Genomic DNA, 51061 nt, shown 5'->3' on the forward strand with positions numbered 1-51061 from the left:
GAGCGCCGAAGCGTAGTGAATGGAATTTATATATACCCTAACAATCTTTAAAAGTATGGTTATTATTAATCAGTGTTTATAAGAACTTACTCTATCTGTTAAACAAAAAACCAGCGCAGGCGCCACACAGGGGTAGTCGAAGCCATAAGACTGACGACGAAGTTGTCCGGCTTATGGCGAAAGGCATCCCCGAGCGCCGAAGCGTAGTGAATGGAATTTATATATACCCTAACAATCTTCAAAAGTCTGGTTATTATTTATCAGTGTTAAGAACTTACTCTAACAGTTTTATTCCAATACCATTCATCCCATAGAATGGTACAGCGGGAAAGGATTCTTGTGATATACCCCGCTCCATTCGCCCGACATGCATCCAATCCCGTTCTCCCGTATAATCGATGTATGAAGAAAGGGGATTATTTTATGTCCAAATCACTTGTATTAGCTGAAAAGCCGTCCGTGGCACGCGATATTGCGCGGGTGCTCGGCTGCAATAAAAAAGGAAACGGATTTCTTGAAGGAACAAATTATATAGTAACGTGGGCGCTTGGCCATCTCGTGACGCATGCGGATCCGGAAGGCTATGGCAATGAATTCAAAGAGTGGAAGCTCGAGCACTTGCCGATCATTCCCGAGCCTTTCAAACTGGTACCGATCCGCCAGACGATGAAACAGTTCAATGCGGTCAAAGCACAACTGAATCGCAATGATGTGAAAGATGTCATCATCGCGACGGATGCGGGGCGCGAAGGGGAGCTTGTGGCACGCTGGATTTTGGAACAAGCGAAAGTCCGCAAGCCTGTCAAACGGTTATGGATTTCATCTGTCACCGACAAAGCGATCAAAGACGGCTTCAACAATTTAAAAGATGGCCGTGCATATGAAAATCTGTATCAGGCCGCGGTGGCCCGTGCAGAAGCGGACTGGGTCGTCGGCATCAATGCAACGCGTGCGTTGACGGTGAAATACAATGCTCAATTGTCGACGGGACGCGTTCAGACGCCGACGCTTGCGATGATTGCAGAACGCGAGAAACAAATTCGCAACTTCACTGCGAAATCATTCTACGGCATGCAAGCATTGACGGATACCGCGAAGTTCACATGGCATGATAAGGCAGGCCAAACGCAGTCGTTCGATAAAGAGGCGATTGAGAAGTTGATAGGGAAAATCGACGGGATTCATTCCGGAAAAGTGACGGATGTGAAAACGACGCCGAAGTCACAGCCGGCACCGCATTTATTCGATTTGACGGAGCTGCAGAAAGAAGCGCACCGACGTTGGTCATGGTCGGCGAAAGAGACACTGTCGACATTGCAAAACCTGTATGAGCGCCATAAAGCAGTGACGTATCCGCGTACCGATTCGAAGCATTTGACGTCGGATATGGAAAGCACATTAAAAGAGCGCATCAAAGCCGTCGATATCGGGCCATACCGGAAGGCGACCAATACGCTACTGCGTGGGGGAACTGTCAAACCGCAGAAAGGTGTCATCGACGACAAGCGTGTGTCGGATCACCATGCTATCATCCCGACGGAGGAAACGCCGATTCTACAGAACTTATCCGATAAGGAACAACGTTTATATGATTTGATCGTCAAACGATTTTTGGCCGTCTTCTTTGGACCGTTCCGTTATGACCAAGTGACGGCTGAACTTGCGGTAGGCGGGGAATTGTTCAAAGCAAAAGGTCGTACAGTTACGGATGAAGGATGGAAAAAGGTTTATTCGACAGAGGAAGAAGAGGCGGATACGGATACACTTCCTTCATTTACAAAAGGCGAAGAAGTGAAAATCCAGGCGATTGTCATGACAAACGGTCAAACGAAACCGCCTGCACGTTTTAATGAAGGGACATTGCTTGCGGCAATGGAGAATCCTTCGCAGTTCATGCAAGGAGAGTCAAAAGACCTCATCAAAACAATTGGTGAAACAGGCGGACTCGGCACAGTCGCGACGCGTGCGGATGTCATCGAAAGGCTTTTCAATTCGTTCGTCATGGAGAAAAAAGGAAACGATATTCACATGACATCCAAGGGTCGCCAGCTACTTGAACTTGTGCCGGAAGATCTGAAATCGCCGGCGTTGACAGCGGAATGGGAAATAGGGCTGACAAAAATTGCGAATGGACAAATGAAGAAAGCGGAATTCATGAAAGATATGATCGCTTTTTCAAAACAGACCGTCAGTGAAATCAAAACGGACGACAAAAAGTTCAAACACGACAATGTTACTGGGAAAACATGCCCGGATTGCGGCAAGCTACTGCTGGAAGTGAACGGCAAGCGCGGCAAAATGCTTGTCTGTCAGGATAGGGAGTGCGGTCATCGGAAAAACGTGTCGATGCTGACGAATGCCAGATGTCCGGTTTGTAAAAAGAAACTGGAAATGCGTGGAGAAGGCGACGGACGGATTTTCGTCTGTAAATGCGGCCACCGTGAAAAATTGTCGGCATTTGAGAAGCGCAGAGCGAACTCGGGCGGCAAGAAAGCGGACAAACGAGATATTCAGAAGTACATGAAAAAGCAGGAAGAGCCGGAAAACACGGCGATGGCGGATGCGCTTAAGAAACTATTCGACAAGTGATCATTTTTTATTAGCGCTTTCGTCGGGTTTATTATTCCGAATGAAATAGGTATACTTTAGTTATTAGATTTTTGTGAATTCATCTAGGTGGAGGTGAAATGACATGTATGCTGTTTCGGCTCATGGTGCAGCGGGTGATTATGTTCAAACATATGATGCAATGAGGCGCAGAAATGCTGAGACTGCTTACAATCGCCATGTGCAATATAATGGAGAGAACCAACAAAAGGTTGCGGAGCTAGAGGAGTTATTGACAGGGAAAAAAGAACCTGAAATCCTTCAGCAGGAGCGTCAGGATTTCCAACAGCTTAGCGCAGGGCAAATGAAACAAATTGTGATGCCGCTGGGAAAGACGCTTGAAGAGACAATTGCCGGTTGGAGAAATGTGCGGGCTGAAGCGATTTCAGGACCTGCACCAACGACCGCGGATTACCTGCTTGCCGCAACTGCGTCGGCAAAAATTATGCGGACAGAGGCGCAGATTTCATTGCACAACAAGGCGCAAACCGAAATTGAAGAGGCGGTTGCACATGACGAAGCGGAGGCTGCGAAAATGGCATCCATGGAACTTCCCTCGGATTTAGACCGTGAAGTACAAATCATGCAAAAGCGGTACGAACAGGCGATTTCATCCTACTCTTTCCATGCGCTGATGAAACAGAAAGGGTTCGAAATCGATCGGCCGAGCTTTTACAAAATTGCATGACTGAATCGGTAAGGTCGCCTGTTAGTTGGCGGCCTTTTCGTTTTGATAAAGGGGTTGGATGAACGGATGGCAAAACAAAGCAAAAAAGTGAAAACGAATGCAGTGAGGATTCTAGATGGAGAAAGAGTCTACTATGAACTAATGGAATACGACGTGAACGATGGATTGGTGGACGGTATTTCTGTCGCGGAAAAAACGGGACAGGCGGTAGGGACAGTATATAAGACACTTGTCACGATTGCAGGTCCACGGGAACTATTCATCTTTTTGGTGCCTGTCGCTTTGGAACTTGACCTGAAAAAAGCGGCGAGGGCAGCCGTGGTGAAGAAGCTCGATATGCTACCCTTGAAAGAGTTGACGAAAGAAACAGGCTATGTGCGCGGAGGCTGTTCGGCCGTCGGGATGAAGAAGGCGTATCCGACGTTCATCGATAAGTCTGCGGAAAGTCTTGATCGGATAATTGTAAGTGCGGGCAAGCCAGGCTTGCAGATGAAGCTTATTCCAGCAGAACTGGCTCGGGTGACAGAAGCATCATTTTATGACATCGTGAAGGATTAATGCATATCAATTTAAATCGAAGTATTGAATCACTTGTGTAAACTGAACGAAGTCGCCCACAAAGCGCCGAAGCGTGTATTATGGAAAAACTTTTTTCAAGTAAGAACTAGTCGACTGTAGTGCAGAGCGGCGACTCCTGCGGGAACAGCGCGAGCTGAAGACCCCGCAGGAACGCAGTGACGAGGAGGCTGAAGCCGTGCCCGCGGAAAGCGTCCGCTCGGAACGGAAATCAACGGTGTTGGAGGAAATCGGACTTTTTCTGTGCCCTCGTTTATCGCGGGAGGCATCCCCAAGCGCCGAAGTGTGTATTATGGGTGATTCTTCTTTTCAATATATCTAGGCTGATGGACATGTTACAATCAATAGAGTGGAAGTATGGCATTCATGCGAAGCATGGGTGTCTTTTATTATAGAGAGAAGGATTCACATGAGAAAGATTTTACTATGGAGATGGACATTTTACCTGGTCGGCATGCTTATCCTGTCGCTAGGTATTTCAATGACAATTAAAGGACAGAAGCTGGGAATCGGCCCTTGGGATGTACTCCACGTCGGTTTGAACAATAACTTCGGCCTGACAATCGGTACATGGGGGATTATTACAGGCTTCATTATTATCATTTCGACAGCCATCGCCTTGAAAGAATGGCCGCGGTTCGGAACATGGCTGAATTTGGTGCTGATCGGGGGTTTTATCGACCTTTTCAACTGGTTGCTTCCCGATATCTCTTCGATGGGTGCACAACTACTCATCTTTTCAATGGGTGTAATCGTTATGGGATATGGTGTCGGGATTTATATTTCACCAAATATCGGGGCGGGTCCGCGGGACGGTCTCATGCTCGTCCTTGTTAAGAAAACGGGAGCCAGCGTGAAAAAAGTTCGGACTACAATCGAGGTCGTTGTGGCAATCGTCGGGTGGTTATTCGGCGGTCCAATCGGAATCGGGACGGTGCTGATTGCATTACGATGGGTGCACAACTACTCATCTTTTCAATGGGTGTAATCGTTATGGGATATGGTGTCGGGATTTATATTTCACCAAATATCGGGGCGGGTCCGCGGGACGGTCTCATGCTCGTCCTTGTTAAGAAAACGGGAGCCAGCGTGAAAAAAGTTCGGACTACAATCGAGGTCGTTGTGGCAATCGTCGGGTGGTTATTCGGCGGTCCAATCGGAATCGGGACGGTGCTGATTGCATTATTTTTAGGGCAGATCGCTCATTATACAATTCCGCAATGCCGAAATTTTTTGATGAAGATAATTGATAAGAGCGAAGAAGAAGTTACATTCTGAAGAAAATTTTTTATTTAAGCATGTGCTGCGAAGCCGTGCTTTTTTTTTATGTCCGGGCATACGTTAATCGTATGTACAGAAAGGATGATCGGAATGAATGGAACGATAACCCAATACATGGGGACAGCCTATACAGGTGCTGGAATCTCACACAAATACGATAAACTCATTGCATCGGCTTCGAAAACCCTATTTCTGAAGTGTCCTCCAACAAATGCAATCTCAAATTTGTTGAATGAAGCAGCCGCACACTATTTGAAACAAGGTTATGACATAGATCGGTTCATGGATCCCGTACAGCTTGACAGAACGGATGCAATCTTCATTAAAGGTCCGGACGTCTTCATCCTGCAAGCGTCACATCCCGTTGCACTTGAACCGGCGGAAATAGGCGGAAAGCACAAGGTTGTCAGTTTTTACGATATTTACGATGAAGAGAAATTGCGTGAACAGAACGGATCAATTGTGGAAAAGTTGACGGTGTCGGGTACGGCGCTCAAAAAAGCCCTGCAAACACTCGAGGAAGCAAAAAATATCCACGATGATTGGGAAAGAGTGAACATAAAGCGGATGATGTGGGATATCCATGTAACTCAAATACAATCATTAAAAGAAGAGTTGTTTGGAACTATCAAGCTGAATAAAGAAGCGGTCGTTTCACACAGGCTTATCGGTTCATTGACATCAGGCGGAGCAAAGGATTTCATCCCATCGATTACGAAGGGATTGAAGCGGCGGATCCTCATTAAAGGACTTCCGGGAACAGGCAAATCGACGCTCATGAAGTCGCTTGGAGCCGAAGCGGAAATGCGCGGATTCGACGTTCAATACGGTTGGTGCGGTTTAGATCCAGCTGGAGTCGATCTTGTTCTATTTCCTGAGCTGTCGGTATGCCTTCTCGATTCCACGAATCCACACGTCTACGATGCGGAACTGCCGGGGGATGAATTGCTCGACCTCGTACGCATGTGCGAAGCTGACGCTGGGGCGGAAGAGGAAATCAGTAAAATCCGCGAAGCCTACGCGGAAAAAATGCTCGATGCAACCGGCTATATGCAATCTTACGCACAAGCTGAAAATAGCATGAAAATCATGATGGATGCCGCTATTATCCAACCTGTCTTCGAGAAGAAATCGAGTGTTCTTTTGGAACTGATTTAACTAGGATGCACTTCATTCTGCGGCAGGGCCGGTCGTATGGTAAAATGGAGGTATCATTTGTTTGAAAGGAAGATTACTTTGTCAAAAGTACTCCATGCATTTTTAGAAGAAAATTTAAAAGAGCTCCGTGATCAAGGACTTTACAATGAAATCGATCCCGTTGAAGGTCCAAACGGCCCAATCATTACAATTAAAGGAAAAGAACTTATCAACTTATCTTCCAATAACTATTTGGGGCTTGCAACAGACGGGGATTTGAAAAAGCTGGCGATTGCCGCAACTGAAAAATACGGTGTCGGTGCAGGCGCGGTCCGTACAATTAATGGAACGCTCGATATCCACGTCAAGCTGGAAAAAAAGCTTGCTGAATTCAAAGGAACGGAAGCGGCGATTTCGTACCAATCAGGCTTCAACTGTAATATGGCAGCGATTTCCGCTGTCATGACGAAAAAAGATGCAATTCTATCAGATGAATTAAATCACGCCTCCATCATTGACGGCTGCCGCCTTTCCGGTGCGAAAGTCATCCGTGTCAATCACCAGGACATGGACGACCTCCGTGCAAAAGCGAAAGAAGCGACCGAATCCGGCCTGTATGAAAAAGTGATGTATATTACAGATGGAGTCTTCTCGATGGATGGCAATATTGCCAACCTTCCTGGAGCCGTGAAAATCGCGAAGGAATTCGATTTGATCACGTATGTTGACGATGCGCACGGTTCAGGTGTCACCGGCAAAGGTAAAGGGACCGTCAAACATTTCGGTCTTGAAAAAGAAATCGACCTTCAAATGGGGACACTGTCGAAAGCGATCGGCGTTGTTGGCGGCTATGTTGCGGGCACACAGGAATTGATAGACTGGCTGAAAGTCCGTTCCCGTCCGTTCTTATTCTCCACGGCACTTCCTGCGGGAGATGTCGCGGCGATCATGGGTGCGTTGGACAAGATATCGGAATCGACAGAGCTGCATGATAAACTTTGGGAAAACGGTAACTATTTAAAAGCCGGTCTTAAGAAATTGGGCTTCAATATCGGTGAATCCGAAACGCCAATCACACCGTGCATCATCGGCGAAGAGAAGCTGACGCAGCAATTTTCAAAACGTCTTGCGGATGAAGGTGTCTACGCCAAATCAATCGTCTTCCCGACAGTCGCCAAAGGAAAAGGCCGCGTCCGTAACATGCCAACCGCAGCCCATACGAAAGAAATGCTCGACGAAGCACTAGCCATCTACGAAAAAGTAGGCAAAGAACTCAACGTAATTTCATAACGAAATGATGAATCCCGGATGGCTTACATGCTGTCCGGGTTTTCTTTTTGGGGAGGAAAAGTTGCGGGTGAAATCATGGCAATCAAACTCGCCGTTGCAACAAATTATATCGACAAGGTACCCGCACGCGGTGAACCGAAAAAACCGTCCGTTGTTGATAATATGAGTAACTTTATTAAACCAAGTGCATACTAAAAAACAAAAAGCCCCTACGACTCGGGGCTTTTTACAATTACTGCACGATCATATTACCATTTTCAAAGCGCTTCATCGTAAGGTGCAAAACATTCTCCTGTTTTTCTTTCGTTATATCAAAGACGGGTGAGGATTGGTATGCATTCAAATCAGCGTTGTCTTTTTTGGGAGAACGTTTTATAATGAAATAAAGCTATAGAATCAATGAATCGATAATATTTTTTTAGTCGTGTACTCTCTAAAAACACAAACGTTCGAAAGCGGGGATCAATTAATAATGAAGAAAATCATGGTGACGGGTGCTTTAGGTCAAATCGGTTCGGAATTAATTACAAAGCTGCGTTCTGAATATGGTACTGAAAACGTATTGGCGACGGATATTCGCCGTACGGAATCTGCGACAGAAGGCCCGTTTGAAATCCTTGACGTGACGGATGCCCAAAAAATGCATGCACTAGCGGCGGATTTTGGCGCGGATACAATGATGCATATGGCTGCATTATTGTCAGCTAAAGCGGAAAATGAACCCTTGTTTGCGTGGAATCTCAATATGGGCGGGCTTATGAATGCACTTGAAGTGTCGCGCGAGCTGGATATGCAGTTTTTCACACCGAGTTCAATCGGCGCATTTGGGCCGTCAACACCAAAAAAAGACACACCGCAAGACACTTTGCAACGACCGACGACGATGTACGGTGTCAATAAAGTCGCAGGTGAATTACTGTGCGATTACTATTTCCATAAATTCGGACTTGATACACGCGGTGTCCGATTCCCGGGGCTCATCTCTTATGTAGCGCAACCGGGTGGCGGAACGACGGATTATGCGGTCGATATTTATTACAAAGCGCTCGAAGAAGGTAAGTACACTTCATATATTGCTGAAGGTACGTACATGGATATGATGTATATGCCAGATGCGTTACAAGCGATTGTCGATTTAATGGAAGCGGATCCTACGAAACTGATTCACCGCAACGCGTTCAATGTAACGGCAATGAGTTTCGAACCGTCACAAATCGCAGCGTCTATCCAGAAACATATTCCTACATTTGAAATAGCCTACGATGTTGATCCTGTTCGCCAAGCGATTGCAGATAGCTGGCCCGATTCAATCGATTCGACAGTAGCTGTCAACGAATGGGGCTTCAAAACAAACTATGATTTGGATAAAATGACAGAAGATATGCTGTCAAAACTGAAAAACAAATTGTATATATGATGAGAAGACCGCGGAATGATTTCTGCGGTCTTTTTTGTTACATGAAGTAGGGGGCGTCTTTATCGAAGCGATCATATCTATCCGCAACCCGCACATAATCCGGAAAAAAAGACCCCGCAACAATTTGCGAGGCCCATCTTTATTAAAATAATAGGTGTGCAACTCCTGCAATGATCGGCAATGAAATGATTGTACGCAGAAGGAAAATGACAACAAGTTCAAAGAAGTTCACCGGAATTTTTGAGCCTAGCAGAAGTCCCCCAACTTCGGCCATGAAAATGAGTTGTGTCACTGAAACGGTTGCAACAACGAACAATGTCAACTCTGAAGTAATTAGTCCGTTCGCCAAGATGACCGGTAGGAACATGTCCGTGAATCCGACGACCATAAGTTGCGCTGCATCCGCCGCCTCAGGAATACCGAGGATGGAGAGAATTGGTACGAACGGTAAACCTAAAATCGTGAAGACACTCGTATACTCCGCAAGAATAAGTGCAACCGTCCCGAAGGCCATAACGACCGGGATGACGCCAATCCACATATCAAGTACGTTTTTCAATCCTTCGGAAAACATTTTTGGCAATGACCGGCTTGAATCCGCCCTGGTTAACGCATTTTCAAGCCCGTGTGAAAAGGCGCTGTATCCTTCAGGCAATTTTTCATCATCGCCCGTAAATGGCCTACCGTCTATGTATTCTTCTTTCTTTTTGGAAAGTGGATAAATCCGCGGCATAATAAAGGCAAGGATAAGACCTGTTAGAATGACTGTACCATAGAATGGAAGAAAATAGGAACCGAGTCCAACTTCTTCAATAATGACGATAGAAAAGGTGATTGACACAACAGAGAAGGTCGTCCCGATAATCGCCGCTTCCTTCTTTGTATAATAGCCTTCTTCATACTGCTTACTTGTCAGCAAGACACCGATTGTTCCATCTCCAATCCATGACGTCAGCGCGTCGATTGAAGATCGACCTGGAATTTTGAAGACAGGACGCATCACTTTCACCATCATCGTCCCGAAAAATTCGAGTAAACCGAAATTTAGTAGAAGCGGCAAAAGAATTCCTGCGAATAAAAATATGGTAAACAGGAACGTAACTAGCCCGGTTTCACTTAGTAGAAGTCCACCGGTATTTTCATTCCAAACAGCGTTCGGACCTACTTGAAGTACGGTAAGTATAGCTAAAATCGCACCGATAATCCGGACAATCGTCCAAAACAGTGTTACTTTAAATAAATTTACCACAAAAGACGGTTGTACTTTTTCCTTAGGAATCATTAAAAATACGACTGAACCAAGTGCAGCGATGATTAGTGTAACCGTAGCGACCCACGGCATAATCGGCGCAATCGCCCCTGACAATAAATCTGCAAAGATGGCAATCGGTATTTTCCATTCACCTGCATACTTCATCGGCACCATGAACAGAAGAATACCGAGGATTGATGGAACTAAGAAATAGAACCATGTGGATAACGTGAACTTTTTCATTTTATTTCCCCTTTTTTATAACAGTATAACATGTATGGAGTGAATATTTATACATAAATATACTGTTTTTTTCTTTGTAAACAAAGTATATACTATTACCATTTTTCAGTCTATATAATTTGAAAACCCGTATAGCTATTAATGGTAACAGACTTCCTCCTGCAAGGTATAATTAATTTGTTTATTAAATAAAAATACATAAAATGGACTAAAACCGATACGGGTTCTAGTCCATTTTAATGAGTGGTTTATTATATTGTCTGCACGTAGGGGGAAACCGTTACATGCAGACTGTGATTTTTTATAATTACTATTTATTCAAAATCCTGATCCCAGCGATACGTATAAAACCGTTCATAATTCAACCATTTCAGCGCATCCGGATCTAGTTCTTCCAGTTTCTTCTCCATTTCCTTCATCATCCAAACGGTCTGGGATGCATGAGCGTTCAATGTGGCGACTTTTTTATCCGCCTTAGCTGTAACATCGTGAATGACATCGGGTTCGCCGAGCACTTCAACTGTATTATTGGCAAAAGCAAGTGTATACAGTGCAGGACGTTCCATTTCCGGCATTCTCCGAATTGCACGCACAACGGCACGCGCAGTTGCGTCGTGATCTGGATGGACAGCTAGGCCTGGATAGAATGAGATGACAAGTGAAGGATTCGTTTCTTCGATTAAATCTGCAACAACTTTCACCATTTTTTCATCATCTTCAAATTCGATTGTTTTATCACGGAATCCCATCATCCGTAAATCGTCGAGCCCCATCGCTTTACATGCATTTTTAAGTTCTTCTTTGCGGATCTGCGGTAATGTTTCGCGGTTAGCGAATGGTGGATTACCTAGGTTGCGCCCCATTTCACCTAATGTCAAGCAGGCGTATGTGACCGGCACGCCCATATCGCGGTATGAAGAAATGGTGCCGGATACGCCGAATGCTTCATCATCGGGGTGGGGGAATATGACAAGTACATGGCGTTCTTTTTTAATCATAAAAAAATAGCCTCCTTCAATTTAATATGTGAACGGTGTCTCACTGATTTCAAGCGCGACTGCAAGTTTACCTTCCGAACCAAGGCCCGCCATGAGCAAACGTCCGTGTTCATCGAGTTTATAGTGTGTGATGCCTTGCGCGTAAATCCACCCGGATGGTAGTTTCAGTCCGATGCGGTGGGGTGAATCGCCGGCCACTTTACCGAGTTCGAATTTGACGATAATATTGCGGATAAATGCGCCCGCATTGAAAAATGCCTCATTGGTATGGGCAGCATATGAGCCGTTCGTCGTTTCAAGATGGATGTACACATCTTTATTTGCAAAAGAAGTTATGAGTTCCTGTAAATGGTCCGCTTTAACTTTTTCCATGCATAAGCCTCCTTAAATCTATAACAGTGCTTCTCCCTAGTATATAGAAAATGGGGGGTGAATGCGATTGATGGGCTTAGGTATGGAAAGTGGAAGGGGGAGTTGGATGAATAGCGGTGGAGTGTCAAACGAAACCTATAAAGTTTCCAACCATTTATGAAAAGCGTCCAACGAACAGCGGAGTATCCAACGAAACTCCCGAAGTGTCCAATCAACTTCATGAAGTCTCCAACCAACCTCGTGAAGTTTCCAACCATTTATGAAAAGCGTCCAACGAACAGCGGAGTATCCAACGAAACTCCCGAAGTGTCCAACCAACTACATGAAGTCTCCAACCAACCTCGTGAAGTTTCCAACTATTTAGGAAAAGCGTCCAACGAACAGCGGAGTATCCAACGAAACTCTCGAAGTGTCCAACCAACTACATGAAGTCTCCAACCAACCTCGTAAAGTGTCCAACCAACTACATGAAGTCTCCAACCAACCTCGTAAAGTGTCCAACTATTTAGGAAAACCTTCCACCCAACCCGAAAAAGAACCACCGAAGAGACATTCTGCATGTCCCTTCGGTGGTTGGTAATTTTAGATTTCAATTGTCGTAATTTCTGGTGCGCCGAAACGGTTTTTCGCTCCGTGCATGACTGGTCCTACGTACTCATTCAGTTTCCAGCCGTTTGCGATTGCAGCGGAAACGAATTTTTTCGCTTCCAAAACGGATTCTTTCACGTCTAGGCCGTTTGCAAGATTTGCTGTAATTGCTGCGGCGAACGTGCAGCCTGCGCCGTGATTGTAATACGTCTCCGTTTTTTCCGCTTTCAGGAGTGTAAACGTTTTGCCGTCATAGAACAAATCCACGGCTTTATCATGTTCCAGCTGTTTGCCGCCTTTGATGACAACATTGCGTGCGCCGAGGGAATGGATTTTTTCCGCGACCGCTTTCATATCTTCGATTGTCTTTGGTGTTTTAGTTCCCGCAAGTTGTCCTGCTTCGAACAAGTTCGGAGTGACGATTTCTGCTTTTGGAAGAAGGAATTCGACCATTGCGTCTACTGTGCCGGGATTCAGAACTTCGTCTTCGCCCTTGCAAACCATGACCGGGTCGATGACAACATGAGTCAGCCCCGATTCTGAAATCGCGTTGCCCGCAATTTTGATGATTTCTTCTGTGCTCAACATACCTGTCTTAATCGCATCGATGCCTGTCGAAAGAGCGGTTTTGATCTGCGCTTTCAAGACGTCTACCGGCAGCGAATAGACGCCGTGTGACCAATTATTATCCGGATCCATCGTCACGACGACTGTAATAGCTGTCATGCCATATGTTCCGTGCTCTTGGAATGTTTTTAGGTCCGCCGCAATCCCTGCGCCGCCTGATGTATCGGATCCTGCAATTGTTAGAGTCTTTTTAAGCGTCATAATGGGTAGGTCTCCTTTTTTGGATGAATGAATTCCATGTTAATCTTATCAATAAAAACCGAAATTACAATTGTCCGACATCATCGGCTCTCATTACTTTAAAAACGGAAAAGGCGAGTAGCGCTGCAATACTAAAAATCACGGCAGCACTCAGTGCATGTTCAGCTAACGCAAGTCCTATCGCAAGAGCCGATAAAACGATGATTCCAATCCCGATTAAGAGAAGGAAAACGACGAGTCCAGCATTTTTAGAGCGTTCGGGCAAGCGGTCACCGTGTTTTGCAGCTTCAGAAACTTTTTTCAACTTCTCTCGTAATTGCATATCGACCAAGTCGCATCCCCCTTTCTGCAATCGTACCATGTCTTTCTAGTTGTTTGAACCGCCAGTTTCCTATAATGTGAACATATCAGATTATGTCGAAAAAGAGGAAAAGAGGTATGAAATGGCGGATGAAAAGAAAATCGATGAAATCGAACGGCTGTTGAGAGAATTGAAGGCTTCCGAAAAGGAAACCGCGGTGGCGATGGATACAGTGGAAGAACGCCCGTCCGGATTCTGGCGTGTCGGGAAAGTCTTTTTTTCATTATGGAAAAAGTCCTTTCTAGTTACTGCGCTCTCCATTTTACTGCTCATTGTCGCTTTGCCGTTTATCACGTTCTTCATATTGAAACAGGGGAGCACATTTACGGAATCGAAAGGTGCGTTTCTCGAACAAATCCAGGAATTGAACGAACTTGCGACAGCCGAAGCGTATACAAAAGTCATTATTGAACGACAAGATAATACATTGTTCGGGCAAAGCATCGGCCTTAATGTACCGGGAACGAAACGGCAGCTGCTGGTTGTCATCCCGGGATCAGTGAAGGCGGGTGTGGACATGTCTGGCCTGACGGAAAAAGATGTGGTAGTCGACGAAAAGAAAAAAACGGCGAAACTCACATTGCCGCCTGCTACATTTTTAGGAGGAGCTGAAATTTATTTCGATAAAGTTGAAGTCTATTCCTATGAAGGTGTGTTCCGGGAGAAGGCGAATATTGAAGAGGCTTATGAGCTTGCCGAGGAAGCGAAAAAACTTATATTGGAAGAAACTGCTGGACAGGGCGTCTTGACGATGGCACAGCAAAATGCGGAAAAGACGTTGCGGGAAATGTTTTCATTCGCGGGCTATGACGTGACGATTGAATTCAAGGAGTGATGTATTTTGGATATAGAACTTTTCGGCAACGATTGGGACGAAGTGCTAAAAGAAGAATTCGAAAAACCGTACTATAAAAAGTTGCGTGAATTTCTGAAAAAAGAGTACGCGGAAGAAACGGTTTATCCACAGATGGATGATTTATGGACCGCATTCAAATTGACGCCGTTCAATGAAGTGAAGGTCGTCATATTAGGACAGGACCCTTATCACGGACCCGGTCAAGCGCACGGATTAAGCTTTTCAGTGAAGCCGGGCGTCAAGATACCACCCAGTTTACGCAATATGTTCAAGGAACTGACGTCTGATATCGGCTGTCCGCCTCCGGAAAACGGGACACTGTCGGGATGGGCGGAACAGGGCGTACTTATGATGAATACGGTGCTGACTGTAAGGCAAGGGCAAGCTCATTCACACCGCAAGCAAGGGTGGGAGACTTTTACGGATGAAGTGATCCGGCAGTTGTCAAGGCGCGCAGAACCAATCGTCTTTGTGCTATGGGGGCGGCCGGCGCAGGAAAAGAAAAAACTCATCGATACGACACGCCATGAAATCATTGAATCGGTCCATCCGAGCCCGCTTAGTGCAAGCCGCGGTTTTTTTGGAAGTCGTCCCTATTCGGAAACGAATCGCATCCTTGAATCGTGGGATGAAATACCGATTGACTGGTGCTTGGCAGGCGGCGAGCTTTAATTCATACAGTACGCATGATAAAATTGGAAATGGAAAGAGGTGGACCGTTGTGGCAGTAAATTGTTTTCAATGCCAATATTTCTTCGTGACATGGGAACAGCGGAATCCGCGCGGCTGCAAAGCATATGGATTTAAAACGCGGGAACTGCCATCGGTCGTTGTCAAAAGATCGTCCGGCATGGACTGTTTACAATTTGAACAAAAGAAAGGGGATGCCAAACAATGATTCCTTACGATCGGATAGTATCGGAAATGGAGCGGCAGCTAGGTGTTGCGAGACGCACGAATGACGAAGGCACGATGCGGGAAGCGTTTTCTGCTGTCAGGTCACTCTGTGAAGTGGCGCTGGGCGAAGAAGGAAGGCAGGAAAAGAAAGTTTTCCCGAAAATGCTCACAACCGAAAATGCTGTACAATCAATTACCTCGTTGGAAGGCAAACCCCTCGAGGAAGAGGATGCAAACGGCGGCTCGATATTCGATTTTTGATAGATATTTCACAAACAATGAAATCATAACAAGAGAGTAGGAAACGATATGCCATTTTTTATTATTGCAGGGGCTGTCAACGCGGCGATCGCTGTTGCGTTCGGCGCATTCGGAGCGCACGCGTTAAAAGAAAAACTATCTGAACACTACTTGGCCATCTGGGAAACTGCCGTACAATACCAGATGTTCCATGCACTCGCATTGATTGCGGTCGGCATCATGATGAGCCCGGCCCTTTTTGGATCGGTCACACAGCTAAGTTGGGCAGGGTATTTGATCCTCGCGGGTATCATCATTTTCTCAGGCAGCTTGTATGTACTAAGCTTGTCGGGAATCGGTATACTTGGTGCTATCACGCCAATCGGCGGCGTCGCCTTCATCGCAGGGTGGATCATGCTTATTGTCGCGGCGGTTAAATTTTCAAACTGAAACAGGGGGCTTCGGCTCAACTGAGAAAAGAATGCCCGATTGAATAGATCAAAAAAGTCTTCCGCAAGCCACATCATGGCAGCCGGAAGACTTTTTTAATTCAAGGAGCTTGCGGAAAATACTTCACTTCATTATCAAATTCGGCATAATCAAAATAAATCATTGGAAATAGAAAACGGTGTCCTGTTGTCGAGTCGCTTAAAATGACATGGTCTCGACCCGCGGCTTCCACCGTTCCTCTAACTGCTTTCGTGTTTTTTCCGGTATCCAGTGCATGCTCGAATGAAAAATGGAAGGTTCCAGGTTCTCCTCTGTTTAAGCGTAAAATGTTTTCGATGTATGACTCCTCGCGCCGAGGGGGTCCGGGTTGCCTTCCTCCAGCTGGAAGTGTTACTGGCGGCGGTGTGACGTGCTGATTTTGATAGGGCTGATTCCAATAGTATTGGACCATTTCTTCATCCTTTCTTCTTTTGAGTTACACGTTCGGGCAGTCTTGAACCGTTGGGGAATAGAAACAGTGTGACTTGAATCTGCCTGTGTTCCATTGGTTATACCACTGTGCCGGACAATCTCCTTGAGGCATGAAAAACCATAATGAACGTTCTCCCGGAGTGAAGCGCTCGCCGTTGACGACGCGCCTGGCCAGTTTACGGTCCAATTCACGGGCGCGCTGGTAAAAATAGCCCTTTGTCGTCGCTTCGAAGCCGCCGGGACTTTGAAAAACCATGTCCTGCAAATTTCGTATATCATTGAAATCGAGACATCCCGAACGCACGCGGTTCACTCCGACATTGCCGACTAATAGCATGCCTAATTGGCCATCACCTTCTGCCTCAGCGCGCATTAACCGTGCGAGCAGATCCAGTTCAGCATCCGTGTATTGTATAACTGCCACGGCACAACCCCCTTGGGGAATCATATGCGCCGTTGGAGTCAAACATGCCCGTGAAATGAAAAAATGCCCAACTGTAAAATCACAGTTAGGCAAAAGAAGTATGAATAATGGTATTTAGATATTGAAAAATGATGCTTTTTTGTCGCCTTGTAAAATCGTGCCCACGAAGAATGAGCCGAACTCAGCGTAGCGTGCACTTACTTCATCAAAACGCATTTCATAAATCAGTTTCTTGAATTGGAGAACGTCATCTGCAAACAATGTGACGCCCCATTCGTAGTCGTCAAAGCCGACGGAACCGGAGATAATCTGTTTCACTTTACCTGCGTAGCTGCGACCGATCAAGCCATGGTCACGCATCAATGCTTTTCGTTTATCCATGTCAAGCATATACCAGTTGACGTCGCCGTCACGTTTCTTGTCCATTGGGTAGAAGCAGATATACTGGCTGCGTTGCAGTTCAGGATACAGACGACCGCGTACATAAGGGTTCTGATACGGATCATCAGTGGATTCGCCCGCAAGGTAGTTCGATAGTTCAACGACTGACAGGTACGAATACGCCGGAATCGTGAAATCCGCGATTGCGAGTTTATTGAATTCCGTTTCCAGTTCTTGCAGTTCGTCCATCGTCGGACGCAAAGTCATAAGCATGAAATCAGCTTTTTGACCGATTACTGTATAGAAAGCGTGTGCGCCTGTTTTATCGTCATCCGCTTTTTGGAGTTTTTCAAGGTAGACAAGAAATTCATCCACTGCCGCTTGACGTTCTTCTTTTGAAACCAATTTCCATGACGCCCAGTCCATCGAGCGTAAATCGTGTAATACATACCAGCCATCAAGTGTTTGTGCTGCTTCGATCATATGAAATCAGACTCCTTCATTAATGAATTACCTTCTTAAATAAGTGTAGCATAGAAGGTCATTGGAAGCCCTTTGCGAGTACTGTTGTCACGAATTTGACATGAAGTGAATCGCTTTTACAGCCTGGCTTGTTGGTGTATGCTTAGTGCATGAGAAATTGCGAAGGGTGGCTATCCGATGATTGATTTATTCAGCGGGATTAGAGATAGTTTAAGCGGGAACCGAAAGACGATTGTCCTGCCGGAAGGAACGGATGGACGCGTATTGGAAGCAGCGTCCCGCCTTCAAAACGAAGGGCTAGTAAAGCCGATTCTTCTTGGCAATGAAACAAAGGTGAAAGAAGCTGCAACTGAAGCGGGAATTGATATTTCGAAAATCGAGATCATTCATCCGGGTGAAGCACCTTATTTTGAAGAACTTGCTGGAAAATTTGTCGAGCGCCGCAACGGCAAAGCGACTTTGGAACAAGCGCGTGAACAGCTGAAAGACGTCAATTATTTCGGAACGATGCTCGTTTACGCGAGGCGTGCGGACGGATTAGTAAGCGGGGCGGCGCATTCGACTGCAGATACAGTACGGCCGGCACTCCAAATCATTAAGACGAAGCCCGGTGTTTCTAGGACAAGCGGGGCGTTCATCATGATGAAAGGCGAGGAGCGTCTAGTATTTGCAGATTGTGCGATTACGGTAGCACCGACATCACAGGAATTGGCGGAAATCGCGATCGAAAGCGCAAAAACAGCGAGAGCCTTCGGCGTAGATCCGCTAGTTGCAATGCTGTCCTTTTCTACGAAAGGGTCGGCTGTAACGGAAGAAACGGAAAGGGTCGCAAACGCGGTGAAAATCGCTCAATCGCTCGCACCTGAATTGCCGCTAGACGGTGAATTCCAGTTCGATGCGGCCTATGTTCCGGAAGTTGCCGCGAAAAAAGCACCTGGATCGGTCATTCAAGGCAATGCAAACGTCTTCGTTTTCCCGTCGCTTGAAGCGGGCAATATCGGTTATAAATTAACGGAGCGTCTTGGTGGCTACGAAGCGATCGGGCCGATACTGCAAGGATTGAATGCCCCCGTGAATGATTTGTCACGCGGTTGTTCCGCAGATGACGTGTATAAGCTTGCCTTGTTGACGGCAGCGCAAAGTCTATGAGCAGGAGAAATTGAAATGACATATGAATCTTTTTTATACATTCCCGAATGGCGTTTCGTGGATGAATCAATGACGACACGCAATCGTTCCGCACTGGAATCATTTGCGGCCGACGACACACTTTGCCATCTCGTCGGCCAGCAGATGAGTACTCCGACTGTCCGGACATGGGTGCATGAACAAACCGTCGTTCTCGGCATTCAGGATCATCGGCTTCCACATGTTGAAGAAGCGGTTTCGATGCTTGGAGATACAGGATATCACGCAATCGTCCGCAACTCGGGCGGTCTGGCAGTGGTGCTTGACGAAGGTGTATTAAATATATCGATTGTGCTTTCTGAACTTGATTCTTCCATCGATATTCCCGCGGGTTATGAAGTGATGCTCGCATTCGTCCGGATGCTTTTCCCGGAGGCGGGCGACCGGATCGAAGCCTATGAAATCGTCGGCTCGTATTGTCCAGGTTCGTATGATTTGAGTATCGACGGTCGCAAATTTGCGGGTATCTCACAGCGCAGGCTGCGCCAAGGCATCGCGGTCCAAGTTTATCTTTGTGTCGAAGGAAGCGGTGCGGAACGTGCTGAATTGATTCGCGACTTCTATGAAATTGGCCTGCAAGGGGAAGAAACGAAGTTCGCTTACCCGGCCATCAAACCGGAAGTGATGGCTTCGCTATCTGAACTATTGGAGATGCCGCTAACCGTAAATGATGTCGTCATCCGTACACAGCTTCTGCTACGTGAACTCGCGGATCATGTCGAGATCGGCGGCTTGAAACCGGAAGAGATGGACCTGTACACCTTTTATTTGAACCGCGTTTTCGAACGCAATCAAAAAATGCTGGCACGTGGATGAAAAAACGGCTGTCTCCTGTAGAAAGGGGGCGGCCGTTTTTGTGTCGTTTAGGGGAGAAGTGTGCAACCAAATTTTCGGAGTATCCAACCAACCTGTCGAAGTGTGCAACAAACCTCGAAGTATCCAACCAACCGAGCAAAGTGTCCAACCAACCGGCGATAGTATCCAACAAACCGAGCAAAGTGTCCAACCAAATCGCCGAAGTGTCCAACCATTCCCGTTAGTTCTTCATCGGTACTTCCAAAGAAAAAACCGCCTATCAATGATTGATGGGCGGTTCTTTTGACACTAGGTTTCCGTTCTGTTCCATCTTGAAGACGGGTGCGGTACGGTCCGTTTCATCATCCAGTGTTACGAGACGGCGGGCACGGTTCATGATTTGGACGAATTGCTCGTAATCGGCGCGCAGTGTTTTATTTTCCTGTTGAAGTTTTTCAATCTCTTTTTCAAGTTGCTCCGTTTTTTCATTCGCGATTTTAGCAGTCTGCCTCCAACGAAGCGACTCGTTATCTCCCACACCTGTGTGATGCATGCGTACGAGATAAGCGATAACTGTATCGAGGGAAAGTGCTGATAATGGAACGGACACTTTCTGTTCTTCCTCTTGTCCTTGTGAAGAAGGGCTGTATAATTGTTGTCCTCGGCGTTTAAAATCTTTTCCCAGGACACGTATCGCTTGTTTGCGTTCTTTCTTCGCATCTGCAAGCTCTTTTTCATAATCGCGCCTTACAACTGCATTCCATCTGAACCCGCAAGCTGCGGCCGTTCTGTTGAGCGCATCCCCAACTTCCTCGAAAGCGCTGAGTTGTGTACTACCTTCGCGGACGTGCCGCAATACTGTGTCGGCTAATAAAGTATCGTTTTCTTCAATCCAAGCATCCTGCCTAACTTTCACCATTTCCGTGCCTCCTGTCATATCTTCATAGTTTCTTTCTACGGTCAGTGTGTACAGAAATCCATTACTTTATTCATAATGAAAAAAGCATTCTATCTCTTTTTCAAGCAAATGAACCTTTTTCCATCTTCCTACAAAGCATTTTTGCGATTATACTAAAGGGAATGAGTTGACGGAGGTGCCCCATGGAATATAAAGATGAAAAACTGGTCGAAGAGAAAGTTTTCAAAGATCCGGTGCACCGCTATATCCACGTGCGCGACAAAGTGATTTGGGACGTTATCGGCACAAGTGAATTTCAGCGCTTACGCCGGATCAAGCAGCTGGGTACGACGTATCTCGTATTTCACGGGGCGGAGCATAGCCGATTCCATCATTCGCTCGGCGTCTATGAAATCGTCAGACGCATCATTGACGACGGTTTCAGCGGCCGGCCCGAATGGAACAGCGATGAACGGCTCGTGACGATGTGTGCGGCGCTACTGCATGACCTCGGGCACGGTCCATTTTCGCATGCTTTTGAAAATGTGTTCGACCTCGATCACGAACAATTTACACAGGCGATTTTGCTAGGGGACACGGAAGTGAATGCGGTACTTCGCCGTGTCGCACCCGATTTCCCGCAAAAAGTCGCTGATATAATCGGGAAAACATATCCTGATAAACTTGTCGTCAGCCTGATTTCAAGCCAAATCGACGCTGATCGGATGGATTACTTGCAGCGCGATGCTTACTTCACGGGGGTTTCGTACGGCCATTTCGATATGGAACGGATTTTGCGCGTCATGCGGCCGACCGAAGAACAGGCGGTCATCAAGTATAGCGGGATGCATGCGGTGGAAGATTATATAATGAGCCGCTACCAAATGTATTGGCAAGTCTATTTCCATCCCGTATCGCGCAGTGCGGAAGTCATCTTGACAAAAATTTTGCATCGGGCGAAACAGTTGCATGAAAATGGCTATATCTTCAAACAAGAGCCTGTCCATTTTCGTTCATTTTTCGACAAGACGTTCAAACTAGAGGATTATATTGCGCTGGATGAAAGTATTCTACTGACGTATTTTCAAATGTGGATGAAAGAAGACGATCCGATTTTAGCGGACCTTTGCTATCGTTTCATCAACCGTAGATTGTTCCAGTACGCGGAATTTGATCCGGCCAAAGAATACCGGAAGATCGGGGAACTCGAACAATTATTCAAGGATGCGGGGATCGACCCGGCTTATTATCTCGTTACGGATTCGTCATCAGACCTGCCGTATGATTTTTACGGTCCGGGTGAAGAGAACGAACGGCTGCCGATTTATTTGCAGATGCCGAATGGTGAGTTGAGTGAGTTGTCGCGTTCGTCGGATGTCGTGGATGCAATTTCAGGAAAAAGACGGACGGACCATAAAATCTATTTCCCGGAAGATGTGTTGGAAGCTGGAAAAGAACAGAATCCGCTGTATGGACGGATTTTACATATGTTGAAAGGTTAGGAGTGAATAAGTTGCTGCAGGAACACGCTAAGATCGTGCAATTCATCTCAATGGCGAATGAAGTGACCGGAAGAAAAAAATTGCAGAAAATGATTTATATCGCAAAAAAAATGAATTTCCCGTTCGCTGAAAAATATGAGCTTCATATGTATGGCCCCTATTCGGAGGAATTGACGCTGCGCATAGAAGAGCTGCGCGAGATGGGGTTTCTCTCGGAACAGTGTACGGACAAAGGATCGTACGTCCAATATAGTTACCAAGTGACGGAAGAAGGGGAGGGATTTCTTGAAACGGCGGACGCTCCCCCCGAAATGCTGAGCAGCTGTATTGCCAGGATGAACGTCAAAAGTTCTCGTTTCCTTGAACTCGTTTCAACACTGCTTTACTTTGACCATCTCGAAAAGGACGAGCAGATTGCCAAAGTTCTTATTGTGAAAAACAAACTGAATTTCACTGCCGAGGAAGTGACGTCTGCATTTGAATTCATCAGTGAAATGCAGGCGAATTCGGTTCAATAGAAGAAAGGCTGTCCCACTGGAACGGAAACCTCCGTCTTGGGACAGCCTTTTTAAATGATGATTATTGATCACTTAGACGTTTTCCAGCGACAGCGTAATGACTTTTCGACATTTCTTCGATGATGATGGAAACGTTTTGAGCAGGTGCACCCGTTGTTTCAGCGACCGCTTCCGTTACTTTTTCGCAAAGCGCACGTTTCTGTTCGTCTGTACGGCCTTCCAACATTTTGACAGTGACGATTGGCATTTCATTTCCCCCTCCCTGTAGTTATTGGGTATAGTATATATAGTATCAGATTTGGAGGGGACGAAGAAATGCCAAATGAGAATAAACCGAAACAGAAACTTGGTTTTACCATTATAAAGGATGATCCGACTGACGGTCACGGTGGATACGGAATCGGGTCGCTGTCACTTGAAAACGTTTCTCCAGTCATTATCGACGTCGAAGAAGGGGTTGCGCAGATTGAAATCGGTGCGATGCACGCAAGGAGCGACACGGAGCGGGGTATTAAGTTTACACTGAACCGGGAAGATTCAGAAGGCGGAAAACCGTACTGGCTCGTTTGGGTAACAATCGATTTCCGTGAAGAAGGGCCTTATTATGCGGGCGTCACAGCGTGCGAAATGGTCGTCAACCGTGAAAAGCGCCGCGGTTATAAAGTGCTGGCGGATCACGTCAACCGGATGGATAAATCAATGAAACGTACGATTATCGTTGATCATATGGATGATAAATCAAAGCGTATTCTTGCTGAATTCCTTGCTGGCCATAACAAGGAAATGTGGGAGAGAAGCGAACCGAAACTGCATGTGGATTTGAGCGTTGAATCGCCACAATTGTGAACAAATAGTGACAAATTCCGCATACTTCCCTATCCAAGGTTGAATGTCGGCATGAAAGGCAGTACACTGAAATTACAGCTTGCAATTGTGAGCTAGGACAACCGGAATTGTGCACTCCCTGCTGAATATCGTATCAACCAAACCCAAGCGTGATACACCATTTAACAGGTCGCCTTGAACGGTAAAAAAGCTTTCCATCCCTGAATTAATTCGGGCGAGGAAAGCTTTTTTGATTTTAATGAATTGAAGGGTGAACCGACCATATCCCCGCGCCGACCGACCATACCCCCGCGCCGACCGACCATACCCCCGCGCCGACCGACCATATCCCCGCGCCGACCGACCATACCCCCGCGCTAACCGACCACAACCCTACTCAAAAAACGAAAATGGAAACAGTTCGAATTTCTTTCCATCCGCTTCGCCCGAGGAGCGTTTTTCCCTCAGCGTCTTGTCCGTGCATAGCTTTTGAGGCATATCCTTCTCTTTCACATAGACTAGCCGTTGTTTGTCACAACCGTTCACTGCGATACCGCCCGTATCAACGTCAATGATGACGCTGTTGACGCCGTCAGGGGGGATGAACGGCTCGGCCGGCTTCCCGCGATTCACGCCCTCCATGAAGTCCATCCATATCTTTTTCGAGGCCGCTTTATCCGACGCTTCAGTCAGCTGCTCGCCGACGTCGAATCCGGTCCAGATGCCTGCTGTCAGCGACGGCGTGAAGCCGATCAAGTATTGATCCGAAATCGTTGTTCCGGACTTGGCGGCATAAGGACGCGTCTGTTTTGGCCGCATTGATAATCCTGTAGCAGTGGAATAATCGTTGAACACGGGATCGAACATGCCAGTCATCAGATGGGTGAGAACGAAAGCGTCCTGTTCACTCATAATGCGTTTCTTGCTCTTTGCCGGATGTTCATATATCGTCTTGCCTTCAGAATCCGAGATGGATAAAATCGTCGTCGGTTTGGTTTCGATCCCGCCCGAGGCGATTCTGTTATAGGCATTCGTCATGTCGTACAGCGTTACAACCGAAGTCCCGAGCGCAGTGGCGGGGGAATCAGGAAAATCACCTTCGACGCCTAAACGGTCAGCCATTTTGCTGAATTTCTTATAACCGATATCTTCAAGTGTCTTCACCGCGTATATGTTATCGGAAATAGCGAGCGCCTGTGCGAGTGAGATAGGGTGTCCGGCGAATTTACCGTTAACGTTATTCGGTTCATACGTGGAACGTCCCTCGTCATACGTAAAGATGGTTTTTTCAGTAGATAAGAATGTCAACGGACTGAATCCGTTTTCCAGGGCAGCCGCGTAAAGAATAGGTTTCATGGCGGAGCCGGGCTGGCGCTTTGCTTGTGTCACCCGATTGAAAGGACTTTCTGTATAATCATTCCCGCCTACGAGTGATGTAATTGCCCCGGTTCCAGCCTCGATCGACATGAATCCGACTTGTAAACCACTGTTGGGCATCCATTTAGCGATCGTCTCTTCGGCGGTCTGCTGATGATGCGGGTCCAGCGTTGTCCGAATCGTCCAGCCGCCTTCAACCGGAGAGCGTCCTTTCTCTGTCAGCACTTTTTCCGCCTCGCGCCACACTTCATCAAGGAAATAAGGGGCAACACGCTTCGTATCAGCCCACTCGCGGTTTTTTAACGTAATTTGTTCGTTTTGTGCCCGTTCTTCCTGCCGCGCGGTGATATATCCTTGCGCTTCCATCAGTGAAAGGACGAGCAATTGCCGATCCCGTGATTTTTGAGGATTTTCAATGGGTGAATAAATCGAAGGTCCTTTGGCGATCGCGGTGATGGTGGCGGATTCTTCGAGTGTCAGCTCTTTCGCGGACTTGCCGAAATAGAACCTGCTTGCCGCCTCGACGCCGTACATTCCGTGACCGAAGTAAACGGTATTCATATAGCCTTCCAAAATGACATCTTTTTCATAAAACGTTTCCATTCGATAGGCATAGAGTGATTCGGTAATTTTGCGTTTCCATGACTTTTCAAACGTCAAATACAAGTTTCTCGCGTATTGCATTGAGATTGTGCTGGCTCCTTCAACTTTGCTCCCGGATTTTATATCTTTCAAAAGCGCTCCAGCAATCCGTCTATAATCAAAACCGTTGTGTTTATAAAAGTTTTTGTCTTCCGTCGCAATGACAGCATCGATTAGAAAGGGCGACATTTCATCGAGGCTGACCCAGTAACGCCGTTCCGCGGAAAATCGGTCGCCGATCTGCTTGCCGTTTTTATCGAGAAAGACGGAAGCTTTCGGCACACTTAAAGAAGGCGCCCCTGTAATTTGCGCATACAACCTAAGTGATAGAAAGACAGTCAACACCGCCATCATCATGGTGACGGTTAACAGCATTATCCTTCGTAACGTCGAGCGTCTCTTTTTATTTTTTACATACACTGTCCGTCGCATGTGATCCCTTCCTGTCCATGTCATTGTGTCTAGTATGCGACGCATGGAAACAGATTAAACGGCAATGCGATAAAAACATGCATTACCCAGATAGATTGAAATGTAGACCGGAAAAAGGATATAATGAATAGATGTATTTATGATAAGGACGTGAGCGTTTGGAATCACGGGAAAAAGAGCGAAATGTGAAGATCAAGCTTCAATCGTCAATCCGGCATCCTGGTCAAGACGAGGAAAAGCATGAATTGAATGCAACGGGATTGCTCATTGAAAAAGCCGGCAAACCCTATTTGAAATATGAAGAAGAACAAGGCGGAAAGCGGATTCAGACTATTGTCAGACTAGATTCCACAGATGCACTTATCATGCGCCGCGGCGCAGTCAACATGCGGCTGCCTTTCATTGAAGCGGGAGAACGATCGGGAACATACGGCAACGGACCGGCGGCGTTCGACCTAGTCGTCAAAACGGAAAAACTCGATTTCACGGAGCGAAAGGACAGATCCGGCGGTCGCTTCAATGTGAATTATGATCTGCATGCAGAAGGAGCGCTTCTCGGAACATACGAACTGACTATTACATACACGGAGGGAACAATATGAACGCGGTAGAACAGATTCAGCAAGAAGTGAAGTCAGCGTTGCGTCAAGCGGTAATTGACGCAGGCCTGGCAGAAGAAACGGCGATTCCGGATATAATGCTTGAAACACCTAATAACAAGGACAATGGCGATTATGCGACGAACATTGCGATGCAGCTGACGAAATTGGCGAAAAAGCCGCCGCGCGTCATTGCAGAAGCGATTCTTGAGAAATTGAATACAGAAGATACGGCAATTAAATCAATTGAAATTGCAGGACCCGGTTTCATCAATATCAAATTGAAAACCGATTATCTGGGCGACATTGTCAAGACAGTTCTAGAGCAAGGCGAGAACTATGGCCGTTCAAATTCCGGCAACAACCAAAAAGTCCAAGTTGAATTCGTTTCTGCCAATCCGACAGGCGACCTTCACCTAGGACATGCACGCGGGGCTTCACTCGGCGATTCCCTATGCAACGTCCTCGATTTTGCAGGATACGATGTCGCACGTGAATACTACATCAACGATGCGGGCAATCAAGTGCATAACCTTGCGAAGTCTGTCGAAGCGCGTTATTTCCAAGCGCTCGGTTTGGATAAAGAAATGCCTGAGGACGGCTATCAAGGGCAGGACATCATTACACTCGGGAAAATACTTGCGGACGAATTCGGCGATAAATACGTCAATGTTCCCGATGAAGAGCGTTATACATTCTTCCGTCAATACGGACTTGATTATGAATTAGAGAAGTTGAAGAAAGACCTTTCCGATTTCCGTGTTTCATTTGACGTCTGGTTCTCGGAAACTTCGTTGTATCAAAATGGGAAAATCGATGTCGCTCTTGATAAATTACGTGCAAATGGCCATGTCTTTGAAGAAGATGGCGCAACATGGTTCCGTTCTACGACATTCGGTGATGACAAAGACCGCGTTCTCATTAAAAACGACGGTACCTACACATATTTAACACCGGATATCGCGTACCATCAGGATAAATTGTCCCGCGGATTCAATAAGCTCATTAACATTTGGGGCGCAGATCACCACGGTTATATTCCGCGGATGAAAGCGGCAATCGAAGCGCTTGGCTACGACAAAGATACGCTCGAAGTCAGCGTTGCTCAAATGGTTCAGTTATATAAAGACGGAGAGAAATTCAAGATGAGCAAACGGACAGGAAAAGCTGTCACGTTGCGTGAACTTGTCGAAGAAGTTGGATTGGACGCAGTCCGCTATTTCTTCGCAATGCGTTCGGGCGACTCGCAAATGGACTTTGACCTTGACTTGGCGATTTCACAGTCCAATGAAAACCCTGTCTATTACGCACAATATGCGCACGCACGGATTTCCTCGATTTTACGTCAAGCCGAGGAAAGTGGACTATCCGCTTCTGTGGAAAACGTCTCTTTATTGCAAGCTGAAAAAGAATTGGAATTAATGAAGAAGATCGGTGACTTCCCGCAAGTCATCAGCGACTCAGCAAGAATACGTTCACCGCACCGTGTTGCAACGTACATCCAAGAACTTGCGGCCACTTTCCACAGCTTCTATAATGCGGAAAAAGTGCTGGACCCGGAAAACCGCAATTTGTCGGAAGCACGTCTTGCACTAATCACGATCACACGCACGACGATTGCCAACGCATTGAAACTGATTGGGGTTTCTGCACCGGAAAAAATGTAATACCGTTTTGATTGGCCGCTACACTTATGTGTGGCGGTTTTTTTCATGGGCGGGAAAATCCAGATTTGCCGGCGTATCGACAAGTACTGCTATCGACAGACAAAAATTTTGTAGTATACTGAATGTTGTACAAAAAATACATACCAAACATAAAGGTGCCCCGCTTTAAAGACGGGGTTAAAAGGGAAGCCGGTTCAATGCCGGCGCGGTCCCGCCACTGTAAGTGTGAGCAAGTCGCAATGAGTCACTGGGGAAATTCCGGGAAGACGCGACAAGCATTGAGCACAAGCCAGGAGACCTGCCTTTATGGATCACACGTACCCTACGAGGATAGGATTAGTGAAAATCGACGTCTCCGTGCGTCCGGATTTTTACTCAACTTATTCCTCTGTAGATATTGCGGGGGATTTTTATTTGGCGAAAAACAGGAGGAAACCAACATGAAGAAGATTTGGCAATTAGGGTTGACGGCTATCTTTGCAGTATTCCTGCTTGCGGCATGCGGAGGGGCTGCAACAGAAGACAAGCCGAAAGTGGACGCAACACCGAAAGAAGACGTAGTCAAAGCTGACTTCCCACTGACACTCACGGACGCAGTCGGCAATGAAATCACATTAGAAAAAGCACCGGCAACGATTGTCTCGATGATGCCGAGCAATACGGAAATTTTGTTTGAACTAGGTCTTGCTGATGAAGTTGTTGGCGTAAACGACTACGATGATTATCCGGCGGAAGTACTTGAAAAAGAGAAAATCGGCGGTATGGAATTCAACGTCGAGAAAATCGTTTCGATGGCCCCTGAAATCGTTTTTGCGCATGAATCAGGACTTGGAACGGGAGAAGAAGGGCTGCAACAGATCCGTGATGCAGGAATCCCAGTCTTTGTTGTGAAAAATGCAGCAAACTTTGATGAAACCTATACAACGATCGAAACAATCGGTAAAGCGACTGGTAAAACAGTGGAAGCAGAAAAGATCATTGCGGACATGAAAGCGAAAGTCGAAGAAGTATTAGCGAAAACAGCCAAAGTCGAGAATAAAAAGACGGTTTTCGTTGAAACATCACCCGCTCCGGAAATTTACACACCAGGTAAAAATACATTCATGGATCAAATGCTTGAAATGATTGGTGCAGAGAATATTGCTGCCGATCAAGAAGGCTGGTTCATGATAGATCCGGAAGAAATCGTCAACCGTAATCCAGATGTACTTATTGTTTTATATGACTACATCGAAACTGCTGTCGCAGATGTTTATGCACGACCCGGTTTTGACTCTATTACGGCTATTCAAGAAAAAGCTGTTGTTCAAGTAAAAGAGAACATCACTAGCCGGACAGGTCCGCGTCTTGCCGATGGGCTCGAAGAAATAGCGAAAGCCATTTACCCTGAGGTATTCAGTGAGTAAATCCAGCGTTGCCTACATCGTTTCTGCCGCCGCCCTCATTGTGGCGGTATGGCTCGGTGTGTCGATCGGGTCTGTGAAAATACCGATCAGTACGTTATGGAATGCCGGGGCGGATGCAACAGCCACCAACATATTATGGAAAATTCGCTTGCCGCGAGTCGTGCTTGCCGGACTTGTCGGCGCTTCGCTCGCGATTTCCGGAGCGGCTTTCCAGGGGCTGTTGAAAAACCCGCTTGCTGATCCCTACACCCTCGGAGTGTCATCCGGCGCCTCGGTCGGTGCTGTTATGACGCTCTTTTTTGGTATTTCCATTCCGTTTTTAGGCACATATACGCTCCCTATATTCAGTATGATCGGTGCTGCACTGACAATGTTCCTCGTTCTGGGATTCGCGCGTCTAGTTGACCGTGCGATGAAAATGGAAACAATCATTTTGACGGGGATCATTTTCGGTTCGTTTCTCGGCTCTGTCCTGTCACTGATGATTGCGCTGACAGGCGAGGAATTGCGGCAGATCATCGGCTGGCTTCTTGGCAGTGTGTCGATGAGGGGCTGGAACTATATTACAATGATCTTGCCATTCGTCGTCATCGGTTCACTTATGCTATGGCTGAACCGTCGTGAATTGAATGCGATGCTGTTCGGGGAAGAACGGGCGCATCATTTAGGCGTCAACGTCAAACGACGTAAATTCAGCATCTTGATCGGCGGTTCCATCCTAACAGGTTCTGCAGTTGCGGTATCCGGTACAATCGGCTTCGTCGGACTAGTTGTTCCGCATATGACGCGGCTTCTGTGGGGCTCGGATCATCGCCATCTCCTTACGTTATCGTTCATGAACGGTGCTACGTTGTTGATCATTTGCGATTTGATCGCACGGACGATCATTTCCCCGACTGAACTTCCGGTCGGTGTCATCACTGCATTTATCGGTGCGCCGGTATTCGCATTCATCTTCTATAAACAACGAAGGACAGGAGGAATGTAACGTGTTGAAAGTCGAAAACGTTTCCGGCGGATACGGCAAAGAGCCGGTCGTGAAGTCAGTGACATTCAATGTGAAGAAAGGCGAAGTACTCGGCATACTCGGTCCCAACGGAAGCGGTAAATCAACGCTGCTGAAAATCATTTCAGGCATCCTCCCGATGGAAACAGGCTCCGTCACAATCGACGGGCAGGATGCATCAAGCTATTCACAAAAAGAATTCGCCAAAAAAGTTGCAGTCCTGCCGCAACTGCATGCCCACGCATTTTCCCACTCCGTTCGTGAAACGGTGGAACTTGGCCGATATCCGCACCAATCAGGCCTGTTTTCTTCCTGGTCGAATGAAGACGAACGTGCTGTCACGGAAGCGATGAGCAATATGGCGATCACCCGATATGCCAAGAACTCGATTGAATTGCTTTCCGGAGGTGAACAGCAGCGCGTTTTCGTTGCGCAGGCACTCGCCCAGGAAGCACCGATATTATTGCTCGATGAACCGACAAATCATTTGGACATCGCCCACCAACAGCAATTGCTCGATACGATCCGCAAACAGGCAGTCGACAAAGGACTGACGGTCATTTCGGTGTTTCATGATATTAATCTAGCATCTTTATACTGTGATCGGCTTTTGCTGATGAATAAAGGACAAATCGCTAAGATCGGTGCGCCACAGGACGTTGTGAAAGAAGAAGCAATCCAAGCCGTCTATGGAGCACGCGTGAAATCGCAGCCGCATCCTGAATTGGCCAAGCCGCAAATTACGCTTCTGCCCGACTTGAAAGCGGAAATGAAACCTTTCAAGGTGAGAAAAGAAGATTTTTCCGTGTCGTCGCACTATGTGTCTCTGCAAACAGAAAGCCCTTTAAAAACGCTATCTTCTGCTGTTCACAATGCGGGAAGCGGTTGGTATCGGTCGTTCGTCAACCGGCATGTTGATGCGGATTACAATATCGATGATGTCAAAGCCGAAAATGCTTCTTATCTTGAACAGCAAGGCTTTCGACTGACGGATACAGTCGGCATGATGACCGCCGTCACAACAGAGCACGCTGAAGTCGAGGAATATGCAGGGGAGTTCGGAACTGTATTGATTGCAGTGACGGCGGGGGTCGGCAATGCTGTCGATGTGTCACAAGCGCTCCCGCGTGATCAAAAACCCCGTGTCGGTACGATCAATACATGGGTTATCGTCAATGGTCAACTGCCTGATGAAGCATTCATTCAAGCGATGATAACGGCAACGGAAGCGAAGACGAAAGCGCTTCAGACTGAATCGATAACAGATCCGCTGACGGGTACAATTGCGACAGGTACATCGACGGACAGCCTTCTTGTCGCTGCAACGCAACAAGGGGAATACCTTCCGTATGCCGGTCCAATCACGCCGCTCGGAAAATTGATTGGCCACGGGGTTTATGACTGCACAGTACGGGCAATCCGTGCATACAAAAAGGCGAAAGGATGGACGACTTGATCCCTGCACACTTCATAGCCATTGCCATCGGTTTCCTGCTCGACAGGATGATTGGAGATCCACCAAAATGGCCGCATCCTGTCCGCTGGATCGGGACGTTCATTTCAAAGTTGACAGCAGTATTGAATAAAGGACGGTTCCGCACGTTAAAAGGAGCGTTTACGCTTTTCATCACAGTCGGGATTGTTTTGGTCGTCGTTTTTGCCGTAGTGGTTTTCTCCTACCAATTTCACATTTTTGTAGGGGTTGCTGTGGAGGGGCTTCTTATCGCCATCGGACTAGCGCAAAAAAGTTTGCGCGAAGCGGCGCTTGACGTTTATCGCCCGCTTGCTGCGAAGGATTTACCGGAAGCACGAACTAAACTGTCCTGGATTGTCGGCCGCGATACGGAAAAACTGAAAGAAAGCGGCATCGTCCGTGGTGCGGTGGAAACCGTATCGGAAAATATTGCGGACGGCATTACGTCTCCATTATTTTGGGCATTTCTTCTGGGGGCACCCGGTCTATGGATGTATAAAGCGGTGAATACGCTCGATTCAATGATTGGCTACAAAGACGAACGTTATGAGAAATTCGGTACATTTTCTGCGAGGGCAGACGATATTTTGAATTTCATTCCAGCGCGTATTACTGGTTTCCTGGTCATTTTATATGCGCCGAATAAAGGCAAGATTTCCTTCAGGAAACGGTTCGCCGGATGGAGTAAAGACGCGAGGAACCATCCCAGTCCGAACAGCGGATTCCTGGAGGCAGCGACAGCATGGCAACTTGGCGTTACACTTGGCGGAACGAGTACATACCGGGGAGTTGCATCAAAACGGCCTGAACTCGGCCCGGGGAACGTCCCGCTGACAGCGATACATATTAAAGAAACGATTACACAAATGCATATTGCGGCGTTTATTTTTTGGTTAGTATTAACGGTGATTGGAGTGATGTTTTATGCAGTTGCCTGAACACGGCGCAAATCCGCGCAGCGTGTATGCGAGACTGGGTATGGAACCGCCTGCTCGGCTGCTGGATTTCAGTGAAAATGTAAATCCAGCGGGGCCTCCTGAATCAGTTGCGCAAATTTGGCCACAGTTGCTGGACAGGCTGAAGGCTTATCCGAATCCGGAAGGGGAGCCGTTTCTATCAGCGGCAGCCGATTACCACGGCATTTCGGTTGATTATTTATTCGCGGGGAACGGGGCGGCTGAACTGCTCGCACTTTTGGCAGAACGCTATCGTGGAAAGCGAGCGATAGTCGTGCACCCGACGTTTTCCGAATATGAAGCGACTTTAACGGCGAAAAGCGTCGAGATTGTACGGGTTCTTGCGTCGGAAGATAACGGGTTCAAGTTGCCGCTTGAAGCGATCCTCGACGGTATGGATTCGGCTTCCGTTGTGTATATCTGCACGCCGAACAATCCGACGGGAATATTGCCTGCGGCTGAGAATTTATTTGAAATTATTCGTTACGGCGCTGAAGTGGGGTGTGATGTTGTTTTGGATGAAGCCTTTATCGATTTCGTCGATGAGTCACTGTCCTTCATTCCGGAAATAATGAACAATCCACACCTTATTATCGTGCGCTCGATGACAAAAATGTACGCCATTCCGGGAATACGGCTAGGGTACGTTGCGGCAGATCCAACTGTCATAAAGGAAATAAAAGCACGCGCCCCGCATTGGAACGTTAACGGTTTAGCGGCACAAATCGGAGCGGTTTGTTTACAGGAAGAGTCATACCGTGAACAAGCGATACAACGAAGTAACTTGCAACGAGAAAAGATGACACAGTTTTTACTCGAGTATGGCTGCACGGTTACAGATTCGGTAACCAATTTCATTGCATTCACACTGGGACCCGGCCGTGATTCCGAAAAATTATACCGGGATATGCTTGCGCGTGGAATCGTCCTCCGCCATTCAGAAAACTTCCGAGGAATGGATGGCAGATGGCTGCGAATCGGCATGAAAAACCCAGCAGACATGGCCGTACTAAAAGAAGAGCTTCGTAAGTGGTTGGAGGAAAACCCTCTGGGTGACAGTCACCCAGTCAACTCCGACACTATTCAGATAATTCGTCCGGGGAAACTGACGTTTGTTAGTGGGGGTGTAAGGAGCGGGAAAAGTTCCTATGCGGAGAGATTGCTTGTGGATGAAACCGGTAAAAACGGGGGCCGGCTTGTTTATATCGCCTCCGGTACTGCAACGGATCCGGAAATGAAGTTGCGTATCGATTGGCATCGACAAGACCGTTCGAATCATAGTTGGACGACTGTTGAACAACCGGTGAAATTGGAGGAGGTTTTGCCTGCGATTCAGCCGGCGGATTATGTATTATGGGATTGTGTCACCACATGGCTGGCGAACGAGTTATACACAGGTTGGGAAACCGGGAAACCTTGTATCGGCCAATTAGGTTGTATGGAAAAGAAGGAAATGCAACTGTACGAAACAATCGACGCGATACTAGGGCAAGCCGCTCACCTCGTCATCGTTTCAAATGAAGTGCTTGATGAACTGCCGTCCGAATACGTGGAAACGGAAATTTACAGTATGTGGCTGGGGCGTATTCACCAAAAGTTAGTCGCACTAGCAGATACAGCGGTTGAAATGGATTACGGAATTCCGATTGTATGGAAAAGTGAACGTCAGGAGGTGACGCAATGAATGGGCTAATTGTGTTAGGAACGGCATCGGATTCTGGAAAAACGATGATTTGTACAGCGCTTTGCCGCATATTTTCCGATGAAGGTGTGCGTGTTACACCGTTCAAATCACAAAACATGTCTGGATTTTCCGCGACAACGGAAAACGGTGAAGAAATGAGTCGCGCGCAATTCATTCAAGCGGCGGCTGCCAGAACGATTCCTTCGATTTATATGAATCCCATTTTGCTGAAACCGATGGCGGACATGAAGTCGGAAGTCCTCTTTTTCGGGGAGAAGTTTGGCCCCGTAGCGGGAATGGCATATCGGGAGCAATTTTTCACGCACGGAATTGAAGCGATTCAAACGTCACTTGCCAAACTGGCAGAAACGTATGAAACGGTCATTATTGAAGGGGCGGGCAGCCCTGCGGAAGTGAATCTCAACGACCGGGAAATCGTCAATATGCGTGTTGCGGAAATTGCGGATGTGCCGGCTGTTTTAGTGGCAGATATTGATCGGGGCGGTGCCATTGCATCAATCGTTGGCACGCTCCAACTTTTACAGCCGGAGCATCGAAAACGTGTCAAAGCCATTATCATCAATAAATTCCACGGTGACGTTTCTTTATTCCGGGAGGGTGTTGAATTTATCGAAACCTATACGGGGATTCCGGTCGCGGGCGTTATTCCATTCAAAGTCGATCATGGCATTGAAGAGGAAGACATGGAGCGACCGATTATAGAAGCTCCCGCGGGAGTTGACGTTTATGATGCCTGGGCGACACATGTCAAAAAGCATCTCAACTGGCCACTTATGAAAGAGATTGTGTCACAATCCGGGGAAGTAAAATGAACGGCGTAATGCTCGCTATTCAATTTTTCACGGCAATCCCGATTCGAAAAGAACTACCACTTGGTCGAAAAGAAGTGACCGCAATGTATGTGGCGCTTCCTTTCGTCGGAGCGGCAATCGGGCTCGCGATGTACGGGGTATCGGAACTGCTATTGAACGTTTTGAATTTCGGAACGCTTATTGCCGCGGTGTTCATCGTTTTGACCGGGATCATTCTGACCGGGGGATTGCACCTTGATGGCTGGGCGGATACGGGTGATGCGTTCTTTTCGTACAAGGATCGCGAAAAACGGCTTGAAATTCTAGAAGATCCACGTCTTGGTGCATTTGGAACGATGGCACTCGTCCTCCTAATCATCGTAAAAATCGCTTTGTTCAATGAAATCCTGATGAATGGAACAGGAAGTATTGTAATATTCATCGCTATTCCATTCCTGGCAAGGGCCGCAATGAATGTGTATTTCACAAAGGTGGGTCTCGCAAAAGATAAAGGCATCGCACACTTTTTCAAAGAGAAGATTGCAGCCGGTACAGTGATCGGATGTTCGGTAATTGGCAGTGCAGTGATATTATTCGCGGTCGGATTGTTGTTGAAAAACGTTCTTCTCGCGGTTGGCATAGTAGCGGTGATCGTACTAGCACTAGTCATTTTTCGAAACTGGTCGTTGAAACATTTCGGCGGTGTCAGTGGGGATTTGTGCGGAGCATTCATTGAGGGAATGGAGGCGGTGCTATGGTTCACGGTTTTGTGCTTTATCTGATAAGGCACCTTCCGACTGCAGGCAATCAAGAACGGAAGTACATTGGCTGGACGGACGAACCGATTTTGAAATCGGAAGAATGGGATTGGAAATTGTGTGGGTGCCTGTCACCTTTACAATTCGTTTACGGAAGCGACCTTCTCCGTTCGAGACAAAGTGCAGCACTCTATTTCCCGAAAGCGACTTTTGAGGCGGATGCCGATTGGCGTGAATGCAATTTTGGCGGGTTTGAAGGGAAAACATATGCAGAACTTGAAAAGAATAAGGCGTATAGAAATTGGATTGACAATCCGTATGAGATTTCACCGCCTGGCGGAGAAAGTTTAAGGGATGTGGAAACGCGTGTACTTGCCGCGCTCAGGCGATTGCCTAATGAAGCGGTTGTCGTGACGCATGGCGGACCGATCCGTGCAATCCTGACGAAGTTATCATCCGAAGAAAAAGCGTTCTGGTCTTGGGACATCCCGCACGGCACGGGCTACCGACTTGAATGGGAAAGTGAAAAAGCATTCAAGGAGGGAAAACCATGCACGTTTTTATCGGCGGTGCCCACAACGGCAAGCGGGAATACGTTAGAAAGTGGCTGAAAGAGCAAGGCAAACACAACGTACAATGGATAGAAGGGAATTGTCTGGGTGGCAGTCACCTAGACAATTCAGACACTATTCAGACAACTGTTATAGCTGGGATTGAGAAGTGGCTAGCGGAGACGGATTTGTCGGAGGAAGCGGCGATTGAATATGTTATGAAATGCACTGCCAACCGTGATGTGGTATTTATTTTGACGGATATCGGACGTGGAATTGTGCCTGTAGATGCACAGCAACGGAACTTGCGCGATGTTTGCGGCCGACTTTACCAGCGGATGATGGCGGATGCGGATGAAGTGACACGGATTTGGTATGGCCTTGCAAAAACAATAAAGAAAAGGGGAGATTTTGAATGAAAATTTATACACGTACTGGGGATAAAGGGAAAACGAGTTTGATAGGCGGTCGCGTCGATAAAGATAGCCTTCGAGTAGAAGCATACGGCACGATGGACGAATTGAATTCATTCGTCGGAAAAGCGATGACCGAACTCGATACGGTCATATTCGCAGATATCCTCACAGACTTGGAAGCGATTCAAAACGAATTGTTCGATGGCGGGGGGGACCTTGCGAACGTCATGAAAGAACGTCATTATAAATTGTCCGAAGAACCGGTGGAAGTGCTTGAACAGCGCATTGATGTGTTGATGGAAGAAGCACCGCCGCTGGAGAAGTTCATTCTGCCAGGCGGAACACCTGCCGCCGCAACGCTTCATATTGCACGGACTATCGCGAGACGGGCAGAGCGGCAGACGGTCACACTTTTGAAGGCGGAAGAAGATGTACCGGCAGTGGTACAACGCTATTTGAACAGACTTTCCGACTATCTTTTCGTTGCAGCACGCATCGCGAATTCGCGGGTGAACGTACCGGATAACGAATATGTGAGAAGTGCAAAAGTATTCAGGACGGATAAGAAAAAGGAGGACTGACCGATGCAATTGAAACGGCTCACGTTGACAGCGCTGTTTGCCACACTCTGTGTCATCGGCGGGTTGATCAAAATCCCGTCAGGCATCGGTTCATTGGCGCTCGACACAGTGCCGGCGCTAATTTCGGCAGCGTTTCTTCCGCCTGTATTTTCGGGGATTGCCGCGATGCTTGGGCACACAGCCTCTGCAATGTACGCCGGTTTCCCTTTAGGGCCATTGCATGCGCTCATCGCACTTGAAATGTTCGCGATTATTATCGTCTTTGCCCGCCTGCACAAAGCGGGGCACAGTGAGATGAAGTGGATCTTTTTCATAGTAGCCAATGGTTTGCTAGCACCCTTACCATTCTATTTCCTAATATCACCGGCATTTTTCCTTGGCGCGGTTCCATTTCTATTGCTCGCGACAATCGTCAACGCGGTTGTTGCAGCAGTAGTCATGCCGTCATTGCAGCATGTAGCGGCTGGGCGCATGAGGCTACTACGATGAGTACTTCGATGAGGAATGCCATTGATATCGGCGGCGGTTACATCGTCACAACTGACAATTCAGGCGGCATCGGTGAAAAGCCACAGGATATTGTCACTGTGCCGGACCGCATAACCGCGTATTTTGCTACGCGTGTCGCACTGCTTGAACAATGGGCGGCGCATGCGGAACCTGTCGCGATCCTTATCCACAATTTCAGCGGCAGCGCCAGTTGGAAAAATTACGTGGCGGGTGTCACGGATTTATTCCACGAGTCGGGGCTAGAAGTTCCGTCAATCAGCGGAAGTTCAGAAACGAATATGGAACTTGTCCAGTCGGCGATGGCAGTGACGATGATAGGGAAAAAAATAGAGTCACCGACGGAAGAAAATAGTTCGTGGTTTACATACGGGTCGCCACTTGTTGGGGATGAAGTGCGAGACCGTGCAGAAGAAATTGCTTCTGTAGCTCTTATTCATGCAGCCAAGAAAAGTGGAATTATCCATCGTGTTTGGCCGGTTGGCTCACGTGGGATTTTGGAAGAAGTCCGTTTGATGGTTGGAAATGAAGAAGCAAGGGTCGAAAGCGTACTGGATACAGCAAAATCAGCCGGACCGTCAACCGTTGTGATTCTTGCGGTTCTTGAAACGCAGGTGGCTAAAGCCGAAGTATTATTCGGCGCATACTTGAATAAATTAACGATTATCACTTGAAACCTGCATCGGTATTGCAGGTTTTTCTTTTCGTAAACAATATGACCGACCATATCTTTCTATCGACCGACCATAACCACCGTCGAACCGACCATATCCGCAGCCGAACCGACCATATCCATCCCACCCCCTTGCAAACTTCTCTAATATCTCAAAACTATCTAAACTTTTAGTTGACTGAATGCTCATTCATAATTAAACTAGAAAATAGACATCGACATAATTCCAATTTTCGACTACACTATCTTTACTATTCAAACAATTTGGAAGGGGAGAATAAAATGGGGCCATTGCTCATTGCCAACTGGATTCTGTTTTTCGCAGTCGTGGCATATGCGCTTGCATTGTTCACATATTTGATTAAAACTCGGATTCAATTTATCAAACTGGGGAAGAAAGAAGAGTTTGATAATAATGTTTCGGAACGTCTCCGCAAAATATGGGTGTATGTGTTCGGACAAAAGAAGCTATTAAAAGACAAGAAAAGTGGAGCCATTCACGTTATGTTCTTCTACGGGTTTTTACTCGTGCAATTCGGGGCTATCGATCTTATTTGGAAAGGGCTTAAACCGGGATCACACTTACCATTTGGTCCGCTGTATCCTGCCTTTACATTCTTCCAAGAAATCGTCGCACTTACAATTCTCGTCGCGGTCGTTTGGGCATTCCACCGTCGCTATGTCGAGAAGCTTGTCCGTCTGAAACGCGGATGGAAATCGGGACTTGTTCTGATTTTCATCGGGGGGCTTATGGTTTCGACGTTACTGGCGAACGGAATGAACATGATTTGGCAGGGACATGCAGCATCTTGGTCTGAGCCGGTCGCTTCGGCAATCGCAACGATATTCAGTTTCATGCCATCGATTGCCGCCGCAACTGTATTTTTCGTCGCTTGGTGGATTCATCTGTTAATTTTACTGACGTTCCTTGTCTATGTGCCGCAATCGAAACATGCGCACTTGATTGCAGGGCCTGCCAATGTTTACTTCCACCGTCTTGACCATGCAGGGCGCCTGAAACCAATCGACTTCGAAGCATTGGAAAATGTGGAAGAAGGGGAAGAGATGCCGCCGCTTGGGGTAGGGAAAATCACCGACTTCACGCAGCTGCAAATGATCGACTTATACGCATGCGTCGAATGTGGGCGCTGTACGAATATGTGTCCAGCTACAGGGACCGGTAAAATGCTGTCCCCGATGGATTTGATCACGAAATTACGTGATAACCTGACCAATACAGGTGCACTTGTCACGAAGCAAAAACCATGGGTGCCAACTTTCGCTTTCAACAACACGAAAGGCAACCAGATCGCAATGGCTGCCGGACTTGAAGGCGCTACAATGGACGATATTTACAGCCCGTCCCTCATCGGTGATATCATCACGGAAGAGGAAATTTGGGCTTGTACAACATGCCGTAACTGTGAAGACCAATGCCCGGTTATGAATGAACATGTTGATAAAATCATCGACCTTCGCCGTTACCTTGTGATGACGGAAGGGAAAATGGATCCGGATGCACAGCGCGCGATGACAAACATCGAACGTCAAGGGAATCCATGGGGGCTGAATCGTAAAGAGAAAGAGAACTGGAGAGAGGCCCGTCCGGATCTTCATATTCCAACGGTGAAAGAACTGAAAAAAGCGGGCGAAGAATTCGAGTACCTATTCTGGGTCGGCTCGATGGGTTCATTCGACAACCGTTCACAAAAAATCGCATTGTCCTTTGTGCATCTCATGAATGAAGCGGGCGTCAAGTTCGCCATACTCGGCAATAAAGAGAAAAACTCCGGAGATACGCCGCGTCGACTAGGGAATGAGTTTTTATTCCAGGAGCTGGCTACAGCCAATATCGACGAATTTGAAAAAGCCGGTGTCACAAAACTCGTCACGATTGACCCGCACGCTTACAATATTTTTAAAAATGAATACCCGGATTTCGGATTTAAAGCGGAAGTGATCCATCATACGGAACTGCTTCACGAACTCGTTGTCCAAGGGAAGTTGAAACCGGAACATGCGATCAACGAAACGATCACATTCCACGATTCTTGTTACCTGGGCAGATACAACGATGTCTATGATCCGCCGCGTGAAATTCTCAAATCGATTCCAGGAGTTGAGCTTGTTGAAATGAAACGCAACCGCGAAGACGGCATGTGCTGTGGAGCGGGCGGAGGATTGATGTGGATGGAAGAAGATTCAGGCCACCGCATCAACGTCGCAAGAACAGAACAAGCGCTTGAAGTGAGTCCGGGAATCATTTCCTCCGGCTGTCCATACTGCTTGACGATGCTGTCTGACGGAACGAAAGCGAAAGAAGTGGAAGAAACCGTCGGGACTTACGATATCGCTGAATTGCTGGAGCGTTCGATTTTCGGTGAAGACTGGCAGCCTACCGAAGTGGAAGAGGAAGAATCGATTTTACAATAAGCCATTGCGGAACAATCAGTATTGTCGTACAATTAATAGAATTAGAACTTTGATTTACAAGCGAAATGAGGGAGTGGAAACACTCCTTTTTTCTTGACTACTAACCGAGCGAGCGTTCAGTCACTGGTGACAGTTACTATACGACTCACTAATGAAAGCGTTATCAATCAACGTAAAAGGGGCGATGGATATGAATAGAACGGTCATAGTAAATGGGGCACGCACACCATTTGCAAAACTGGGCGGAGCTTTAAAATCGATGACAGCAAGCGATCTTGGAGGCATTGCCATCAAAGACGCATTGAACCGTGCGGATGTGAAAGCGGAGGAAGTCGGCGAGGTCATTATCGGAACCGTGCTGCAAGCAGGTCAGGGGCAAATTCCTTCCAGACAGGCTGCAACGAAAGCGGGACTGCCATGGTCCGTGAAAACGGAAACCATCAACAAAGTATGTGCATCGGGAATGCGCAGCGTTACACTCGGCGACCAGCTGATCCGCTTAGGCGATGAAGAAGTGATTGTGGCAGGCGGCATGGAATCCATGTCCAACGCACCTTACTACGTACCGAAAGCACGATTCGGACTGAAAATGGGCGATGCAGAGCTGATTGACGGCATGATCTACGACGGGCTTTCCTGTTCATTCTCGCCCGACCGCGTCCATATGGGCACTTACGGTAACAATACGGCGGATGAATTTGCATTGACGCGTGAAGCGCAGGACGCATGGTCGTTGCGTAGCCACGAACGTGCACTGCAGGCGATCGACGCAGGGGTGTTTGCAGAAGAAATCGTTCCGGTCGAGATTCCGCAGCGAAAAGGCGATCCGATTTTATTCGACACGGATGAAGCACCTCGTCGCGGATCATCAACTGAATTACTAGCGAAATTGCGTCCGGCGTTCGGTAAGGACGGTACAATTACAGCCGGTAACGCACCGGGCGTTAACGACGGTGCATGTGCGCTTGTTTTGATGAATGAAGAACGTGCGTTACAAGAGGGGAAAACACCTTTAGCAGCAATAATCGGCCATGCGGAAGTCGCCATTCAACCGGAAAACTTCCCGCAGACACCCGGACTCGTCATTAATGCGTTATTGAAGAAGACTGGTAAGAGCCTTGAAGATATAAAGTTGTTTGAAATAAATGAAGCATTTGCAGCAGTGGCTCTCGCAAGTTCGCAGATCGCAGGGCTTGATCCTGAAAAAGTGAATGTCAACGGCGGTGCGGTTGCACTCGGGCATCCGATCGGAGCAAGCGGAACGCGCATTATTTTGACACTTGCGCACGAACTGAAACGCCGCGGAGGCGGCATCGGTATTGCAGCGATCTGTTCAGGCGGAGGCCAAGGTGACGCAATCATGATTGAAGTGGAAAAATCGGAATGAGTGGGAGGCGTTAATCGATGGAAATTAAAAAAATAATGGTCATTGGAGCAGGACAGATGGGCGGAGGCATTGCTCAAGTTTGTGCACAAGCCGGCTTCGACGTGAAACTGAATGATATTAAAGAGGAATCCTATGCAAAGGGACTTGCGGTCATTACGAAAAACCTTTCCCGCAACGTCGAAAAAGGGCGCATGACGGAAGATGAAAAATCCGCTGTCCTCGGTCGCATAACGAAATCACTCGATCTGCAAGATGCATCGGACGCTGATATTGTCATCGAAGCCGCCGTCGAAAATATGGACATCAAAAAATCCATTTTCGCGAAGCTGGATGAAATCGCGCCACAACACGCGATTCTCGCATCCAATACATCTTCTCTTCCAATCACTGAAATTGCGGCGGCAACAAAACGTCCTGAACAAGTGATCGGCATGCACTTCATGAACCCGGTTCCGGTCATGAAGCTTGTTGAAATCATCCGCGGCCTCGCAACGGCCGATGAAGTATACAAAGCGGTTGAAGAGATGACGGTGAAATTGTCGAAAACACCTGTTGAAGTGAATGACTTCCCAGGTTTCGTCGCAAACCGCATACTGATGCCGATGATCAACGAAGCGATTTACACGCTCTATGAAGGCGTCGCAACAGAAGAAGCGATTGATGAAGTGATGAAGCTCGGCATGAATCATCCGATGGGACCGCTACAATTAGCAGATTTCATCGGGCTAGATACATGCTTGTATATTATGGAAACGCTGCACGAAGGATTCGGCGATTCGAAATACCGCCCATGTCCACTGCTCCGGAAATATGTAAAAGCAGGATGGCTAGGAAAGAAATCGGGTCGAGGATTCTACGTTTACGAATAACTAACGCTTTCATTTAAAGGGGAAATCATGATGGATTTAACATTCACCGAAGAACAGCAGATGATGCGCGATATGGTACAAAACTTTGCAAAGACTGAAATCGAACCGTTCATTCCACGTATGGAAGCTGGGGAATTCCCGCGTGAAATCTTGAAGAAAATGGGCGGCCTCGGTTTGATGGGCATTACGGTTCCTGAAGAATACGGCGGCGCAGGCATGGATTTCGTTTCTTATATTAGCGCTATCCATGAACTCTCGAAAGTGAGTGCTGTTGTCGGCGTCATTCTTTCCGTTCATACATCGGTCGGTACAAATCCGATTATGTATTTCGGAAACGATGAGCAGAAAAGCCGTTATCTTCCGAAATTAGCGAGCGGCGAATACCTTGGCGCGTTCTGTCTTACGGAAGCCTCATCAGGCTCTGACGCAGGTTCGCTCAAAACACGTGCGCTGAAGAAAGAAGATCATTACGTCTTGAACGGCTCCAAAATGTTCATCACGAACGGCGGGGAAGCGGACGTCTACATCGTCTTCGCATCAACGGATTCATCGAAAGGTACATACGGCATTTCGGCGTTCATCGTCGATAAAGACACACCGGGTCTCGTTATCGGAAAAGATGAGCGGAAGATGGGTCTTCATGGTTCACGGACAGTCGAACTGTCGTTTGATCAAATGAAAGTACCTGCGGAAAATTTGCTCGGGGAAGAAAATGGCGGCTTCAAAATTGCGATGGCAAACCTTGACGTCGGTCGAATCGGCATCGCTGCCCAAGCGCTCGGTATCGCAGAAGCTGCACTTGAAGCGGCGACGGGTTATGCGAAAGAACGTGTCCAATTCGGCAAACCGATTGCCGCTCAGCAAGGCGTAGGATTCAAACTGGCGGATATGGCAACCGCAGTCGAAGCGGCAAGATTGCTCGTCTACCGCGCTGCACAACTGCGTGCGGAAGGATTACCATGTGGAAAAGAAGCATCGATGGCCAAGCTGTTCGCTTCAAAAGCGGCGGTAGAAGGATCGATTGACGCGGTCCAAGTGTTCGGTGGCTACGGCTATACGGAAGATTATCCGGTAGAGCGTTATTTCCGCGACGCAAAAGTGACCGAAATCTACGAAGGCACCAGCGAAATCCAGCGCATCGTCATTTCAAAACATTTGCTGAAGTAACGCGCGGGTGACGGTGGAGTGGCGCAATTGTATGGGTGACAGTCACCAATACAACTTCAAAACAAACATGAAAGTTCAAACAAACATGTTAGTTCGAAAAAACGTGAAAGTGCGGGTGCCTGTCACCCATAAAATAGAGAAGGTGGGAAATCCGATGAACTTTAAACTATCTGAAGAACATGAAATGATTCGCAAAATGGTACGCGACTTTGCAGAAAACGAAGTCGCGCCGACTGCTGAAGAACGTGATGAAGAAGAGCGTTTCGATATGGATATCTTCAAGAAGATGGCGGAACTCGGCCTGACAGGTATCCCTTGGCCGGAAGAGTACGGCGGCATCGGCAGTGACTTCCTGGCATATTGTATCGCTGTGGAGGAGTTGTCACGCGTCTGTGCGTCAACGGGCGTCACGCTTTCTGCACATACATCGCTTGCAGGCTGGCCGGTATTCAAATATGGAACGGAAGAACAGAAACAGCAATACCTTCGTCCGATGGCGGAAGGAACGAAAATAGGTGCATACGGACTGACAGAGCCTAGTTCCGGTTCTGATGCAGGCGGCATGCGCACATCGGCTAAGTTGGACGGGGACGACTACATCTTGAACGGTTCCAAGATTTTCATCACAAACGGCGGAATTGCTGATATTTACATCGTCTTCGCAGTCACTGATCCGGAATCAAAACATAAAGGCACAAGCGCGTTCATCGTGGAAAAAGACTTCCCGGGCTTCTCTGTTGGTAAAAAAGAGCGCAAACTCGGCATTCGTTCATCACCGACAACTGAAATCATGTTCGACAACTGCCGCGTACCGAAAGAAAATCTACTCGGTGAAGAGGGGCAAGGCTTCATCATCGCAATGAAAACTCTCGACGGCGGGCGTAACGGAATCGCGGCGCAAGCAGTCGGAATTGCGCAAGGTGCACTTGATGCCTCTGTCGACTATGCAAAAGAACGCGTTCAATTCGGCAAGCCGATTGCAGCTAACCAAGGCATCGGATTCAAATTGGCGGATATGGCGACAGCGACGGAAGCTTCAAGATTGTTGACATACCAAGCGGCGTGGCTTGAGTCGAATAACTTACCATACGGCCAAGCGTCTGCAATGGCGAAACTGATGGCTGGAGATACAGCGATGAGAGTAACGACGGATGCCGTTCAAGTTTTCGGCGGCTACGGTTATACAAAAGACTATCCGGTTGAGCGTTACATGCGTGATGCGAAAATTACGCAGATTTACGAAGGAACGCAGGAAATCCAACGTCTCGTCATCTCCCGCATGCTGACAAAATAAGCTCGGAGGTGAAGGATAGTGGCAAAACGAGAAGTGAAATCTTCCGTCAAAGATGAGAGCCTGATTGAAAAAAGGCGTGAACAGATGATCCGCGGCGCGGTGAAACTATTCAAAGAGAAGGGGTTCCATCGTGCAACAACCCGTGAAATTGCAAAAGCGGCGGGGTTCAGCATCGGAACGCTTTATGAATACATCCGCACGAAGGAAGATGTGCTCTATCTCGTCTGCGATAGCATTTATAACGAAGTGCACGACCGTCTTTCCGCCCTGCCTATCCAGGAAGGGACGGTTGACGGGCTGCAAGTGGCCATTAGTCAGTATTATCATTTGATAGACGATATGTCGGATGAATTCGTCGTCATGTACCAAGAAACGAAATCGTTGCCGAAAGATGCATTGCAATACGTCTTAACGAAAGAGATGGAAATGGTCTCTTTGTTCGAAAAACTTCTACAGGCCTGTGCAAATTCGGGGGAACTGCGCATTGACGGGGAAGAGGTTGGAATTGCAGCTCATCATATCGTCGTTCAAGGACAGATGTGGGCATTTCGGAGATGGGCATTGCATAAAAACTATTCGATAGAAGATTATATCCGCGTTCAGACGGATCAGCTTTTCAAGGGGTTAATCGGGGGACAGGTTCAAAAAGTGCAATCTTAATTGTCAAACGTTCAAAAGTGCAGAAGGGGTGTTCTATATATGGAAACAGTTGAGATCTACAAACCGAAGCACCATATCCGTTTCGTCACGGCGTCGAGTCTTTTCGACGGCCATGACGCATCCATCAATATCATGCGACGCATTTTGCAGTCAAGCGGAGCGGAAGTTATCCACTTGGGTCACAACCGTTCTGTCGAAGAAGTGGTCAATGCAGCGATCCAGGAGGATGTCCAGGCAATCGCGATGTCATCGTACCAAGGCGGACACGTCGAATACTTCAAATATATGTACGACCTTCTTCAGGAAAAAGGGGCTCCGCACATCCGCATTTACGCGGGCGGCGGTGGAGTGATAATCCCGAAGGAAATCAACGAGCTACATGACTATGGCATCACTTGGATTTTTTCACCGGAAGACGGCCGTAAGATGGGCCTTCAAGGGATGATCAACCGGATGCTCGAACAATGCGATTTTCTTACGGAAACTGCTAATGAAATGGAAAATCTCGAAAAAATGAGCGTTGATCAGCCGGAAGTGCTAGCTAATTTAATTACCTATGTGGAAGAAATGAACGGCAAAAACGATGCGCAAGCAACCGCAGTCGTTGAAAAGGCGCGCACACTTTCTAAAAATACGCCGATTCTTGGAATAACAGGAACCGGAGGAGCAGGAAAAAGTTCGCTTACTGACGAATTAATCCGCCGCTTCCTCCACGAACTGCCTGAAAAAAGAGTCGCAATTCTATCCATCGACCCGACAAAACAAAAAACGGGCGGGGCATTACTTGGTGACCGTATTCGCATGAACGCCATCTTCAACAAACGGGTTTTCATGAGAAGTCTGGCGACGCGCGGCTCACGTTCAGAACTGTCCGGAGCCATTAAAGACGTGCTTGACATCGTGAAAGCGGCAGGTTTCGACCTCATCGTTATAGAAACAAGCGGAATCGGGCAAGGGGACGCTGAAATTACCGAAGTATCCGATGCTTCCATGTATGTCATGACAAGTGAATTCGGTGCGCCGACACAACTTGAAAAGATTGACATGATTGATTTCGCAGACTTGATCGTTATCAATAAATTCGAGCGTAAAGGCTCTGAAGACGCATTACGCCAAGTGCAGAAGCAGTATCAGCGTAGCCATCTCCTTTGGAACCAGGAGCTCGATAAAATGCCGGTCTATGGCACAATCGCCAGCCAGTTCAACGACAAGGGGACGAACTCACTTTTCGCAGCACTCGTGTCCGTGTTGAATGAAAAATGCGGCCTCGACTGGGAAACCTCATATGGCCAGTTCGTCAAAACACAGAAACAGAACGTCATCATCCCGAACGACCGTCAGCAATATTTGCGTGAAATCTCGGATACGGTCCGCGGTTATCACAAAAAATCCGATGTGCAGGAAAAGCTTGCACGTAAACTGTTCCAGCTCGAAGGGGCTATTCAGACGGTCAACGAACAAGCGCCGGACGATGCGCTCGTCACTTCGCTGCAGTCTCTTGCGGATGGCGTCAAGGAAGAATTGACCGCGGAATCAAAACGGATACTAGCAAACTGGGAAAAGTTGAAAGAAGCCTATGCGGGTGATGAGTTCATCACAAAAGTCCGAGATAAGGAACTGCGCACGGCATTGACGACAACAAGTCTATCCGGATTGAAAATCCCGAAAGTTGTGTTGCCGAAATTCAAGGATTACGGGGAGATTCTTCGTTGGGTTTATAAAGAGAATGTACCAGGTTCGTATCCCTATACTGCAGGCGTATTCCCGTTCAAACGCGAAGGGGAAGATCCGAAACGGCAATTCGCAGGAGAAGGAACGCCGGAACGGACGAACCGCCGCTTCCACTATTTATCGAAAGATGACGATGCAAAGCGGTTATCGACTGCATTCGACTCTGTAACCTTATACGGGGAAGACCCGGATGAACGTCCGGATATCTTCGGGAAAGTCGGGGAATCAGGCGTCAGCATCTGTACGCTTGATGATATGAAAAAGCTTTATGAAGGATTCGACCTATGCGCACCGGCGACATCCGTTTCGATGACAATCAACGGTCCGGCCCCGATCATCCTAGCGATGTTCATGAATACGGCAATCGATCAGCAAGTTCGTATCAATGAAGAAAAACTGGGACGTCCGCTGACAGTTGAAGAATTCATTGCAGTCAAAGAAGGAACGCTTCAATCCGTCCGCGGAACAGTACAAGCGGATATTCTGAAAGAAGACCAAGGGCAGAACACATGCATCTTTTCGACAGAATTTGCACTGCGCATGATGGGGGACATCCAGCAGTACTTCATCGACCAAAAAGTGCGTAATTACTATTCCGTTTCGATTTCGGGTTATCATATCGCAGAAGCGGGCGCGAATCCGATTTCACAACTGGCATTCACACTATCGAATGGCTTCACGTATGTTGAATATTACTTGAGCCGCGGAATGAATATTGACGATTTCGCTCCGAACTTGTCGTTCTTCTTCTCGAACGGTCTCGATCCGGAATATACGGTTATCGGTCGCGTCGCCCGCCGCATTTGGGCAGTTGCGATGCGCGAGAAATACGGCGCGAACGAGCGGAGCCAGAAATTGAAGTACCATGTCCAAACGTCCGGCCGCAGTTTGCATGCGCAGGAAATCGATTTCAACGATATCCGCACGACGTTGCAAGCGCTTATGGCATTGCAGGATAACTGTAACTCACTCCATACGAACGCTTACGACGAAGCGATTACAACGCCGACGGAAGAATCGGTCCGCCGCGCGATGGCGATCCAGATGATCATTACAAATGAACACGGTCTGTCGAAAAATGAAAACCCGCTCCAAGGCGCATTTATCGTCGAAGAATTGACGGATCTCGTCGAAGAAATGGTTTTACAGGAGTTCGAAAGCCTGAATGACCGTGGCGGCGTGCTCGGTTCGATGGAAACACAATACCAGCGCGGCAAAATCCAGGAAGAATCCATGCATTATGAAATGAAAAAGCACTCGGGCGAGCTGCCGATCATCGGCGTCAACACCTACTTGAACCCGAACCCGCCATCTTCCGAAGACGTCGACAACATGGAAATCGCACGTGCGACGACAAAAGAGAAAGAAACACAAATCATCAACCTGCGCGCATTCAAAAGCTCGCATGCCGATGAAACCGAAACAGCCCTGCAGCAATTGAAACAAGTAGCAGTTTCCGGCGGCAACATCTTCGAACAACTGATGGAAACCGTAAAAGTAGCAAGCCTCGGTCAAATCACTAACGCGTTATACGAAGTGGGCGGGCAGTACCGCAGAAACATGTAAGTAAGGAACGCAGCCAAAGACCGCCGCGTCGTACGGCAAAGGTTGCATGACCCACATCCTATGGGCCCATGCGGAGGCGGCCGTTAAGGCGCGACAGGCATAAGACGGACCGATGGAGCGGCGTTTTTCCGCATAGTCGGGCAGACTTAGCACCCGAGCGTCTGGCTACCGTAGCTGGACAATGAGAAAAGTGGCTAGATACCGAAAAACCGTATTAAAGATACCAAAATCCGTGCAAACTTCGGTTTAGCACGGATTTTTATATCCTTTTACCTAGCGATAGTTGTCAGTAAATTAGTTGAAGTATTGAAAACGGTATACAACATTCAAGGGAGGCCTCCCCAAGCGCCGAAGCATGTATGATGGGAAATCCTTACTTCAATCTCTACTAACGGGACTTTTCCAGTATCTCCAAAATCCCGAACATCCCCAAGAAAAACCAGCGCAGGCGCCTTACAGGGGTAGCCGGAGCCGTAAGACTGACGACGAAGTTGTCCGGCTAATGGCGGGAGGCATCCCCAAGCGCCGAAGCGTGTATGATGGGAAATCCCTAATCCAATCTATACTAACGGACTTTTCCAGTATCTCCAAAATCCCGAACATCCCCAAGAAAAACCAGCGCAGGCGCCTTCATGTGGTAGCCGAAGCGAAAAGACGAGCAGTGTTCTTCTGCCCGGCTTATCGCGGGAGGCATCCACAAGCGCCGGAGCGTGTAAGATGGAGAATCCTTAATCCAATCTATACTAACGGGCTTTTCCAGTATCTCCAAAATCCCGAACATCCCCAAGAAAAACCAGCGCAGGCGCCTTCATGTGGTAGCCGAAGCGAAAAGACGAGCAGTGTTCTT

52 protein-coding genes and 1 riboswitch are annotated in these 51061 nt (G+C 47.5%); of the genes, 40 read left to right on the top strand and 12 right to left on the bottom strand.

The window, feature by feature from the left end:
• The first annotated feature begins 423 nt into the window (after positions 1-423).
• From HDC33_RS01155 to HDC33_RS01195, 9 genes are all read left to right on the top strand, one after another.
• The gene (locus HDC33_RS01155) at positions 424-2589 is read left to right on the top strand and encodes a DNA topoisomerase III (protein ID WP_179390706.1); all 2166 of its coding nucleotides are present in this window, start codon (positions 424-426) and stop codon (positions 2587-2589) included.
• A 103-nt stretch (positions 2590-2692) separates the two neighbouring features.
• Positions 2693-3295 (top strand): hypothetical protein, encoded by a 603-nt coding sequence (locus HDC33_RS01160; protein WP_179390707.1) that lies wholly within the window; start codon positions 2693-2695, stop codon positions 3293-3295.
• A gap of 66 nt (positions 3296-3361) precedes the next feature.
• Positions 3362-3853 (top strand): Cys-tRNA(Pro) deacylase, encoded by a 492-nt coding sequence (gene ybaK, locus HDC33_RS01165; protein ID WP_179390708.1) that lies wholly within the window; start codon positions 3362-3364, stop codon positions 3851-3853.
• Positions 3854-4280: 427 nt separating this feature from the next.
• Positions 4281-4859 (top strand): YczE/YyaS/YitT family protein, encoded by a 579-nt coding sequence (locus HDC33_RS01170; RefSeq protein WP_179390709.1) that lies wholly within the window; start codon positions 4281-4283, stop codon positions 4857-4859.
• Between the two features lie 5 nt (positions 4860-4864).
• Positions 4865-5149, top strand: coding sequence for a YczE/YyaS/YitT family protein (locus HDC33_RS01175; protein ID WP_179390710.1), 285 nt, complete (start codon positions 4865-4867; stop codon positions 5147-5149).
• A 93-nt stretch (positions 5150-5242) separates the two neighbouring features.
• Positions 5243-6310, top strand: a complete 1068-nt coding sequence (locus HDC33_RS01180) for a hypothetical protein (protein WP_179390711.1) — start codon at positions 5243-5245, stop codon at positions 6308-6310.
• A gap of 78 nt (positions 6311-6388) precedes the next feature.
• Complete coding sequence (locus HDC33_RS01185; protein ID WP_179390712.1) at positions 6389-7579, top strand: glycine C-acetyltransferase; 1191 nt, start codon at positions 6389-6391, stop codon at positions 7577-7579.
• A gap of 18 nt (positions 7580-7597) precedes the next feature.
• Positions 7598-7774 carry a hypothetical protein gene (locus tag HDC33_RS01190; RefSeq protein ID WP_179390713.1) on the top strand — a complete coding sequence of 59 codons (177 nt, stop codon included), beginning with the start codon at positions 7598-7600 and terminating at the stop codon, positions 7772-7774.
• 277 nt (positions 7775-8051) lie between these two features.
• Positions 8052-8996, top strand: a complete 945-nt coding sequence (locus HDC33_RS01195; RefSeq protein ID WP_179390714.1) for an L-threonine 3-dehydrogenase — start codon at positions 8052-8054, stop codon at positions 8994-8996.
• Between the two features lie 142 nt (positions 8997-9138).
• On the opposite strand, the gene HDC33_RS01200 is transcribed toward HDC33_RS01195, so the two are convergent.
• From HDC33_RS01200 to HDC33_RS01220, 5 genes are all read right to left on the bottom strand, one after another.
• A complete protein-coding gene (locus HDC33_RS01200) occupies positions 9139-10491 on the bottom strand; it encodes a YjiH family protein (RefSeq protein ID WP_179390715.1) in 1353 nt (450 codons plus the stop codon).
• 314 nt (positions 10492-10805) lie between these two features.
• The gene (bshB2, locus tag HDC33_RS01205; RefSeq protein WP_179390716.1) at positions 10806-11489 is read right to left on the bottom strand and encodes a bacillithiol biosynthesis deacetylase BshB2; all 684 of its coding nucleotides are present in this window, start codon (positions 11487-11489) and stop codon (positions 10806-10808) included.
• A 21-nt stretch (positions 11490-11510) separates the two neighbouring features.
• Complete coding sequence (locus tag HDC33_RS01210) at positions 11511-11861, bottom strand: YojF family protein (protein ID WP_179390717.1); 351 nt, start codon at positions 11859-11861, stop codon at positions 11511-11513.
• 582 nt (positions 11862-12443) lie between these two features.
• Positions 12444-13277 carry a bifunctional hydroxymethylpyrimidine kinase/phosphomethylpyrimidine kinase gene (thiD, locus tag HDC33_RS01215; protein WP_179390718.1) on the bottom strand — a complete coding sequence of 278 codons (834 nt, stop codon included), beginning with the start codon at positions 13275-13277 and terminating at the stop codon, positions 12444-12446.
• Between the two features lie 64 nt (positions 13278-13341).
• On the bottom strand, positions 13342-13608 hold the full coding sequence (locus HDC33_RS01220; protein WP_179390719.1) for a hypothetical protein: 267 nt from the start codon (positions 13606-13608) through the stop codon (positions 13342-13344).
• A 112-nt stretch (positions 13609-13720) separates the two neighbouring features.
• Here HDC33_RS01220 and HDC33_RS01225 point away from each other — a divergent pair, with 112 nt between their 5' ends.
• The 5 genes from HDC33_RS01225 to HDC33_RS01245 are packed head-to-tail and all read left to right on the top strand — an operon-like array spanning position 13721 to position 16081.
• The gene (locus tag HDC33_RS01225) at positions 13721-14473 is read left to right on the top strand and encodes a DUF4230 domain-containing protein (RefSeq protein WP_179390720.1); all 753 of its coding nucleotides are present in this window, start codon (positions 13721-13723) and stop codon (positions 14471-14473) included.
• Positions 14474-14479: 6 nt separating this feature from the next.
• Complete coding sequence (locus HDC33_RS01230) at positions 14480-15166, top strand: uracil-DNA glycosylase (RefSeq protein WP_179390721.1); 687 nt, start codon at positions 14480-14482, stop codon at positions 15164-15166.
• Positions 15167-15215: 49 nt separating this feature from the next.
• A complete protein-coding gene (locus HDC33_RS01235; RefSeq protein WP_179390722.1) occupies positions 15216-15392 on the top strand; it encodes a uracil-DNA glycosylase in 177 nt (58 codons plus the stop codon).
• Entirely contained in the window at positions 15389-15652 is a 264-nt protein-coding gene (locus HDC33_RS01240; RefSeq protein WP_179390723.1) for a YwdI family protein, read from the top strand. Before HDC33_RS01235 ends, HDC33_RS01240 begins: the two co-directional genes overlap by 4 nt.
• Positions 15653-15700: 48 nt before the next feature.
• Positions 15701-16081 (top strand): DUF423 domain-containing protein, encoded by a 381-nt coding sequence (locus HDC33_RS01245; protein ID WP_179390724.1) that lies wholly within the window; start codon positions 15701-15703, stop codon positions 16079-16081.
• Positions 16082-16181: 100 nt separating this feature from the next.
• On the opposite strand, the gene gerQ is transcribed toward HDC33_RS01245, so the two are convergent.
• The 3 genes from gerQ to hemQ all read right to left on the bottom strand — a co-directional run bounded on the left by gerQ (position 16182) and on the right by hemQ (position 17840).
• Positions 16182-16532, bottom strand: a complete 351-nt coding sequence (gerQ, locus tag HDC33_RS01250) for a spore coat protein GerQ (RefSeq protein WP_179390725.1) — start codon at positions 16530-16532, stop codon at positions 16182-16184.
• 24 nt (positions 16533-16556) lie between these two features.
• Complete coding sequence (locus HDC33_RS01255; protein ID WP_218843141.1) at positions 16557-17000, bottom strand: cell wall hydrolase; 444 nt, start codon at positions 16998-17000, stop codon at positions 16557-16559.
• A 90-nt stretch (positions 17001-17090) separates the two neighbouring features.
• Positions 17091-17840 carry a hydrogen peroxide-dependent heme synthase gene (hemQ, locus tag HDC33_RS01260; protein WP_179390727.1) on the bottom strand — a complete coding sequence of 250 codons (750 nt, stop codon included), beginning with the start codon at positions 17838-17840 and terminating at the stop codon, positions 17091-17093.
• Positions 17841-18017: 177 nt separating this feature from the next.
• On the opposite strand from hemQ, the gene pta reads away from it, so the two are divergent.
• Together pta and lipL are read left to right on the top strand one after the other, a co-directional pair.
• Complete coding sequence (gene pta / locus HDC33_RS01265; protein WP_179390728.1) at positions 18018-18989, top strand: phosphate acetyltransferase; 972 nt, start codon at positions 18018-18020, stop codon at positions 18987-18989.
• Positions 18990-19004: 15 nt separating this feature from the next.
• Complete coding sequence (lipL, locus tag HDC33_RS01270) at positions 19005-19844, top strand: octanoyl-[GcvH]:protein N-octanoyltransferase (protein ID WP_179390729.1); 840 nt, start codon at positions 19005-19007, stop codon at positions 19842-19844.
• Positions 19845-20103: 259 nt separating this feature from the next.
• On the opposite strand, the gene HDC33_RS01275 is transcribed toward lipL, so the two are convergent.
• Entirely contained in the window at positions 20104-20742 is a 639-nt protein-coding gene (locus HDC33_RS01275) for an RsfA family transcriptional regulator (protein ID WP_179390730.1), read from the bottom strand.
• A gap of 182 nt (positions 20743-20924) precedes the next feature.
• Here HDC33_RS01275 and HDC33_RS01280 point away from each other — a divergent pair, with 182 nt between their 5' ends.
• Together HDC33_RS01280 and HDC33_RS01285 are read left to right on the top strand one after the other, a co-directional pair.
• Positions 20925-22223, top strand: a complete 1299-nt coding sequence (locus tag HDC33_RS01280; RefSeq protein WP_179390731.1) for an HD domain-containing protein — start codon at positions 20925-20927, stop codon at positions 22221-22223.
• An 11-nt stretch (positions 22224-22234) separates the two neighbouring features.
• Entirely contained in the window at positions 22235-22741 is a 507-nt protein-coding gene (locus HDC33_RS01285) for a YwgA family protein (RefSeq protein ID WP_179390732.1), read from the top strand.
• 61 nt (positions 22742-22802) lie between these two features.
• On the opposite strand, the gene HDC33_RS01290 is transcribed toward HDC33_RS01285, so the two are convergent.
• Positions 22803-22988 (bottom strand): 2-hydroxymuconate tautomerase, encoded by a 186-nt coding sequence (locus HDC33_RS01290; protein ID WP_179390733.1) that lies wholly within the window; start codon positions 22986-22988, stop codon positions 22803-22805.
• A 68-nt stretch (positions 22989-23056) separates the two neighbouring features.
• On the opposite strand from HDC33_RS01290, the gene HDC33_RS01295 reads away from it, so the two are divergent.
• Positions 23057-23587, top strand: a complete 531-nt coding sequence (locus tag HDC33_RS01295) for a YwhD family protein (protein ID WP_179390734.1) — start codon at positions 23057-23059, stop codon at positions 23585-23587.
• 161 nt (positions 23588-23748) lie between these two features.
• Here HDC33_RS01295 and HDC33_RS01300 read toward each other — a convergent pair whose 3' ends face one another.
• Positions 23749-23934, bottom strand: coding sequence for a hypothetical protein (locus HDC33_RS01300; protein ID WP_179390735.1), 186 nt, complete (start codon positions 23932-23934; stop codon positions 23749-23751).
• A 25-nt stretch (positions 23935-23959) separates the two neighbouring features.
• On the bottom strand, positions 23960-26017 hold the full coding sequence (locus tag HDC33_RS01305; RefSeq protein ID WP_179390736.1) for a transglycosylase domain-containing protein: 2058 nt from the start codon (positions 26015-26017) through the stop codon (positions 23960-23962).
• Positions 26018-26175: 158 nt separating this feature from the next.
• On the opposite strand from HDC33_RS01305, the gene HDC33_RS01310 reads away from it, so the two are divergent.
• The 21 genes from HDC33_RS01310 (at position 26176) to icmF (ending at position 50214) form a co-directional block, all read left to right on the top strand.
• Positions 26176-26619, top strand: coding sequence for a YwiB family protein (locus tag HDC33_RS01310; RefSeq protein WP_179390737.1), 444 nt, complete (start codon positions 26176-26178; stop codon positions 26617-26619).
• A complete protein-coding gene (gene argS, locus HDC33_RS01315) occupies positions 26616-28283 on the top strand; it encodes an arginine--tRNA ligase (protein ID WP_179390738.1) in 1668 nt (555 codons plus the stop codon). Before HDC33_RS01310 ends, argS begins: the two co-directional genes overlap by 4 nt.
• A gap of 136 nt (positions 28284-28419) precedes the next feature.
• Positions 28420-28603: riboswitch (cobalamin riboswitch) on the top strand.
• A 120-nt stretch (positions 28604-28723) separates the two neighbouring features.
• Positions 28724-29689 carry an ABC transporter substrate-binding protein gene (locus HDC33_RS01320; protein WP_179390739.1) on the top strand — a complete coding sequence of 322 codons (966 nt, stop codon included), beginning with the start codon at positions 28724-28726 and terminating at the stop codon, positions 29687-29689.
• Complete coding sequence (locus HDC33_RS01325) at positions 29682-30677, top strand: FecCD family ABC transporter permease (protein ID WP_179390740.1); 996 nt, start codon at positions 29682-29684, stop codon at positions 30675-30677. Before HDC33_RS01320 ends, HDC33_RS01325 begins: the two co-directional genes overlap by 8 nt.
• Before the next feature lies 1 nt (position 30678).
• Positions 30679-32151 (top strand): heme ABC transporter ATP-binding protein, encoded by a 1473-nt coding sequence (locus HDC33_RS01330; protein WP_179390741.1) that lies wholly within the window; start codon positions 30679-30681, stop codon positions 32149-32151.
• The gene (gene cbiB, locus HDC33_RS01335; RefSeq protein ID WP_218843142.1) at positions 32139-33107 is read left to right on the top strand and encodes an adenosylcobinamide-phosphate synthase CbiB; all 969 of its coding nucleotides are present in this window, start codon (positions 32139-32141) and stop codon (positions 33105-33107) included. The genes HDC33_RS01330 and cbiB overlap by 13 nt, the downstream gene beginning before the upstream one ends.
• The gene (locus tag HDC33_RS16430; protein WP_255457265.1) at positions 33094-34809 is read left to right on the top strand and encodes a bifunctional adenosylcobinamide kinase/adenosylcobinamide-phosphate guanylyltransferase; all 1716 of its coding nucleotides are present in this window, start codon (positions 33094-33096) and stop codon (positions 34807-34809) included. Before cbiB ends, HDC33_RS16430 begins: the two co-directional genes overlap by 14 nt.
• A complete protein-coding gene (locus tag HDC33_RS01350; protein WP_179390742.1) occupies positions 34806-35642 on the top strand; it encodes a cobyric acid synthase in 837 nt (278 codons plus the stop codon). The genes HDC33_RS16430 and HDC33_RS01350 overlap by 4 nt, the downstream gene beginning before the upstream one ends.
• Positions 35639-36403, top strand: coding sequence for an adenosylcobinamide-GDP ribazoletransferase (gene cobS, locus HDC33_RS01355; protein ID WP_179390743.1), 765 nt, complete (start codon positions 35639-35641; stop codon positions 36401-36403). The genes HDC33_RS01350 and cobS overlap by 4 nt, the downstream gene beginning before the upstream one ends.
• On the top strand, positions 36376-36990 hold the full coding sequence (locus tag HDC33_RS01360; protein ID WP_179390744.1) for a histidine phosphatase family protein: 615 nt from the start codon (positions 36376-36378) through the stop codon (positions 36988-36990). The genes cobS and HDC33_RS01360 overlap by 28 nt, the downstream gene beginning before the upstream one ends.
• A complete protein-coding gene (locus HDC33_RS01365) occupies positions 36930-37349 on the top strand; it encodes a bifunctional adenosylcobinamide kinase/adenosylcobinamide-phosphate guanylyltransferase (protein ID WP_179390745.1) in 420 nt (139 codons plus the stop codon). Before HDC33_RS01360 ends, HDC33_RS01365 begins: the two co-directional genes overlap by 61 nt.
• Entirely contained in the window at positions 37346-37927 is a 582-nt protein-coding gene (locus tag HDC33_RS01370) for a cob(I)yrinic acid a,c-diamide adenosyltransferase (protein WP_179390746.1), read from the top strand. The genes HDC33_RS01365 and HDC33_RS01370 overlap by 4 nt, the downstream gene beginning before the upstream one ends.
• Positions 37928-37930: 3 nt before the next feature.
• A complete protein-coding gene (locus tag HDC33_RS01375) occupies positions 37931-38416 on the top strand; it encodes an ECF transporter S component (RefSeq protein WP_179390747.1) in 486 nt (161 codons plus the stop codon).
• Positions 38413-39108 (top strand): hypothetical protein, encoded by a 696-nt coding sequence (locus HDC33_RS01380; RefSeq protein ID WP_179390748.1) that lies wholly within the window; start codon positions 38413-38415, stop codon positions 39106-39108. The genes HDC33_RS01375 and HDC33_RS01380 overlap by 4 nt, the downstream gene beginning before the upstream one ends.
• A 281-nt stretch (positions 39109-39389) precedes the next feature.
• A complete protein-coding gene (locus HDC33_RS01385) occupies positions 39390-41540 on the top strand; it encodes a (Fe-S)-binding protein (protein ID WP_179390749.1) in 2151 nt (716 codons plus the stop codon).
• Positions 41541-41730: 190 nt separating this feature from the next.
• Entirely contained in the window at positions 41731-42927 is a 1197-nt protein-coding gene (locus HDC33_RS01390) for an acetyl-CoA C-acetyltransferase (protein WP_179390750.1), read from the top strand.
• 17 nt (positions 42928-42944) lie between these two features.
• On the top strand, positions 42945-43796 hold the full coding sequence (locus HDC33_RS01395) for a 3-hydroxybutyryl-CoA dehydrogenase (RefSeq protein ID WP_179390751.1): 852 nt from the start codon (positions 42945-42947) through the stop codon (positions 43794-43796).
• Positions 43797-43826: 30 nt separating this feature from the next.
• Positions 43827-44963, top strand: coding sequence for an acyl-CoA dehydrogenase (locus tag HDC33_RS01400; protein WP_179390752.1), 1137 nt, complete (start codon positions 43827-43829; stop codon positions 44961-44963).
• Between the two features lie 154 nt (positions 44964-45117).
• Entirely contained in the window at positions 45118-46257 is a 1140-nt protein-coding gene (locus HDC33_RS01405) for an acyl-CoA dehydrogenase (RefSeq protein WP_179390753.1), read from the top strand.
• A gap of 15 nt (positions 46258-46272) precedes the next feature.
• Positions 46273-46917 carry a TetR/AcrR family transcriptional regulator gene (locus tag HDC33_RS01410; protein WP_179392572.1) on the top strand — a complete coding sequence of 215 codons (645 nt, stop codon included), beginning with the start codon at positions 46273-46275 and terminating at the stop codon, positions 46915-46917.
• Between the two features lie 39 nt (positions 46918-46956).
• Positions 46957-50214: a fused isobutyryl-CoA mutase/GTPase IcmF gene (icmF, locus tag HDC33_RS01415; protein WP_179390754.1), complete on the top strand. Its 3258-nt coding sequence runs from the start codon at positions 46957-46959 to the stop codon at positions 50212-50214.
• The last annotated feature ends 847 nt before the right edge of the window (positions 50215-51061 follow it).

This window comes from Sporosarcina sp. JAI121, from assembly GCF_013408665.1.
GTDB lineage: Bacteria > Bacillota > Bacilli > Bacillales_A > Planococcaceae > Sporosarcina.

Excerpts from the sequence above, each read along its gene's own strand:
- HDC33_RS01155 (WP_179390706.1), top strand. The coding sequence starts at position 424 with ATGTCCAAATCACTTGTATTAGCTGAAAAGCCGTCCGTGGCACGCGAT.
- HDC33_RS01160 (WP_179390707.1), top strand. The coding sequence starts at position 2,693 with ATGTATGCTGTTTCGGCTCATGGTGCAGCGGGTGATTATGTTCAAACA.
- ybaK (WP_179390708.1), top strand. The coding sequence starts at position 3,362 with ATGGCAAAACAAAGCAAAAAAGTGAAAACGAATGCAGTGAGGATTCTA.
- HDC33_RS01170 (WP_179390709.1), top strand. The coding sequence starts at position 4,281 with ATGAGAAAGATTTTACTATGGAGATGGACATTTTACCTGGTCGGCATG.
- HDC33_RS01175 (WP_179390710.1), top strand. The coding sequence starts at position 4,865 with ATGGGATATGGTGTCGGGATTTATATTTCACCAAATATCGGGGCGGGT.
- HDC33_RS01180 (WP_179390711.1), top strand. The coding sequence starts at position 5,243 with ATGAATGGAACGATAACCCAATACATGGGGACAGCCTATACAGGTGCT.
- HDC33_RS01190 (WP_179390713.1), top strand. The coding sequence starts at position 7,598 with ATGGCTTACATGCTGTCCGGGTTTTCTTTTTGGGGAGGAAAAGTTGCG.
- HDC33_RS01195 (WP_179390714.1), top strand. The coding sequence starts at position 8,052 with ATGAAGAAAATCATGGTGACGGGTGCTTTAGGTCAAATCGGTTCGGAA.
- HDC33_RS01200 (WP_179390715.1), bottom strand. The coding sequence starts at position 10,491 with ATGAAAAAGTTCACGTTATCCACATGGTTCTATTTCTTAGTTCCATCA.
- bshB2 (WP_179390716.1), bottom strand. The coding sequence starts at position 11,489 with ATGATTAAAAAAGAACGCCATGTACTTGTCATATTCCCCCACCCCGAT.
- HDC33_RS01210 (WP_179390717.1), bottom strand. The coding sequence starts at position 11,861 with ATGGAAAAAGTTAAAGCGGACCATTTACAGGAACTCATAACTTCTTTT.
- thiD (WP_179390718.1), bottom strand. The coding sequence starts at position 13,277 with ATGACGCTTAAAAAGACTCTAACAATTGCAGGATCCGATACATCAGGC.
- HDC33_RS01225 (WP_179390720.1), top strand. The coding sequence starts at position 13,721 with ATGGCGGATGAAAAGAAAATCGATGAAATCGAACGGCTGTTGAGAGAA.
- HDC33_RS01240 (WP_179390723.1), top strand. The coding sequence starts at position 15,389 with ATGATTCCTTACGATCGGATAGTATCGGAAATGGAGCGGCAGCTAGGT.
- HDC33_RS01245 (WP_179390724.1), top strand. The coding sequence starts at position 15,701 with ATGCCATTTTTTATTATTGCAGGGGCTGTCAACGCGGCGATCGCTGTT.
- gerQ (WP_179390725.1), bottom strand. The coding sequence starts at position 16,532 with ATGGTCCAATACTATTGGAATCAGCCCTATCAAAATCAGCACGTCACA.
- HDC33_RS01255 (WP_218843141.1), bottom strand. The coding sequence starts at position 17,000 with ATGATTCCCCAAGGGGGTTGTGCCGTGGCAGTTATACAATACACGGAT.
- hemQ (WP_179390727.1), bottom strand. The coding sequence starts at position 17,840 with ATGATCGAAGCAGCACAAACACTTGATGGCTGGTATGTATTACACGAT.
- pta (WP_179390728.1), top strand. The coding sequence starts at position 18,018 with ATGATTGATTTATTCAGCGGGATTAGAGATAGTTTAAGCGGGAACCGA.
- lipL (WP_179390729.1), top strand. The coding sequence starts at position 19,005 with ATGACATATGAATCTTTTTTATACATTCCCGAATGGCGTTTCGTGGAT.
- HDC33_RS01275 (WP_179390730.1), bottom strand. The coding sequence starts at position 20,742 with ATGGTGAAAGTTAGGCAGGATGCTTGGATTGAAGAAAACGATACTTTA.
- HDC33_RS01280 (WP_179390731.1), top strand. The coding sequence starts at position 20,925 with ATGGAATATAAAGATGAAAAACTGGTCGAAGAGAAAGTTTTCAAAGAT.
- HDC33_RS01290 (WP_179390733.1), bottom strand. The coding sequence starts at position 22,988 with ATGCCAATCGTCACTGTCAAAATGTTGGAAGGCCGTACAGACGAACAG.
- HDC33_RS01295 (WP_179390734.1), top strand. The coding sequence starts at position 23,057 with ATGCCAAATGAGAATAAACCGAAACAGAAACTTGGTTTTACCATTATA.
- HDC33_RS01300 (WP_179390735.1), bottom strand. The coding sequence starts at position 23,934 with ATGGTCGGTCGGCGCGGGGATATGGTCGGTCGGCGCGGGGGTATGGTC.
- HDC33_RS01305 (WP_179390736.1), bottom strand. The coding sequence starts at position 26,017 with ATGCGACGGACAGTGTATGTAAAAAATAAAAAGAGACGCTCGACGTTA.
- argS (WP_179390738.1), top strand. The coding sequence starts at position 26,616 with ATGAACGCGGTAGAACAGATTCAGCAAGAAGTGAAGTCAGCGTTGCGT.
- HDC33_RS01320 (WP_179390739.1), top strand. The coding sequence starts at position 28,724 with ATGAAGAAGATTTGGCAATTAGGGTTGACGGCTATCTTTGCAGTATTC.
- cbiB (WP_218843142.1), top strand. The coding sequence starts at position 32,139 with ATGGACGACTTGATCCCTGCACACTTCATAGCCATTGCCATCGGTTTC.
- HDC33_RS16430 (WP_255457265.1), top strand. The coding sequence starts at position 33,094 with ATGCAGTTGCCTGAACACGGCGCAAATCCGCGCAGCGTGTATGCGAGA.
- HDC33_RS01350 (WP_179390742.1), top strand. The coding sequence starts at position 34,806 with ATGAATGGGCTAATTGTGTTAGGAACGGCATCGGATTCTGGAAAAACG.
- cobS (WP_179390743.1), top strand. The coding sequence starts at position 35,639 with ATGAACGGCGTAATGCTCGCTATTCAATTTTTCACGGCAATCCCGATT.
- HDC33_RS01360 (WP_179390744.1), top strand. The coding sequence starts at position 36,376 with ATGGTTCACGGTTTTGTGCTTTATCTGATAAGGCACCTTCCGACTGCA.
- HDC33_RS01365 (WP_179390745.1), top strand. The coding sequence starts at position 36,930 with ATGCACGTTTTTATCGGCGGTGCCCACAACGGCAAGCGGGAATACGTT.
- HDC33_RS01370 (WP_179390746.1), top strand. The coding sequence starts at position 37,346 with ATGAAAATTTATACACGTACTGGGGATAAAGGGAAAACGAGTTTGATA.
- HDC33_RS01375 (WP_179390747.1), top strand. The coding sequence starts at position 37,931 with ATGCAATTGAAACGGCTCACGTTGACAGCGCTGTTTGCCACACTCTGT.
- HDC33_RS01380 (WP_179390748.1), top strand. The coding sequence starts at position 38,413 with ATGAGTACTTCGATGAGGAATGCCATTGATATCGGCGGCGGTTACATC.
- HDC33_RS01385 (WP_179390749.1), top strand. The coding sequence starts at position 39,390 with ATGGGGCCATTGCTCATTGCCAACTGGATTCTGTTTTTCGCAGTCGTG.
- HDC33_RS01390 (WP_179390750.1), top strand. The coding sequence starts at position 41,731 with ATGAATAGAACGGTCATAGTAAATGGGGCACGCACACCATTTGCAAAA.
- HDC33_RS01395 (WP_179390751.1), top strand. The coding sequence starts at position 42,945 with ATGGAAATTAAAAAAATAATGGTCATTGGAGCAGGACAGATGGGCGGA.
- HDC33_RS01400 (WP_179390752.1), top strand. The coding sequence starts at position 43,827 with ATGGATTTAACATTCACCGAAGAACAGCAGATGATGCGCGATATGGTA.
- HDC33_RS01405 (WP_179390753.1), top strand. The coding sequence starts at position 45,118 with ATGAACTTTAAACTATCTGAAGAACATGAAATGATTCGCAAAATGGTA.
- icmF (WP_179390754.1), top strand. The coding sequence starts at position 46,957 with ATGGAAACAGTTGAGATCTACAAACCGAAGCACCATATCCGTTTCGTC.